At 36.3% G+C, this 43,122-nt stretch carries 36 protein-coding genes and 1 pseudogene; 10 read left to right on the top strand and 27 right to left on the bottom strand.

Annotated elements, in window-relative coordinates; translation table 11 throughout:
- Positions 1-450: 450 nt before the first annotated feature.
- From D8M05_RS16740 to D8M05_RS16725, 4 genes are all read left to right on the top strand, one after another.
- A complete protein-coding gene (locus D8M05_RS16740; RefSeq protein WP_121133863.1) occupies positions 451-1,170 on the top strand; it encodes a YwaF family protein in 720 nt (239 codons plus the stop codon).
- Positions 1,171-1,358: 188 nt separating this feature from the next.
- Positions 1,359-1,730, top strand: a complete 372-nt coding sequence (locus D8M05_RS16735; protein WP_121133861.1) for a GntR family transcriptional regulator — start codon at positions 1,359-1,361, stop codon at positions 1,728-1,730.
- Positions 1,727-2,599: an ATP-binding cassette domain-containing protein gene (locus D8M05_RS16730; RefSeq protein ID WP_379542980.1), complete on the top strand. Its 873-nt coding sequence runs from the start codon at positions 1,727-1,729 to the stop codon at positions 2,597-2,599. The genes D8M05_RS16735 and D8M05_RS16730 overlap by 4 nt, the downstream gene beginning before the upstream one ends.
- Before the next feature lies 1 nt (position 2,600).
- Entirely contained in the window at positions 2,601-3,371 is a 771-nt protein-coding gene (locus D8M05_RS16725) for a hypothetical protein (RefSeq protein WP_121133858.1), read from the top strand.
- 71 nt (positions 3,372-3,442) lie between these two features.
- Here the strand turns inward: D8M05_RS16725 and norA are convergent, their stop codons facing one another.
- On the bottom strand, positions 3,443-4,645 hold the full coding sequence (gene norA, locus D8M05_RS16720) for a multidrug efflux MFS transporter NorA (RefSeq protein WP_121133856.1): 1,203 nt from the start codon (positions 4,643-4,645) through the stop codon (positions 3,443-3,445).
- Between the two features lie 422 nt (positions 4,646-5,067).
- Here norA and D8M05_RS16715 point away from each other — a divergent pair, with 422 nt between their 5' ends.
- Entirely contained in the window at positions 5,068-7,848 is a 2,781-nt protein-coding gene (locus D8M05_RS16715) for a bifunctional diguanylate cyclase/phosphodiesterase (RefSeq protein ID WP_121133854.1), read from the top strand.
- 45 nt (positions 7,849-7,893) lie between these two features.
- Here D8M05_RS16715 and D8M05_RS16710 read toward each other — a convergent pair whose 3' ends face one another.
- Together D8M05_RS16710 and D8M05_RS20780 are read right to left on the bottom strand one after the other, a co-directional pair.
- Positions 7,894-8,130 (bottom strand): hexameric tyrosine-coordinated heme protein, encoded by a 237-nt coding sequence (locus D8M05_RS16710; RefSeq protein WP_121133852.1) that lies wholly within the window; start codon positions 8,128-8,130, stop codon positions 7,894-7,896.
- Positions 8,131-8,400: 270 nt separating this feature from the next.
- Positions 8,401-8,772 (bottom strand): SEC-C metal-binding domain-containing protein, encoded by a 372-nt coding sequence (locus tag D8M05_RS20780; protein ID WP_281271929.1) that lies wholly within the window; start codon positions 8,770-8,772, stop codon positions 8,401-8,403.
- A gap of 418 nt (positions 8,773-9,190) precedes the next feature.
- Here D8M05_RS20780 and D8M05_RS16695 point away from each other — a divergent pair.
- Positions 9,191-9,917, top strand: a pseudogene (locus D8M05_RS16695) (MerR family transcriptional regulator).
- A 254-nt stretch (positions 9,918-10,171) separates the two neighbouring features.
- On the opposite strand, the gene D8M05_RS16690 reads toward D8M05_RS16695, so the two are convergent.
- The 5 genes from D8M05_RS16690 to D8M05_RS16670 all read right to left on the bottom strand — a co-directional run bounded on the left by D8M05_RS16690 (position 10,172) and on the right by D8M05_RS16670 (position 19,792).
- Positions 10,172-10,996, bottom strand: a complete 825-nt coding sequence (locus tag D8M05_RS16690; protein WP_121133850.1) for a hypothetical protein — start codon at positions 10,994-10,996, stop codon at positions 10,172-10,174.
- 1,030 nt (positions 10,997-12,026) lie between these two features.
- Positions 12,027-16,490 carry a coiled-coil domain-containing protein gene (locus tag D8M05_RS16685; RefSeq protein ID WP_121133848.1) on the bottom strand — a complete coding sequence of 1,488 codons (4,464 nt, stop codon included), beginning with the start codon at positions 16,488-16,490 and terminating at the stop codon, positions 12,027-12,029.
- Complete coding sequence (locus tag D8M05_RS16680) at positions 16,468-17,214, bottom strand: DUF6063 family protein (RefSeq protein WP_121133846.1); 747 nt, start codon at positions 17,212-17,214, stop codon at positions 16,468-16,470. The genes D8M05_RS16685 and D8M05_RS16680 overlap by 23 nt, the downstream gene beginning before the upstream one ends.
- A complete protein-coding gene (locus D8M05_RS16675) occupies positions 17,211-18,728 on the bottom strand; it encodes a hypothetical protein (protein ID WP_245985481.1) in 1,518 nt (505 codons plus the stop codon). Before D8M05_RS16675 ends, D8M05_RS16680 begins: the two co-directional genes overlap by 4 nt.
- Positions 18,719-19,792, bottom strand: a complete 1,074-nt coding sequence (locus D8M05_RS16670) for a Wadjet anti-phage system protein JetD domain-containing protein (protein WP_121133842.1) — start codon at positions 19,790-19,792, stop codon at positions 18,719-18,721. The genes D8M05_RS16675 and D8M05_RS16670 overlap by 10 nt, the downstream gene beginning before the upstream one ends.
- A 210-nt stretch (positions 19,793-20,002) precedes the next feature.
- Between D8M05_RS16670 and D8M05_RS20300 the strand changes: the two genes are divergently transcribed.
- Positions 20,003-20,158 carry a type I restriction-modification system subunit M N-terminal domain-containing protein gene (locus D8M05_RS20300; protein WP_220667597.1) on the top strand — a complete coding sequence of 52 codons (156 nt, stop codon included), beginning with the start codon at positions 20,003-20,005 and terminating at the stop codon, positions 20,156-20,158.
- A 541-nt stretch (positions 20,159-20,699) separates the two neighbouring features.
- Here the strand turns inward: D8M05_RS20300 and D8M05_RS16660 are convergent.
- The 10 genes from D8M05_RS16660 to D8M05_RS16615 all read right to left on the bottom strand — a co-directional run bounded on the left by D8M05_RS16660 (position 20,700) and on the right by D8M05_RS16615 (position 32,759).
- Positions 20,700-22,130: an MFS transporter gene (locus D8M05_RS16660; protein ID WP_121133840.1), complete on the bottom strand. Its 1,431-nt coding sequence runs from the start codon at positions 22,128-22,130 to the stop codon at positions 20,700-20,702.
- Between the two features lie 55 nt (positions 22,131-22,185).
- Positions 22,186-23,670 carry an aldehyde dehydrogenase family protein gene (locus D8M05_RS16655; protein WP_121133838.1) on the bottom strand — a complete coding sequence of 495 codons (1,485 nt, stop codon included), beginning with the start codon at positions 23,668-23,670 and terminating at the stop codon, positions 22,186-22,188.
- A gap of 15 nt (positions 23,671-23,685) precedes the next feature.
- Entirely contained in the window at positions 23,686-25,434 is a 1,749-nt protein-coding gene (locus tag D8M05_RS16650) for a class I adenylate-forming enzyme family protein (protein WP_121133837.1), read from the bottom strand.
- A gap of 52 nt (positions 25,435-25,486) precedes the next feature.
- Entirely contained in the window at positions 25,487-26,659 is a 1,173-nt protein-coding gene (locus tag D8M05_RS16645; RefSeq protein WP_121133835.1) for an acyl-CoA dehydrogenase family protein, read from the bottom strand.
- A 19-nt stretch (positions 26,660-26,678) separates the two neighbouring features.
- Positions 26,679-27,854, bottom strand: coding sequence for an acyl-CoA dehydrogenase family protein (locus tag D8M05_RS16640; RefSeq protein WP_121133833.1), 1,176 nt, complete (start codon positions 27,852-27,854; stop codon positions 26,679-26,681).
- 15 nt (positions 27,855-27,869) lie between these two features.
- Positions 27,870-28,289: a Zn-ribbon domain-containing OB-fold protein gene (locus D8M05_RS16635; protein WP_121133831.1), complete on the bottom strand. Its 420-nt coding sequence runs from the start codon at positions 28,287-28,289 to the stop codon at positions 27,870-27,872.
- A gap of 14 nt (positions 28,290-28,303) precedes the next feature.
- Positions 28,304-29,467 carry a thiolase C-terminal domain-containing protein gene (locus D8M05_RS16630; RefSeq protein ID WP_121133829.1) on the bottom strand — a complete coding sequence of 388 codons (1,164 nt, stop codon included), beginning with the start codon at positions 29,465-29,467 and terminating at the stop codon, positions 28,304-28,306.
- A gap of 29 nt (positions 29,468-29,496) precedes the next feature.
- Entirely contained in the window at positions 29,497-29,919 is a 423-nt protein-coding gene (locus tag D8M05_RS16625) for a MaoC/PaaZ C-terminal domain-containing protein (RefSeq protein ID WP_342772278.1), read from the bottom strand.
- Positions 29,916-30,359 (bottom strand): MaoC family dehydratase N-terminal domain-containing protein, encoded by a 444-nt coding sequence (locus D8M05_RS16620; protein ID WP_121133827.1) that lies wholly within the window; start codon positions 30,357-30,359, stop codon positions 29,916-29,918. The genes D8M05_RS16625 and D8M05_RS16620 overlap by 4 nt, the downstream gene beginning before the upstream one ends.
- A 339-nt stretch (positions 30,360-30,698) precedes the next feature.
- Positions 30,699-32,759 carry a helix-turn-helix domain-containing protein gene (locus D8M05_RS16615; RefSeq protein ID WP_183072839.1) on the bottom strand — a complete coding sequence of 687 codons (2,061 nt, stop codon included), beginning with the start codon at positions 32,757-32,759 and terminating at the stop codon, positions 30,699-30,701.
- Between the two features lie 243 nt (positions 32,760-33,002).
- Here D8M05_RS16615 and D8M05_RS20775 point away from each other — a divergent pair, with 243 nt between their 5' ends.
- The 3 genes from D8M05_RS20775 (at position 33,003) to D8M05_RS16600 (ending at position 34,934) form a co-directional block, all read left to right on the top strand.
- Complete coding sequence (locus tag D8M05_RS20775; protein ID WP_121133823.1) at positions 33,003-33,305, top strand: SDR family NAD(P)-dependent oxidoreductase; 303 nt, start codon at positions 33,003-33,005, stop codon at positions 33,303-33,305.
- Positions 33,305-34,195 (top strand): glucose 1-dehydrogenase, encoded by an 891-nt coding sequence (locus D8M05_RS16605; RefSeq protein ID WP_121133821.1) that lies wholly within the window; start codon positions 33,305-33,307, stop codon positions 34,193-34,195. The genes D8M05_RS20775 and D8M05_RS16605 overlap by 1 nt, the downstream gene beginning before the upstream one ends.
- A gap of 244 nt (positions 34,196-34,439) precedes the next feature.
- Positions 34,440-34,934 (top strand): YusW family protein, encoded by a 495-nt coding sequence (locus D8M05_RS16600; RefSeq protein ID WP_121133819.1) that lies wholly within the window; start codon positions 34,440-34,442, stop codon positions 34,932-34,934.
- A gap of 413 nt (positions 34,935-35,347) precedes the next feature.
- On the opposite strand, the gene D8M05_RS16595 is transcribed toward D8M05_RS16600, so the two are convergent.
- The 9 genes from D8M05_RS16595 to D8M05_RS16560 form a co-directional block, all read right to left on the bottom strand.
- Positions 35,348-37,555, bottom strand: coding sequence for a YhgE/Pip domain-containing protein (locus D8M05_RS16595; protein ID WP_121133817.1), 2,208 nt, complete (start codon positions 37,553-37,555; stop codon positions 35,348-35,350).
- Positions 37,556-37,891: 336 nt separating this feature from the next.
- The gene (locus tag D8M05_RS16590; RefSeq protein WP_121133815.1) at positions 37,892-38,524 is read right to left on the bottom strand and encodes a hypothetical protein; all 633 of its coding nucleotides are present in this window, start codon (positions 38,522-38,524) and stop codon (positions 37,892-37,894) included.
- A 1-nt stretch (position 38,525) separates the two neighbouring features.
- The gene (locus D8M05_RS16585) at positions 38,526-38,951 is read right to left on the bottom strand and encodes a permease prefix domain 1-containing protein (protein WP_121133813.1); all 426 of its coding nucleotides are present in this window, start codon (positions 38,949-38,951) and stop codon (positions 38,526-38,528) included.
- Positions 38,948-39,277, bottom strand: a complete 330-nt coding sequence (locus D8M05_RS16580; RefSeq protein WP_121133811.1) for a PadR family transcriptional regulator — start codon at positions 39,275-39,277, stop codon at positions 38,948-38,950. The genes D8M05_RS16585 and D8M05_RS16580 overlap by 4 nt, the downstream gene beginning before the upstream one ends.
- 130 nt (positions 39,278-39,407) lie before the next feature.
- Positions 39,408-39,566, bottom strand: coding sequence for a nucleotidyltransferase domain-containing protein (locus tag D8M05_RS20295; protein WP_183072838.1), 159 nt, complete (start codon positions 39,564-39,566; stop codon positions 39,408-39,410).
- A gap of 700 nt (positions 39,567-40,266) precedes the next feature.
- Entirely contained in the window at positions 40,267-40,422 is a 156-nt protein-coding gene (locus tag D8M05_RS20290; protein WP_183072837.1) for a hypothetical protein, read from the bottom strand.
- The gene (locus D8M05_RS16570; RefSeq protein WP_121133809.1) at positions 40,416-40,793 is read right to left on the bottom strand and encodes an iron chaperone; all 378 of its coding nucleotides are present in this window, start codon (positions 40,791-40,793) and stop codon (positions 40,416-40,418) included. The genes D8M05_RS20290 and D8M05_RS16570 overlap by 7 nt, the downstream gene beginning before the upstream one ends.
- Positions 40,794-41,568: 775 nt before the next feature.
- Positions 41,569-42,759: a spr1629 family repressor/antitoxin gene (locus D8M05_RS16565; RefSeq protein WP_121133807.1), complete on the bottom strand. Its 1,191-nt coding sequence runs from the start codon at positions 42,757-42,759 to the stop codon at positions 41,569-41,571.
- 21 nt (positions 42,760-42,780) lie between these two features.
- Positions 42,781-42,978, bottom strand: coding sequence for a hypothetical protein (locus D8M05_RS16560; protein WP_121133805.1), 198 nt, complete (start codon positions 42,976-42,978; stop codon positions 42,781-42,783).
- Positions 42,979-43,122: the final 144 nt, after the last annotated feature.

The raw sequence follows: 43,122 nt of genomic DNA, 5'->3' as shown, positions 1-43,122 counted from the left end.
TTAAACATGAATGGTCCTTCTTTTAGAATGAAAGAAACCGAAGAATGGATAAAAACAAGTGCTGATAAAGTGGCTCAAAATTAACTTGCGAAATGGCTCACTTTTCACTTGCGAAATACAAATAAAAGTAGAGCAGAATCTTAGTGGAGGAAAGACACGAAGACTCCTTGAAAAAGAAAAGCACTTTTTCTGCGTGCGATGTATCGCTGACGTAGCCTTCCTTGTTCTGCGGGAGGATAGGCCTAGGTGAGACTACGGAGTGCGTCAGCACGGAGAAGGCTCACCAGCCGCCCGCGAAAAGCGAAGTGTCTTTCCGGAACGATGTTTTTAGGATTATAATTCTGAATTAAGTAAGTCAACAATTTATATCAACTATGAATTTAATCTACAATAGCTGAAAAACGACAATCTTTTAGAAACAGCCTAGTGAAAAAAGGAGTGAAACAAATAATGAGTTGGTGGAGTGAAGATACTGCGTACATTCAAATTCTTAGCATTGATCATATAATTTATCTTTTCATACTAGCAATATCTCTTGCAGTGCTAATTTTGTATCGTAATAAGGTAAAAAGAAATCGAAAACAGATTGCAGCTTGCTTTCTCATCCTATCAATTCTTCAACAAATCTTGCTTTATAGCTGGTACATTTTCGAGACTGGATTCGATGTATCCGAATCACTCCCATTGCAGATTTGTAGAATTTCAACCTTACTAGGAATTTGGTTTTTGGTGACCAAAAATATAAAAGTACTTGAAATCATGTTCTATTTTGGACTTTTTGCATATGGTTCTTTTTTATACCCGTCACGGATTCATCCTGTATATCACGTCATGGGAATATCATTTGTCGTGAACCATGTAATAACCATTCTTCTTCCTTACTTTGGTTACATTGCTTACCAGTGGAGACCAAAATTCAAGGGATTTCTTAAAGCCTATTTACTTTTCTTAGTCTATTTCGCTTTTGTTTATGTACTTAATCCATTTATCGATGGGAATTATTTTTACTTAAAGTACCGCCCATTTTTCAATGAATGGCCTAATTACATTTATGTACCAGTAGTCCTTATCGTTGTCTTCATAGGGTTCTACTTAGCTTTTGTAGTAGTGAGGTCTGCCTACAGAATATCATCGAAGCAAGAAAAAATGGATGAGAGGTTTTCTGGATAAAACATAAGATTAATACTATTTATACGAGGCGCATGAATTATTCATGCGTCTCGTTTTTTACTCATCAAATAATACACCTTCACAGTATTTTTTCAAAAATTTATTGACAGTACACTTACATCCTGTTATAGTTATACACATAAGTATATAACCATAACAGAGGATAACCTAAAAAGGAGGGAAGTCTAATGATAAGTAATTTTAATGAAGATAAACCAATTTATATTCAAGTCCGAGAACAAATTGAAGATCAGATTATCAATAACCAGCTGAAAGCGAACGACCAGGCTCCTTCTACAAATCAGCTTGTTAATTATTTCAAAATCAATCATGCGACAGTTTCTAAAGGTATAAATCAGCTTGTAGAAGAGGAAATACTATATAAGAAAAGAGGTATTGGTATGTTTGTTGCCGAAGGAGCAAGAGAAAAACTACTCGAGAAACGACGAAAATCATTTATAGAGGACTATATCGTTACACTTGTTCAAGAAGCCAATAAATTAGAAATTACGAATGAGGAAATTCTTACCTACATTAAAAAAGTGAAAGGGAGTAAATAATCATGAATATCAAAGCTACAAACCTTCATCTTGCTTATGGAAGTGACGCTGTACTACATGACATAAACTTTGAAATAAACGAACCAAAAATCTACGGTCTGCTCGGAAGAAATGGTGCAGGTAAAACATCACTCCTGTCCATTATTGGTTCATTTCGCGAAGCTACTTCTGGCCAGTTACACATTAATGGGGAAGAACCGTTTGAAAACGCGCGGATAATGCAAGAGGTAATATTAATGTACGATAAGGATTTTACTGGTGAAACAGATCCTCCATCAAATATCATCGAACATATTAAACGCTACCGTCCGCATTTTGATTTAGAATATGCGATGGAATTACTAAAAAAATTCAAATTAGAAGGTAAAAAACCGGTAGCAAAACTATCAAAAGGAAAGCAATCTGCATTTAATGTAGTTGTTGGATTAGCTAGTCGATCACCAATCACCATTTTTGATGAGGTATATCTTGGAATGGATGCACCAGCACGAGATCTATTTTATAAAGAGCTATTAAAGGATCAAGAATTGCATCCGCGAATTATCATTCTATCTACACACCTTGTCTCTGAAATGGATTATTTATTTGATGAGGTAATTATTATTAATGAAGGAAAGATACTTCTTCAAGAACCTTATGATGATATCGTATCTCGTGGTGTGACCGTAGTTGGTAGTAAACAATCTGTGGATACGTTTGCTGCGGGGAAAGAAATACTCAATGAAGAACAATTAGGAGACACAAGATCCGTAACCATTTATGGTGAAACAAGTGAAGCCGATCGATTATCTGCTTTAGAACTCGGGCTTACGATTGGTCCAGTTTCACTCCAAGATCTGTTTATCCAGCTTACAAAGGAGGAGGATTAACATGAATCAACCTAAATTATTTCCCAAAGTTTCCTTTGATTTATTTTGGGTACAACTCACTTGGACTTTTTGGGCTCTCGGTATTTTCCTAGTAATTAACCTTGGCAAAATTATCTTAAGTGAACACGTAGATACATTTTATGCTGCCAGCTATGTAGGAGCCAATATCTATATGCTAGTCATCGGTATTATTTCAATAGCTTTTCTGACATATTATGTAGAAAATGGTGTAACGCGTAAAGACTACTTCCTTGGAAATGTTGTTGCAAGTCTTGGTTTATCGATCGTCCTGCCAATTCTTGCTTATCTTATTAGTTTGATAGAAAAATTAATTTTAAACTTTTTTACGCATATTGTATTAACTGATCCTAAGTTAGATGAAATCGCTATTGATATTGACGGTAATATTATTGGTGAGATCTTGCTATCGTTCCTACTAACACCATTTATTAATCCAGAATCAAATATTCTTCTTTCCCTTGGATTATTCAGCCTACATCTCTTCGTATTTTATCTAGTTGGCTGGTTAATAGGTGCTGCATTTTATCGTTTAAACGTTGTATTCGGGATACTATTTATTGCTATTGCAATTGGTATTATTGCTTTCAAGGACTCCATGATACGGTTAATGCTTGATATACCATTATTCGAAAGCTTTTCCACATTAGATTTTGTTCCAAAAGGCTTTGCACCAGCCCTTGTAGTAGTTACTATTCTCATAACGATTATTCTTATTCGTCAGCTAACGAAGCGTGCTGCCATAAAGATGTAAGAATAGCATCTAAATAGAAGAGGCGCATGAATGATTCATGCGCCTCTTTTTTACTATACTATAATGAGTGATTAAGACTCAGTTACTCTTGTCATCGCTTTATGACTACTGTCATTTCCCCGAGCCTTCCAGAGGAATGTTAAAACAATCCCTACCACAAGTACGACAGTAGAAAAATAGTAAGGATAATGAATATCTATATCAAATAATATACCACCTAAAATTGGCCCCATGATGTTTGCTAGACTTGTAAACATCGAGTTCATTCCCCCGACGAAACCTTGTTCTTTCCCAGCTATATTGGAAAGATACGACGTAACGGCTGGACGGAATAAATCAAATCCCACAAAAACAAGAAATGTAACAAGCAAGACAGACCAGTATGTTTGAACGACAGTCATGAAAAAGACAAGTATTGCAGATAATATTAAACAGTAACGCATCAGTTTAATTTCACCCCAAATTCGGGTAAGCTTATCAAAAAGGATGACTTGTGCAATTGCACCAAAAACAGCACCACCTGAAATGACAATGGCTATATCTCCTGGTGTAAACTGAAACTTATGATCTGTAAATAAACTAAAGAACGAATCAAAAGCCGCTAAACCAAAAGAGGAAATAAATATTAAAATAAAAGCAATAAAATATCCTGGTGCAAAGATACGTTTGATTCCAGAAATCTTCACTTCAGATTCTAGTACATCACTACTTTCTTCCTCACGCCTTGGCTCCGTTAATACAATAATAGAGAGGATTGCAGCAGTTGTACCAAGCCCTCCAGCAAAGAAGAATGGTACTCGTGTTCCAATCTCCGCTAAAAATCCACCTATGCCTGGTCCAATGATAAAACCTGTACTAATTGCAGCAGACATATAACCCAATGCCTTCGGGCGCGTTTCCTTTGTCGTAATATCTGCTATAAAGGCTGTAACAGCTGGCATAATGAATGCAGCACTAATTCCACCTAATATACGAGAAATGAATAATGTTTCAATATTCGTACCTAATCCAAATAAAAATTCGGATATACCGAATATAAATAACCCGATGACGATAATAATTTTTCTACCAAACTTATCTACGGCCTTCCCTGAGATTGGTGAAACAATCAATTGAGCAATCGCAAAAGCTGCAGTAAGATAACCAACCGTTGTTCCAGTAATTCCTAACTCATTCATTAACGTTGGAAATACTGGTATAACTAGACCAATTCCCAAAAACGCAATGAATAAATTCAATAGTAGTAAACCTAAGGTGACATTATATTTTTTCATCTTCTGTGTTCTCCTCTAGCAACAAATGCATAAATAAACTTATTTTGTTTGCCATCATAGTTTGCAAATTTTTTTATTAAAGCTTAAAAACCCTGTATAAGCGAATTATACAGGATTGTTAAGATAGTATCTATTATTATTTTACTGGCACTTTCAGGCAACAATTTTTGATTACATCTTTCTTAAATTAATGATTTGCGTATTCGAAAAGCTGGTCAATTGTTTCACTGCAAAGTCACTTATGTTTGAGTTCTATTTTAACTTGCAAGCTGGTTCTGCCTCCCCTCTACTTGCGACTAACAGAAAAAAGCCGTCATGATCCTCTACCGAGTAGTTAAGGTTAAACATTCTATTTATGAGAAATACTAAACCAAGTCACCTGAGCAATCAACAATTTTTTTCTAAATGGAGTGAGTTATGGAATGATTCAGGCAGCATTTAATCCTTTATTGGCAATTTTTTCTGTATTTATTGCAGTAATCTCTTCATATACTACTTTAGTTTTGGTGGAAAGAATTTTTGATGGTAAACGCTCTAGAAAGATGAGCTGGATTATTTCTGGGACATTAGTGATGGGTACCGGTATCTTTTCCATGCATTTTATTGCAATAATTGCTTTTCATGTCGACTCTCCAATGACTTATAATGTATCCCTTTTATTTTTATCTTACTTAAGTGCACTTTTATCTGCATTTGCTGCATTTTACATTCTTTATGCCGATCCCCTTACAAAAGCAAAAATAGTGTTAAGTGGAGTTATGATTGGTATTGGAATTATTCTACTACACTACATAGCAACATTTGCAACGCATGAACCTGTTCAAATTCAATATCAATCAATTTATTTTTTCCTTTCCATTTTCATTTCGATCGTGTTCTCAATCATTTCTATTGTATTATTTGCCAAAATGAAAGAGGGACCACACATTTCAAACGTAAACAAGGGACTTGTTGCAATTGTTTTGGGGCTTACTATTTCTATCATGCACTTTGCAGGTATAAAGGCAACACATTTTCCAGAGCAAAACCACGACCATTCATTAAATAATGAGATTGATACATTTACATTAGGAATCCTTCTTTCTTGCAGCACACTTATTATCATGATTATTGCACTATTTACTGCCTTTCATGACTATCGTGCATTAAAAAAATCAAAACGTTTATTTAATCAAATAAAGGAAAGCGAGGAGCGATACCGCCACCTTGTTGAACTATCTCCCCAACCAATTGTTGTTCATGATGGACAAGAAATTTTATTTGTAAATGAAATCTGCTTAAAAATTATTCATGCAACGAATAAAGATGAACTAATTGGAAAGTCAATTATTGAGTTTATCCTCCCCCAATATAGAGCAGTGGTTGAGGATCGTATTCAGAAATTACAAAATGGGGAACAAGTAAAATCGATGGAGTTACAAATCATGACCTTCAAGGCTTCCATTATTGATGTAGAAATCGCAGGGATAGGAATACGATATGATAATAAAGCCGCCTTTCAGCTAGTACTAAGAGACATTACAGAACAAAAGAAAGTAAAAAGGGAATTGGCCGAGCAAAAACAACGGTACCGGTCCCTCTTTGAATATAATCCAGATCTCGTTTTCTCAATGAATCCACAAGGTCACTATACAGAATTTAATTCTACCGTCTGGGATATGTTAGGTTACTCTAAGGACGATTCACTTCAAATGTCTTATCATGACGTTGTTGATTCTAAATATTTAGATATAACGAATGAAAACTTTAAAAAAGCGCTTGAAGGCAAACCTCAAAAATACGAAATAGAGATTATTGCTAAAAATGGGGAGAGAATTCCAATAAATGTTACAAATATACCAATTATCGTAGAAGGTATGGTAAGCGGAGTATTTGGAATTGCTAAAGATATGTCAAAAGAAAAAGCAGCACTCAAGAAAATAGAAGAGCTTGCTTATACAGATCAGCTTACAGGTCTTCCTAATCGTACATGGTTTTACAACTACATTTCTGAAGTAGTGGAGAAAACAAAAGTACACCAGCAAACCATTGCGATCCTCTCTATTGACTTTGATAATTTTAAAAATGTTAATGATACACTTGGACACAACATAGGGGATTTATTCCTAAGACGCGTCTCTGAACGATTGATAAAATGTCTTCGTAAACATGACAAAATTGCAAGAATTGGTGGAGATGAATTTATTATTATTTTAGAGGATGTAACAGAAGAAGAGGCCATTCAATTGGCTAAACTTATTCTTAAAGTAATGAATCAGACAATGAACCTATTTGGACATGAAATTGTTGTCACCCTCAGCATCGGTATTAGCATACATTCTGATTTCAAGCTGGATTTAGAATCAATGATTAAACAAGCAGATTTAGCTATGTACTTAGCAAAGGAACAGAGAAAAAACAATTATCAGCTTTTCACAAAGGAATTGAATGAGAAAGTCACTCGTAGATTAAAATTAGAACGTTCCTTACGAAAGGCAATCAAACAAAAAGAATTAAAACTTTACTATCAACCACAAGTCGATATTCAAACCGGAAAACTGTTAGGAATAGAAGCTCTACTTCGATGGAACCCTTCATTCGGGTTTGTATCCCCTAATGAATTTATTCCAATTGCTGAGGAAACAGGACTCATTGTTCAAATAGGAGAATGGGTTATGAATGAGGCTTGTCGCAAAATCAAACAATGGGAAAAACACGAATTACTTAACGTCCCCATTTCTATTAATGTATCAGTAAGACAATTTAGGGATTCTAATTTCGTACGGAAAGTAAAAGAAATCATATCGAAAGAGAAAATAAACCCTAAATTTCTTGAAATCGAAATTACGGAAAGGGTCATGTTTAATGTTGAAGAATCATCCGAGTCAATTAAAGATTTGAGAGAATTTGGGATTATGGTTGCAATAGATGACTTCGGAGTAGGCTATTCTTCTTTATACTTAATAGCTAATCTTGATTATGACACACTTAAAATAGATAAATCACTTATTGATGACTTATTAAATAACGAACGAAAAATGGCTATACTGAGTGCAATTATCGATGCAACAAATAATCATAAACGAATTATTATAGAAGGCATTGAAACAAAAGAACAAGTAGAAGTCTTAAAAAACTTCTCCGTCATCGGACAAGGATACTTTTTCAGCCATCCTCTCCCAGCAAAGGAGTTGGAACTAAAAGTGAAGCAAATAGGGAGGTAGTTGGGCTCAAGGATAGAGGGACAGTTTTTTCATCATTAAAGCAGATTACTCAAAATTTGATTTCCAATAGTTATTTGCTGCAGCTACTGTTTGAAAATGAATCGAAATAACTTGTGAGGCGGCGATTAGACTATCTGCATTCTTTGAATACTTCGGCCGTAGCTTCTTTCTAACTGGAACGGAAGGCTGTGTATATTCCACTCCCTTTTGTGCCAGCTTAATAGCTAATTCAAAACCCTCTTGAGGCGTATCCGTTTTTAAGCTTTTAATCCAACTTTCCATAAGACCCATCCCCTTTATGACTATATATATCTAGTCTATAGATGACTGAATCAAAATATTCGTAGTAAAGGAGATGGGAGTTTCAGGGGCAATCCCCTACTTCTCAAATCACTAATTCTACCACTCGCTTTTATAATTCTAAACTACCAATCACAAGAGCTAGTCTGGATTTTTGAACAGCATGATAGACCCCTTTTTTATATGTGAAAATATAATACCAAAAAAAGCCGAAAAAGGGAAAATAGCATCAGATTCCATAACCAGCATTCCTCAACCACAACACTTCTTATATTTTTCCCCACTACCACATAAACAAGGATCATTCCTACCGATTTTCTGTTCATTAACCACTGGAGCTTGTACATTCCCTTCCAAATCTGAATCCATAGAATACGTTTCAAGGTACTCTGGAAGTTTTGCTAGTCTTTTGCAGTAACGCTTTTCATTAAATCTTTCTTTACTATTCATAACATCATAAATCTCCTCAGTCAGTACAGCCGCAATCATCTCTTTTGATTCATCCTTTGTATAGCCGAAATCCATTAATCTATTTAAAGTTCTCTTTGTACATTTCGGGTCATTATCACGTAATTGATTATCTACTACTTCTATTAGTTGGGTCTTTAATCTATAATTAGCCACTTTTATCGCTCCTTTAAATTGTTATTTAGTAAATGGTTATATTATTCTAGTATTCCATGAAACAATTATTTATATAATGTTTTTCGAAAATAAAAAACCCACAAACGTTGATGTAGTAACATTTGTGAGGTTTTCTATTTTTGATCCCCGTAGTCAAGGTCGTCGAAACAAGTCTGGAATCATTGAATTTATAGGATTTTACACTAGTGAGGTGAGATACTGCTTGTTATTCATTTACAGAATTTCGGGGTCAGTCCCCTTACTAGGTTCTTATATAGTGTTTTTCTCCCTGCGGAATGATTTATATCCTTATTGAAGCTTTGCAACTTGATGTTAATAATTAAAAATAAATTTATCATTCATATTGACTCTCACGTTACGGGATACTTTATAGTAACTAGTGAAGGGAGCGAACAAGATGAAAGTGAAGGAAGTTGCTGATTTAGTGGGAATTAGTGTGCGCACACTACATCATTATGATGAAATCGGATTATTAATCCCAGAGGAAACCACTCAGGCTGGTTATCGTGTATATTCTGAAGCGAATCTCGAAACCCTGCAGCAAATCTTATTTTATAGAGAACTCGGCTTCCCTTTAAAAAAAATCAAAGAAATCATTGATAGCCCATCATTTGACCGGCAGGAAGCACTGGAACTTCAGCATAAAATGCTTCTAGAAAAAAAGAGCCGACTCGATAAAATGATCAGGACAATTGAAAAAACCATTCAACATTCGAAAGGAGAAATACAAATGTCAAAACAAGAAAAATTCGAAGGCTTTGACTTTAAGCCATAACCTGTATGAAAAAGAAGCAAGAGAAATGTGGGGTGATAAAGCAGTCGATGAAGCAAATGAAAAAGCGAAAAACATGACTGCTTTTGATCAAGAAAAATTCAATGGAATTTTTCGTAGCCTTGCTACCATTCGCAATCTTTCACCTGATTCCAAGGAGGCTCAAGAAAGTATTAAGGAGTGGTACCAGTTCTTAAACACATTCGAGAACTACTCTCTTGAGGCATTCAAAGGATTAGGTCAAATGTACATTGATGATGAGCGCTTCACCAAGAACATCGACAAATTTGGTGAAGGCTTAGCCAAATTCATGCGTGATGCGATGGCCGTGTATGCAGACAAAAATAAATAATAATGTTTGTCCAGTAGGGGGTATGGCTTTTGTCATAGCCTCTTTTTATGTATCTTTTCAATAGATTGAATCACAAACTTAAAATTTCACCACATTTATAATACCTTATAAATTTAATAATTAATCTGAAATAATTTATATAAAAGTGGTGTTCCTAATGTTAAATAAATGGGCTAAATGACAGGTGAACAGGCCAGAATTGATGCAATACCTAATAACACATTATGATGCTCTAATTTGAACATTAATGAAGTTTAGATAAATTTCGGAAAACGGATTTCCTTTCTTAAATTTATATTTCCTTGTTCTTGTTCACGAAGTATCTTTTGTTTCACCAATTCGAGATGCTCTTCTTTTGTAAGTTTCTCCATTTGGTCAACATATGTAACTTTTTGAATTTCAGCTTGTAATTTTTGTTTATCACTTGCGAATTGCTTTAAATATCGTTTAACTTCAAAGCTTACAAACTTAGCAAGCTCTTTCTTTTGATGGATGTCTTCACTTATGTATTTATACTTATCAATTGAATTGAATTCACTTGTTAGTTGTTTGTATTGAATATAATCCATTTCACCCGATACATTTAGCATGTAGTCAATGTCTTCCGTTTGAAAACCTTCGTGAATTTTCATCCTCATCAATTGTATAAATTCATCGTATAATTTTACTTGTTCCTTTTGTAGCTCCATAGTTTGAGATAATGCTTGATAACAGTACTCATAATTATATTTTTGTTCATCTGATAGTGTTATTTCATGTAATATCTTATCGAGACATTCCCATGTCCTGTTGAAAGGATCCATGTTTATTCTTGCCCGCTGGCCACCATTTTGATTGATACTACCTGCATTTGTATACAATAAAGCGATTTTCCCTAATGCATCATCAAACGAGTCTAATGGCACATTCGAATCAGGGGAAATAAGTCCAAAACCAGTATTACGTTTTCCTTTCAAATAAAACACCATGTGAAATTCCGTACCATGAAGATGAAGGTATTTTTCATCTATCATAAATTTTTCGAATAACTTTTTATGTTCTTTTGCCTGTCTCTCCAGTAATTTTTGTGTGTTATTCAATTAAATCTTCCTTCCATTTTACACAATTCCCGTTATAACATCAGGAATTTATTTTGTTTTTGGGATCTGTCCCCACTACACTATCACTTTAGTACAGTGGGGGACTGGCCATTTTTACTATTCCATTAATTAAATTTGAAAATTACATTATTTCATGTATAATATAAATTGGATAGGATTAAAATAAATAGAGACCTGAGTACACCTATACTCAGGCCTAAGCAACTACCTCCGCATGAAGAGCGGTTGACCAGAATTTTATAATTACCAAAAAAGTAACTATCCAATCCTTTGGTCGGGGTGATGGACAGTTACTTTTTTCTTATTTCTCTGACGATTTGCATTACAAGTATCAGCACATTTACGAGAACTAGACCTGATGTTAATGCCACGATGATTGCTTCGTATACCGTCATCTTTACCACCTCCCTTCACCGGGGAGTTGGCTAACCGCCCATCCACTTTATGTAATTGCTACAATTAATATTTTAACAATTTTCTGTCATAAAATCTATTATAGAAAAGATTAAATTTCCCCTTACTTCTAGTTTAAGAGTATCTATTAATTAATTTGTCCCATTTATTTAATAGATACTCTTATATTGGTTCAGTTTATAAGACTAGACCCCACAGCCCTAACCTACTCTTTTGTTTAATTCTTCTGCTACACGTTTCCCGTCTACAAATACCTCTATAATCGCAATAAGTAAATTAATAGTCTTTTTCATTCCGCACCTCTTCCTAATTTAGCAATTTATTAATATTTATTTACAAACTAAGGAAGATTTATACTATTAGTTACATAGAATAATATTGTAAGGTTAATATTCACAAAAATATTAAACCCACTTATAGGTACTATTCGCATTCGCAAGCAGAAGATGAGATAAAGTCTATTGATATTTTTTCAAGATATATAGGCTCAGAGCATTTGCTCTGAGCCTATTCTATGTTGCTTATAAATTTCTCAATTACTTTCGCTATAAGCTATCTATCTTTATGGCTAATGGATCTAATCTTTCCTTATATGTTATTGCCCGATTTCCTCGCCTTGAAAAATTCGAAAAGCAGGTACAATCGTGTCCGTAATAATTTCTTTCCCTTTTTCACGAATGAAGTCGAGTTTATAATAGGCTTCAAATCGCTGGCTAATTTCTGTTTTCACCAATTCAGGTGGCGTAACAATGATGAATTGGAACTTCAGTTTGTCCGCGACAGCAAAGATTGGATCGAGGACATGGGCGGATGCGGCTTGTCCAAATGGATTATCCACAACTAGTGGAACCCAACTTTGATCCGTTTCACTCTTCACAGATAACAACATCATCATCATCACCATTCGAGCGGATAACTTTTGTCCGCCACTACCATCAGATTTCGTCTTCGAACCTTGATTAATCGTTTGCCATGTTGAATAGTGCTCCCGCACGGGTTTCCCGTACATAAACGCATTGTCCGTTCCCATCTTATAGACAAGGAGCTCCGGATATCGGTTTCTAAGCGACACAAATAATATCTTCTCATCACTAACGAGTTGTTCAATTTCTTGGTCCAGTGACCGATTATTTTCGTCAATTAAATCAAATCGCTTCGTAATTTCATTGATAGCTGATACAAAATGCTGTTTTAAAAGCGGCTCTATTTCTTCTGCCTTTTTCGGTAAAATATCCTCTTTGAGCTGCACAAGTGGGAACGTTCCTCGTTCGTTTTTCAGCTTCATTTTTGCAGTCATCGCACGAATGGCTTCTGAAATGCTCATAACCTTCATACTCGCGCGACTGGCCCAGAAGTTTTGCGCCTTTTCCGCTCTTTCCTTATCCCGTTCTAATTGTTCCAAACCACTTTGTGAGAATCGCTTCATATTTTTCACAACGGTCCTGATATGGCTATAATGCCTTGTATCCATATGATCCAATGTGGTTAACACTTCATTTTTAAAACGAATCTCCCAATCTTTCCCTTCGATGGTCAGTTTTAAATTACGTAGGGATTGTTCAATCTTCGCATGCTTTTCTTGGCCTTCTTCCTGTAAGGCTTGATGGTTCTCACACCAGGAAAGAATACAGGATTTACCTGTTCGCTTAATTTTTTCAACATCTTCATCCGTGAAAACGGCAGCTTCCTCCTTCAAAATAACAGATAGTGTCAGCATATCGCCTTCATAAGCCGCAATATTCGCTTCCGCTTCCTTCTGGCGTTTCTCCGTATTTTTAATATCAGCTTTCGTTTTCTTCGTTTGGTCCTTAATTTCAACAGCCTTCACTTCTAAATCCAAGTCTTCCCAAGCCTCAGGTTGTTTTTCATGCTTCGCTACCTTTTTCTCAGACTTTTCCCGTTGTGTGATTGCGTGCTGAACTGACGTTTCCGCTACCGTGACTGCCGTCCCTTGTTCTCGTTCTTCTTTCTCTGCTGCCTTCGTGTCCTTCGTTGCCGTTTTCAACATATTTTCTAAAATAGAAATGGGTTCTTCTGGCTCTTGTGCGTCCATCCACGCTTCGTTTAGAGCCTTCAATTTTTTCTCGAGTTTCTTTTGATTCTTTCGTTCGCCTTCTTTTTTGGTCTGAATAACGAGCAACTCTCCAGCTTGTTCTTCTTTTGATTTATGCAAGTTATTTAACGCCTGTATACTTGCCGTTATTTCTTCTAAAATATGGGCCGATAAATGTGGGCCCTCTTCGGATATTTCACCTTTTTTCTCACTTGGAAACGCTGCTTCGGGGATGAAGAAGGCAATTTCCTTAATCGATTGTTCGACAGAAAGCTTCCATTCTAAATACGTATGATTCCACTTGCTTTCGAGCGCCACGAATTCTTCGTGTGCTTGACTGATTTCTTGTTGAGCCTTCGTAATAGATTCCTTTTGTTTCTCTTTCTCTTGTTTAACCCGCTTATTTTCTTGATAAAGCTCCTTCTCATTCGCAAACGCTTCTAATCGAGCTACATTCTCAGATAGCTTTTCAATTTTAGCTTGAGTCTTTTCCAAGTCTTCTTTTAACTGCTGCCTTATTTCTTTTTCTTTCTCTTGTTTGGTGATAATTTCTTGTAATTGTGTTTTCTTTGAATGAAGGGCACTCCGTTCAGCAACCAATGTCTTTTCAATCTCACTCGAAAGCTCAGCCGATACAAATCGATCGATTTCTTTCAATATGCGACGATAGGCGTTTTCTGTTTTTTCCAGTTCGCTCAGTGTATTTTGCTTCTCTTCAATGGCTTCGGAGATTTTAATCTTCCAATTGGAAAATTGACGTTTATCCGTTAACAGTTCTTTCTCGGTTCCGTTCAGAACAACAAAAGCGGCGTGACTCTGATTGTTCGTCATTTCCTCCCGTAAGAAAATCGGAACCGGACTATTAAACATCCGAGCCTTAAAGCTCTGCTGATTAATCTTTTCCCATTGTTGCCCGCTAACGACTAAACCATACGGAAGAAGAGGATATGCGCCCAATTGATTCGCTAGTTCCTCTGGACTGAGGGATTGTAGAAATTGACTTCCATAAAACACATCGATCCCAGTCTTCTCATCAATCCATTCCTTTAATTCTTTTATATCTTTATTGGCAATCCAGAAGGGCTCATCATTTAAGGAATAATCAAGCTGGCTTTCCCATAATTCCTTCTTGATAACTTCCGCTTGTTCTAAGGTTTGCTTCAACATGTCCTCTATCTGGAGTGCATAATTAGATAAAAGCGAAGGCGTAAAGGTTTCTGCAACAGCATCTAGGTAAGCCATAAGCTTTGCTTTAAGTTTAACTTCTTTTTCTTTTTGAACAGCATTAGCTTTCGTCAACGCTTCACATTTTTCTTCAGAAAACTGAATGGATTGGGACAATGTCCCCTCTTCAGATGCTAATTTGTTTTGCCGTTCACTCGAAGCTTGGTCTTTAGCTTGAATTTCTTCTAGGCGTGCCTTTTTATCTTCCATTTGTTTTGAAAAACTATCGATTAAACCTGGTAAATCATAGGTCAACCTGTCACCAAATTCTTTTGTTAATGCTGCTTCCTTTGACTCGTAAGCATGCATTTCTGTATACAGATTATCAATCTCTGTACGAATTCTAGCAATCTCCTCGGTTTTTTGTTTATCCTGTTTAGCAAGCTCTGCCGCTTTCTTTTTCAGATATTTTTGATAACCGAAATACTGCTGCACTTCCTTCTGCAAGCCATCAAAGGATAGCTCCCATTGTTTTCTTGCTTCCGCTTTAATTTCATCCATCCGTTGATTGACTTCTTCTAAAGCACTGTTTTCTTCCAGCTTCACAATGGAACCCGAAAGAGAACGTATAACTTGTTCAATTTCACTCCACTCTTTTAGTAAAAGTTGAAATGCCAGTTCGTCTTTTCGTTCCTGCTTTTCTCCCGCAACCTCTTGTAAGGATACATGCTTCTTCTTTTCGTCAGCCAATTTCTTTTCCCAGTCCAAAACCTCACGATGGGATTTCGCAAATTCTAAATTGTCCTTTTGATAACGTAAATCATCTTGTTTACCGAGTAATTCCTCCATCTCTTTTTCTAAAGAAAGGAGCGTTTGTTGTTCGATGCCCTTTAAATGCTCCAGAGCCCCCAAGAGTTGCCGGCCTTCCTTAATTCCTTGCTGAACAATTTCTTTATGCTCGGCACCTTTAGCCAAGTGTTCTTCAAACGGAACAATATCTTCTAGAAACTCCTTATGAGCTTGTTCTCGTTTTAACAACACAGGCAAATCTTTTGCAATACTGGCCTGACTTTTGAAAATTTCTACTAAATCATTCTTTTGATGTTCCGTTCGATGTAAGACCTGACTAATCGTAGGAACGATACGCTTTTGGAAGAGGGAATGGTCATCCTCTGCTCCCTCAAAGTATTTCCCTACGCCACCTTCGTCTTTGTTAATATCTTTTAAAACATCCCAGTCTTTACGGTTAATCGCATATGTATCAAGAATCCGATAATGCTTCTTCGTATCTTTATATACATCAAAGCCATTCCAGCGTAAATAGTCTTTCAAACTCTCATTTTCCGCAACTTGTCCGTCTTCATAGAGAGGAATATGCTCGATAGCTCCTTCTTCTTTCGTCTCAAATTCCCTCGTATAAAATGTAATATTTGGAATGATTTTTGCCTCTTGTTCCAACGTTTTATTTTCAGCTTCGACTTCCTCATTCATCGAAATGCGCTGTTCTGCCGAGAACATGCCGCCTGTAATGAGATGATGGCGATCAGCACCATCTAATTCCCACCCGATCAGCACATGAAAGGTATACGGGATGAACTGCTCCTTTTGATTAAAAAAGAACTGCTGATAATACCGATTGTTTTGTTTACCCCAAGCTGTTCCAGGTTTAATCATTTGAAAAATAGCTTGTAGGAAAACCCCTTTCCCGCCTCCGTTCATCATCGAGATTAGACCATTCGTAGAAGTCTTTTCATTATGAAAGTTAAACGTCGTGTCTTTATATTGTTTTTGCATGCCATCGTATCTTAGGCCAACAATTCTAATCTTGTGTATCTTCGGCATGCTCATCCTCCTTTTGTTTCACCAATTTTTTCATAAATTCATAGCGGTCATAATCATGATATAAGTATTCAATTCGTTCAAAAAGTTCTTGTTTCGGTATGACCTTAGGTATATCATCAGGGTCGAGAACTACGACAAGTCCCTCGTTTTCTAGTAGCTTTATGGAACTTGCAATCAGACCGATACGTGTCCGTTTATTGGCTTTTTTAACGCCAAAATCATCTTTATCAACCTCCATATACTTCCAGGTCGTGACCACGTCTTTCATATCAATTCGCTCTTCCACACCAAAATCGGCATTTGTTTTCAGGATACTATCCCAATTCATAATAAGATCATTCACTTGCCGTTCTAAGGAATAGTAGCTGATACCTTCCCGCTTGGTTCGAACCCTTGCAGCCTGATTCCGATCAATACTTGCTAAAAAAGCCATCAGCACGACACTAATGAGATGAAAATGTTTTTTCGTTTCGACTTGCTTATGCTTTTCCCTCATATGTGTAAAATTGGTCGCAAAGACAGAACCCGTTGGCTGAACGACTAAGTGAATCCGTTTCGGCGATTCAATGATATATGTACCCGATTCATCAGCCATTAACAGGACTGTCTGTCTTACTTCCGGTTCAAAATAGTCCTGAAAAAATTCACTTGTTTCGTCAATCACTTTTTCTTTTAATAATGAAAAATAGACAGCCGACGCTTTTTTGATGATTTCTGCATTCATTGTTGTCTCTCCTCTTCTACACAGATTTTAAACGGTGTGATCTTCATCTCATACCAGACGAATGGCTCAGCACGATGATCAAATTCCGTATAAATCTTTAAACCTTCAAACTGCTCAAATTGGGCATATTCCTGCATCAATTTGTAAAGTAGAATCTCCCGTTCATCACTAATCGTCGCTTCATTCCGATGGAGAACTTGCACCTTCAGCGGTTTTTTATCAAACATCATCCATAAATCAATTGTTTCCGATTCTTCAAACCATAAATCTTGCACCTCTAAAGGCAACTCAGATAAATCGGTTAAGGAAAACTCTTTATTTACTTGTAAAAATTGAAAAACATAACTCCATGCCTTAACGACCGAATCCCAATTGGTGATACGCTTTTCTACGATATGCTCTTTCTCTTCATCTTCTTCTGTAACATCGATTTGTTCTCTTTCATCGAATTCTTGCTCGCCCCAGATCCAATCAAGTGGAAAAATGAATGCATTTTTCGGTGAAAATAACGGTGAGAGGATTGTTTCCACTTCGGAAAAAGCCTGAACACCTTCTTTCAAGAACCAATTTTCATACATATGCTCCCGAAACGACACCAGACTGTTCTCCCAAAACAAGGAAGGATTTTCCGCCTTTAATTTCATTTCGTACGAGATATTTTGAATAACGAGTTTTGCAAAGCGATCATGCAATGCCCTAGAATGTCCAATTTTTTCTTGAAGGAGAACCAATTCCCGATGAACCACGTCATCCTCCGCATTTTGGCGTTTGGTTTTCTCGATCATGCTCGTAATGGTCCGGAAGTGATTCTTTTCTTCTTCAAACTGCTTTTCAATTTCAATCCGATTGTCAGCTCTTTGCCTCTCTGCTTCTATTAAAAGGATTTTGGGATTATTGGTCATTTCCTGCCTGAAGGAGAATTCTTTGGCCATTAAGCGGTTGACACGTGAAATGAGGTGATCAAGATTTCGAGTTGCTTTACGAAAATTACCGTTTTTAATCAGCTGAATACTATAAAGTTGTTCAATTGTAATTGAAAACTCTTCTGCCATTTCCCTGCTCATAAAGATCATTTCCTGCGCTACATCTGTCAGTTTATATACAAGGGAATTACCAATTTCTAAATTCGTATAGACTTCATCCATCGTCACATATCGGAAGACCTGTGTCTCCCAATTTTGCCGAACTTCATCATAATAATAGGCTTCAAATGGCCTGCTGAACTCTTCTTTACCCGAGTACAGGAGCCCACTCGTAATCCGTTCAATTTGCTTCTCATCCGCTAAAAGCTTCATTTGCTTGATCGTATCTTCTACAATATATTTAATATCGGATTTCCGCCGCTGGTCATCATCATTTAATTCGCGATAAAAGATGGTGAGGAGCACTTGCATGAGGATGGTTTGGATATAGGGTTTTAACTCGCCGACTTCCATTCCTCGGCCCAGCTCAAACAGTGGATTTAGTCGCTGCATTCTTTCTGCAAAGCCTTCCCATGATTCGTTCACTGCCATCGCCTCCATGTTTCAATCGTTAAAACTTCTTGTGGAATTCGCTTATTTTCTTCCCATAATTGGTTTAAAAGACGCTGTTCCTCTTCCGTAAACCACTGGAAAAAGGCATCGCGGTATTTCGTATTTTGCATTTGCCCGAGTTTCTGTTCATTTCGTTGGTCTAGGCACTCTAGCATTTTCCGATATATTTTTAATGCGGGCTGGATACTAGTATCTGGAAACTTCTCCATTAACCGAATGATAATCCCATACCCCGCAGCATCGAGGTCACCTACATAATAAAATAGGTAGTTTTTCGGGGGAAATATTTGAAAGAAAAAAGAAAAACTCCGTTCGATTTTCGTTCCTTCTCCATAAATAATCAACTCGGGTTCATAATCAAGCACCTCCGCTTCCAACAACTTAATAGAAGTATGGAAGAATGATAGATTTTCCACAACCAGGATCCGCTGTACATCCTTCATTTCTTTTCCCTGCTTCAGCCAAAACACAAAAGGCTCCCCATAGTTCATCATTTTCAACTGTTCTTCAGGAATGCCGATTCGAGTTAAAAATCCACGCCCCTCGGGAAAAAGATCACTATCTAATAGGAACTTTTCATGTCCAAACAGTTCAAGACTTCTTTCTTCGATGGACACAACCTCCCGTTCCCGGGCTGTTTGTAGGAATGTATATAATTTTTCAATTCGTACCCATTCTTCTTTGGTTTGATATTCAGGGTGGTGCTCATAATAGGAAAAATCGAAGTGATTACTTAACTTCATCATCTCCAGCCGATCCCATTTCGTTTCCTCATGTCTAACATTTACCCAGTAGTACAATGGGAGAGCTGGTGACTTACCATTATATTGTTTATTTTGAATCGGTGTGAGTACGCCTTCATCCTGCAATTTTTCTACTGTCTGGTAAAACCTTTCATACCCATTCATCTCAAAATAATTATCTAAAAGCTTACGTAATTGAAACTCCAAATCATTTATATTAATCTTCTTTTTTTGTTTTGGATGCCTGATATCCCGGGTAAACCCACGCACTCGTGTTTCTATCAAATCGATTATACTCACCTACTTCATATTCTTCCCATCACAAAAATCTATCTACTATTCTATGGGATACCTCTTAATTATAAACCAAAATGCGGATAGTGTGGAAATGGAATTTTGGTGAATTCCACCGTAGTTCTTTTATATCAGATAGTGCTCCTACCAGCAAAGCTTGCTTTGAATGATAATGATAAGAGAGAAGTATTCAATATAATATTAGGAGAATAAAACATGGCAGAAAATAAATCAACAACGTTATATCAGGCATTATGGAATTCAGCGGATATTCTAAGATCGAAAATGGACGCAAACGAATATAAGCGTTATTTACTAGGCTTAGTCTTTTACAAATACTTATCGGATAAGATGCTGCTTCATGCAGCCTGATTATTAGAAGAACCAACAACGGATTTTACGACTGCGCAGAACCTTTATGAGGAAGCGTTTCATGATGAAGATGTGAAGGACGATTTTCTTGGGGAATTGCAGTACGATTTTTCATACACAATTGAACCAAAGCTAATGGTTCAGGGACCTATAGCATATGAAAGATGATCACTCTAATGACTTCTCAAAGTACAGCAAAAAAATCACTGAGATTATAGCTCCATAAATTATATTGCTAAACATCCAAAGTCAAAGGTATCTTTGGTGAAGAGGAATACATTACCACAATTATAAGAAACGACTTAAAAGATGAAATGCCTGAGGCTCATACGATTTTGTATCATTGTAAAAACCTAGGAAGGAAGTACATACTTTTTAGGGAGAAATGAAACAGTAGAAATGAAATTTAACGTTTAAGAAATTTATGTTAAGTACAGAAAATAAAATATAAGGAAATAACAACCATTTTCTTGTTGTATTTCCTTTCCTAATGACGAACAACCTCACTGCTCGCCAAGTCTGGCACTCCCACACTAAAATCCTATACTAACTTTTCTTCTTTTGCATTTCCTTCTATATCTACTTCTGTATTTTTAAAACCAACCACATTCTTCGGTATAAAAAGAACAAATAGTAAGGTAAAAACAGAGAAGACGGCAAGAATTAAAGTTGTTGTTGTAAAAGCCTTCATTCCATTTCCTCCTACAGAAAATAATGCGAACATTACAATGGCAAATGAAGCTCCTACACGTTGAATGGTAGTTTCAATGGTAGAAAATGTAAAAGTAGTAACTCCAATACGAGATTTATTTGCTTTTGCTAAAACTACTGCCTTATTAGCTGGCCCAATTAATCCAATACCAAGTCCCATTAACGCTAAACAGGAAGCAATATAGAAAATGGTTGTATTTTGATTTGCAAATACAATTAATACCGCACCACTAATGAGCATACATGCACTAAATGCGATAGTAAAACGAGGAGAGAATTTTATCATCCATCTTCCTACAAAGTAATTACCTACTGCCGTGGCACCAAATATAACAAGTTGCATAAGTCCAACCAAAGTAGATGGCTTCCCTTGTATATCTTGCAGGAAGAATGATAGTAAATACATAACTCCAACGTAAGGCAAGAAAACAAAAATCGAAAGTACGGATGGTACCCAAAAATGTCGATTAGATAGATAACTTATATCTAGTAGAGGCTCTTTCTTCTTTTTTTCAACAAGTACTAAGAAGAAAAGTGCAATAGCAAAAACCCCAAGGGATGGAAGCCACATCACCGAATTATATCCATAACCATTTATAAACGTCGGTATGGTTAAAAGTCCAATTAATACAAGGAGCATTAATAATACACCTTGAAGGTCAAATGTTTTCGATTTATCTCCTTTTACATTAGGTACTGTAAAAACAATAACTAAAAACATTGCAGCTCCTAAAACTCCAGTCAGCCAAAAGCTCGATTCCCAACCTAAAGTATCTACAAAAATCCCAGCAATTGTTGGTCCTGCGGCTGCTCCGACAACACTATAGACTGCAGCTACACCGAGTCCCTTTCCACGCTTTTCCTCTGAAAAAAACTTTCCAACATATGCAAACCCTACAGGGATTATCGCTGAACCAGCAAGTCCTTTGAAAAAAAGACCCAAGATTAAAACCCAAAAAGTAGGGGAGATTGCAACAATAGCCGATCCAATTGCCATAAAAATAAAACCAACGAGCACGATAAATTTTTGGCCTAAATAATCACCTAGCCATCCAAACAAAGGTTGAAATCCTGTCATCCCGAATGCAAAACCCAACTGCATCCATGCAGCATAACCCGCTCCTAGTTGAAATTCCCCTACCATCGCGGGATATGCAGGTAAGTGTGTTGCTAACGCAAGTGAAGTTACAAGTAAACCAATACAAATAATATAAAAGGATCTCTTTGTGGACTTTTCATCTATCGTTAAGTTTTGATTCATTTACATTTCCACCTTTCTAAAAATAGGGCAACCAATTACAATTGCCCTCATTTTCTTAATTTATTTCAATCACACACGATTTCTCACGCGTATAATCTAGGATAGAATCCTCACCATATCCACTTTGTTTAAACCCTCTAAACGGAAGGTCAGCACCTACTCGGCCATACGTATTTACCCATACGTTTCCAGATTCAATATTACGAACCATGCGATGTGCACGACCTAAATCAGTTGTCCATACCCCAGCACCTAAGCCATAATTCGTATCATTAGCAATCGCTAAAGCTTCCTCTTCTGTATCAAATGGAATAACCGTTGCAACAGGTCCAAAGATTTCTTCCTGACAAATTCGAAGAGCGTTTGAGTCTACTTTAATTAACGTTGGCTCTACCCAATAGCCGTTTTCTATCGTTGAATCATTATTCTTAACAGCATCCTTACCGTATCGACCCCCAAAGACAATTTCTCCTCCCTCTTGTAAACCTAAATTAATATAGGAACAAACCTTTTCAAATTGGGCTAAATTAGAAACTGGGCCGGCCGTTGTTGTAAGGTCTAAAGGATTTCCAAATCTTACCGTTTCATTATTTGTCATTAGTTTCTTCATTCTACTTAACATGTCATCGAAGATAGATCTTTGAATAAGAATTCTCGAACCACCTACACATATTTGTCCACTAGAACCTGTATAGATACTATATAAGGTGATTCCTTCTGCGGTTTTATCTAAATCAGCGTCTTCAAATACAATATTTGGTGACTTGCCTCCAAGCTCAAAAATAAGTGACTTAGGGTCTTGTGCGGATGCATGTGTAATTACTCTAGCTGTACCAATAGAACCTGTTAGACTAACCTTACTAATATCTTTATGTGAAACGAGTTCATCCCCGATTTCCGTCCCTAAACCAGATATAACGTTCACTACACCTGGTGGCAAAATTTCCTGTAATAATTCACCATATCGTAAGGAAGATACAGCCGCATGCTCGGAAGGTTTAATAACAATCGTGTTTCCACCTGCAAGTGCATATGCAGCTTTTATTGTAAATGTGAAGAGTGGTGAATTCCATGGAGTAATTCCTAATACAACACCTAAAGGTTCTCTAACGGTATATCCAAAACTGTTCGGCCCCATTTGTACCGTTTTTCCTTGGCTGCCAATATTGTTCGCCTCACCTGCAGCATCATACCAAAGCTCTGTTAAACTAGGAATAAGTCCATATTTCGTTTCTCTTAATACCCAGCCATTGTCCGTAGTTTCAAGTTCTGCTAACTCATCTGCATGTTCTGCCACGAGGTCACCAATTTTTCTTAAATAATCCCCTCGGGTTCTAGCTGATAGATTAGACCATTTGGAAAAGGCTTCCTTCGAGTTTTGGACAACTGCATCTACCTCATCTTTTGAACTTAATGGTATTTTCGCCCATACTTTCCCCGTCGCAGGATTCATACTTTCCATTGTCCTTCCAGAAGCAGATATAGAAGTCTTCCCACCAATTACATTACCGAATGTTTTCATTTCAACTTTACTCGTCATCCAAAACAACCTCCCTTATTTTTCCGTAACCTCTAATTTCTTTTTCTCTTGATCTCTTAAAACGCGTTTAAGAATTTTCCCTGCCGGGGTAAGTGGTAGCTCTTTGACAAATTCAACTTCTCTAATCTTGGAGTAATGTACGACGCGATTATTCACGAACTCCATTAATTCTTTTTCACTAACTGGGTGATTTGGGTTCATGACGACAAATGCTTTAGGAATTTCTCCTACTCTTTCTGAAGGCTTACCAATAACAGCAGCATTCACAACAGCTGGATGTTGAAATAATAAATCTTCTAATCTAGTTGGATAGACATTATATCCGTTATAGATCAACATATCTTTCTTCCTGTCAACAACCGTTAAGAATCCATCCTCATCTAAAACCCCAATATCTCCGGTATGCAACCAGCCATCCTTTAGTACTTCCTTCGTTCCTTCAGGGTTCTTATAATAGCCCTTCATGACTTGCGGACCTTTTACACAAATTTCCCCCGATTTACCAACAGGCAAAGCCTCTTCACTTTCCCCATCACTTGATACGATTTTAACTTGTGTATCATATAAAGGGTGACCAACGCTTCCTAACTTACGGAGACCAGATTGGAATGGTATAGTACTGGAAACGCTTGATGTTGCCTCTGTTAACCCATAGCCTTCACCAACAGTTGCATTTGGAAACGTTTTCATTATCAACTTCATTTCTTCCTTAATAAGTGGAGCGGATCCAGAACCAACATTCCTTATCGAATCAAAGTTATACTTCTTCACGTCTGGATGGCGACACAAAACATTCCACATGGCAGGCGCACCAGATATATGCGTAACTTGATATCTCTCTATATCCTCGAGAAATTTTTCAGGGATGAAACGATCAATAAGAATAGTGGTGAAACCTAAAATAATCGGATACATAATAGAACCAAAAACACCAGAAACATGAAATAAAGGGGATGGACTTAATAACGTTCCAGTTCCTATTAAACTAGAATAGTTGGACAAATATCTCTCTTTATCCTTTTCCACTTCCTCTAAGATAAGCCCGCCATTATCCAATTCTTTCGGTAGAGCCGCATATCCCCAAGCAGTGTTTTGAAGAATACTATTTACTAGATTTGCATGAGTTACCATTACCCCCTTGGGTCTTCCTGTTGTTCCACCAGTATAGGCAATTTGGATAAGGTCATTTTGTGGATCAATTCCTGCATCAAATTCTTCTTCTGTACTTGCCCGTTTTAATTCCGCAAAACTATACCAGTTTTCTTCATAATGGCTCATATCAATCGGATCTTTATTGGTAAACATCTCCTGATTCCCTGTAACAATAACCTTCTCTAATTTCGTTTCAGAATATGTGCTTTGAATAACATGAGCCAATGACTCATTTGTAATAACAATCTTCGTGTCTGAATTATTTAATTGATAAACGACATCATTCTCTGGCATATATGGATTAATTGGTGAATAGGTTGCACCACTAAGCGCAATCCCATAGAAAGCTACTATATATTGTGGACATGTTGGTAGATGGGTGGAAATGACGGTTCCTTTTCCAACCCCCATTCTGCGCAAGGCATTTGCAAAGCGTAATGATTCACGATAGATTTCCTTATATTTAATTCTTTGATCATGATAAATATAGGCATCTCTATCTGGGAATCGCTCTGCACTACCTTTCATAACGGCACCAACAGCCACATTCGGATAATCAAGACTTCTCGGCATATCTTGATTAAAAATTCGATCATCATTCCAATTGTTCATTTTTTCACCACTACCTTCCCTTTTAAAAAAATATATCCGTTTCCAATTAACATCATTTAGATGTTAATTGGAAACTAGGTTTTTCATCACTCCATCTTAACCCCTTTGAAACGTCTTCTCGAAATTGAGAAATGGAACCCATATAATTTTCATAGAATCTTGCTCGTTTCAAAAATAGATGACAATCCATTTCCATCGTAAAACCAATTCCACCATGATTTTGGATATTATGAGATGCAAGCCTGATGTTTGCTTCTGTCGCAAAAGCACGTGCACTGTAAATCGCAGCTTCTTTATCCTGTTGATTCGTGTCTAATGCCCAATTCGCATAATGGCTTAAAGACCTTGCTGTTTCTAAATCGAGTTTCATATCTACAATGCGATGTTTAATTGCTTGAAAGCGTCCGATTGGTTGACCGAATTGTTCACGAATTTTGGCATACTCAGTAGACATTTCTACAATATGGTCCATGCTTCCTACAAGCACAGAACTAGTGGCAGCATGTAAATACAGTAACCCTTCTTTTAATGCGCTACATCCTTGATTAACTTCTCCAAGCACATGTGTCATCGGTACTTCCACATTTTCAAATGTTATTTCCGTTACATTTCGCGTTTCATCTAATGATGACAACGTTTTCAAATTTGTCACTTCACTAACATCGATAAGCACCAAAGATAAACCGTCCCCATTAACACTTTTATCCGCCGTTCTTACGATTAACAATAAACTATCAACATGATTTCCATCAGGAACAAGTGTCTTAACTCCATTAATGACAAGGGAATTCCCTTTCACTTCCGCCTGACACGCAATGACATCAGGGTCATAGCTTTTATTCGGCTCCACCCACGCTACAGAAAAAGACCTCTCACCCGCTGCTATTTCCGGCAAGTATGTTTCCTTTTGTTCCCTCGTGCCATATTTCTCCAATAACGGTACAACGAAAGCCATTGTTTCTAAATAAGACCCAGGCAAAACGGCTCTACCAAATTCCTCTAGCACTGGGACGAGGTCTAACGCCCCAAGTCCAAGTCCACCATATTCTTCTGAAATAGTAATACCGGTGCAACCAAGTTCTGCTAATTTCCTTTGTAATTTTAAAAATCCACTTGTATTCCCGCTGGTAAATTCCCGAGCAACCATCGTTTGTCCTGCTTCATTCAGACATTTACGCACATAGTTACGAAACATTTCCTGTTCTTCATTTAAAGAAAAATCCATCCTTTTCACCTCTACTTCCCTATGCTCTCAGATCTTTAGGTAATCCTAGTACCCTTTCACCGATTGTATTACGCTGGATTTCGCTCGTTCCTCCCCCAATCGTTGTTCCATAAGAGTATAGATATTTCTCTTGCCACTGGGAGTTGAATGGAGCATCCTCCTTCCAAAGAATTCCATGAGGGCCCTGAATACTCACCGCAAATTCAAACATTTCCTTTGTCAGTTCACTTACTAACAATTTATCAATGGAACTTTCCGCGCCGGGCTGACCATTTTTTAGTGTATTGGTTAGATTTCGATAATAATTAAGAATAGCTCCCCTTGACCGAGCATATAAATCAGCCATTTTTTGTCGAATAGTTGCATTTTCTATTAAACTTTCCCCGTCAACTTTGTATTCTTTTGTCATGGCAACTAAATTATTAAATTGTTTCTCTAGGGTAAATACCTCAGCCCCTATTCCAGCACGTTCATGAAGCATGAGAGAAATCATCACTTGCCAGCCTTTATCCACCTCACCAACAATATCCGCATCATAACAAACTGCATCTGTCAAATACACTTCATTAAATTCCTGCCTACCGTCTAATTGAACGATTGGTCGCACTTCAACTCCTGGTTGATTCATATCTAATAGAAATACAGTAATTCCCCTATGCTTTTTCCCCGGAACCTGACTAGTTCTAGCCAAAAGGAAGCAACGATCCGCAATATGGCCATAACTAGTCCAAACCTTTTGACCATTAATCAGCCATTTATCTCCATCTTTAACCGCACTTGTTTTGATAGCGGACAAATCAGAACCTGCATTTGGCTCCGAGTAACCTTGACACCAGATTTCCTCGCCAGTTAATAACTTCTTAATGTAACGTTCTTTTTGTTCTTCTGTCCCTATTTGCATTAATGTAGGACCAACCATGTGTATCCCGACGTAATTAATAGTTGGAGGAGCATCGGCACGGACCATTTCCTGATGATAAATAATCTCCTGCATTAACGTCGCATTTTTACCACCATATTTTTCTGGCCAAGTAATTCCTGCCCAACCCCCTTCTGCTAAAGTCTTCTGCCAATCTTTCAGGAAGGAAATATAAGCTTCTTCTTCTTCTGGCCAAGACGTAGGTAAGTTTTCTTCCAACCAATTTCTTAATTCAAGACGAAATTTTTCTTCTTTTTTTGTGAACGAAAAATCCATTCATATGCCTCCTTTCTATTCAATTATTTTCCATTGCGGGAGTGCCCTGTCATCCGTAATATCCTCCCAGACCATCTTTACAGTCTTTCCTATTTCAACTTCTTTGGCTTCACAGTCGATAATGTTAGCGATAATTCTTACATCTTTTACATTGTCTAATTCAACTTGTGCAATTACTAATGGGATATCGTTTTGAAATCCTGGTAGAAAAGGTCGATAAGAAATAATGTAGGAATAGACCTTTCCTTCCACATCACCGCCAAAATTCTCCCATGTTAAATTAGTACTTCCACATTTCGCGCAACCAGGACCAGGCGGATGATTATAATTCGAACAGTCGCTACATTTTTGTAGTTTCAATTCATGATGATCTGCCGCGTCCCAATAAGGAGCATTGTCGATATTTTTCAATGGTATCGGTTTTTGATAAGTCATGATTTTCCCTCCTACTAGTTTCTTAGAATCATTGCACCAGCTATATCCGGCCCCGCCCAACCAGTACTAATTCCAATTTCACAGTTATTCACTTGCCTATCTGTTGCGCCGTATTGATGTCTAAGCTGTCTGACAATCTCTAAAACATTATTCATTCCATGTGTATATCCTTCTGAAAGCATTCCGCCTGCAGTATTCGTTGGTAGTTTCCCATCTATACGAAGATTACCTTCTGCAACAAAATCACCAACTTCACCACGAGGGGCAAATCCAAATGCTTCTAATTGCCGTAATACGACCCAGCTAAAACAGTCATATATAGATGCCACATCAATATCTTCTGGTTTTACACCTGCAGATCGATAGACTTCAGGAGCAACATAATCTGAAGCAACTTGAGATAAATCAGACCAATAATGGGAATGTGGATGACACTGTCTTGAAGACATCCCCATAACATATACCGGCTTTTGCTTGCAATCCCTAGCACGTTCTGCTGTCGTAACAATTATGGCATTTGCCTCATCTGACTCAAGACAGAAATCGTGTTTCGTAAATGGATAGCTCAAATGCGGTGTATTCAAATAGTCATCTATTGTTAACGGTTTACCATGGAAGAAGGCCTTTGGATTTCGTTGTGCATATTCGTAGAAGCTCACACATACATGGCCAAGATGTTCTTGGGTAATCCCAGTCTCGTACATATGCCTTGTTGCAAATAAACCGAACCACTGTCCAGGACTTGCAGCACCATACGGAATAATATAACTTCCCCCATCAATATTTTGCTGAAGCATATTCGAATCCCATCCACCACCGCCCATACGACTTCCCGAACGGCCATTCATGGAGCGGAATATCAATACGGTATTTAATTCACCTGATTCAATGAGTGAGATGGCATCTGCTATTAATAATTCCGTACTACTTCCACCACCCAAAATATCTTTTACATATTTTGGACGGACCCCTAAGTTCGTCGCTAACTGATGAGATGTACAGGAGTCATTTTCGTTATAACTCATAAACCCATCAATATCTTTCGCCGCAAGTCCAGCATCTGAGATTGCCGCTTTTGCAGCATCTAGCGCAAGATGTAAAGGGGTAACTCCAGAATTTTTGGACCTCTCACTTTCCCCTACCCCGACTATTGCGTAGCGATCTGTAATTTTTGACATGATTCACCCTCCATTTTTACTCACCTATTCTAGGAAAATCTTAATTCACACTTCCCAGTTCCAACTACTTCTTCTGTTGATTTTTGTGCTCTGAGCTGTATACTTACAAACTTTTTTCCATCCTTTTCAAAAACCTTTTCTACTTTCCCTGAACATGTAATCACATCACCCGGCCTACTCATCGCTCCAAATCGCATACGAAAATTAGTTGGTTCAGCAATTTCTCCAGCAATGTTCATCATGTACTCGCCCATAAACCCCATAATTAGCATGCCATGAGCAATGACTCCATCCATCCCGATTTGTTGTGCGAAAGCATCATCCGTATGCAGTGGATTAAAATCCCCAGAAGCCCCAGCATATTTTACTAATTGAACCTTGGTAATCGCAGGTTTTGTAAGCGATTGCAATTCCTGCCCTTCTTGTAAAGAATTCATATCTATGGCTATCACGACTTCTCACCTCGATAAATAATGTTCATCCTATTAACTGCCACCATCTGTCCACCTTCATCCTTCATTTCTGTGTCCACCACTAAGAATTGCATTTTTCCACTTTTTCCTTCTTTCTCATAAAGGTCACTTATATTCCTTTGGCAATACAGGCGGTCCCCTAATTTAATGGGACGATAGTTGATGAATTCTTGTTCCCCGTGGAGCATCCTCCGCTCATCTAACTTAATTGGTAACTCCGCACCTTCCCCAGAAAATGCAACAGAAAAAGTAGGTGGAGCAATAACGCTGCCATATTTTGTTTGTTCAGCATACGCTTTATCCGAATATAAAGGATTTGGATCACCTATCGCATCTGCAAATTGACGAATATGTCTGAACTCTACATCAAAAATAAAGACCTCTCCAGAAAGACCTACAACACTTGAATCTAAATTCATTTCTTCCACCTCTCTATCTATTTTTTGATTAGTTATACTTTACCTTTTGTAAAAAAAAAGGCTTTGTAATTTTTTTTCTTTAAATTAATATATTATTAGAAAGTAAAAGGAATAAAGATTAACGGGGAAAGCATATGGCACAAGGGTTTAGAAACAAGGGGATTTATTTTATGTGCATCATAACCCCGACAACCACACATCATAACCCCGAATATCCATCAGGATAACCCCGATAAAGTAAAAAATTGATTTAGTGGTTTTACGGTAATTGAAGGAATGTTTAAAGAGAAAATAAAGCAAATTAAAAGAAGCCTCTATAATAAAGAGGCTTCTCTTCGTTTAATCGTATATAGAATTTTTTTGGAGCCAGGTAATTAACCTTCGTTGAACATGACTTGATGGTGTTTTAGCTCCTCGTTCAATATTACTTAAATAGGAAGTTGATATTTCCAATTCTTCTGCTACCCGTTGTAATGAAAGACGTAAAAGGGTCCGTGTTTTTCTTATTTGCTCACCTAATACTCTTATTTCTACTTCCGGATTAACCGAAACTAACTCAGCCTTAGATTTTTTCTTCCGCTTCCATTCAATGGATCGATACTGTTCTATAATTCTTTCGGAGGGCATGATTTGTAAAGTAGAATTCTTCCATATATGAGCCCACCCTTTATAAGATGCAATATCTTCCTCCCATTTTTCATACTGCCAAGATGAAATTAACCCATCTGCTAAAAGTCTATCCAAAGCCTGTTCCATTCTGTCTCTACTCCTTGATGGTACCCTCTTGTTGATTTCAAGGCCTACTACCTCTAGCAACGTGCTCATTTTATACGGCTTAAAATACTCCGCTTTTCTTGCTTGTGTTCTCCATCTCCAGCTAAGATATCTTATTAATCTCTTTTCTATCTTTTCTTTATAGGGATTGTATTGTAATGTTTTCATTGGTAACAAAGCCACTTGCCTTCCAGAACCAAATAGGAATTTTTCAAATACATCCCCGACCGTATAATATAAGTTACCCTCCAATGATTTCTCATCTATTTCGTATTCCTTATTATTTTTATCTTTAAACGCAAATATCCTTCCTTTAAGGGATACATGCTCCGGTTTCCCATTTGCATAAATAACGACTTGATCGATATCAAGCCATAAGCTTTGTATTCTTGAAAGCGATTTCAAAATTTCATAACGCTGGCTTTTTTCATAACCACCTCGTCCACCATTTCCACCTAGTTTTGGTCTCAAACCACGTAGAGACAATAAATAATCAATGCGAATTTCTACAACATCTTTATAGTGTCTAGCATTCGTTAAATAGTAAGCGCATAGTGCATCAAGAACGTCTACATCTAATTCCGAAAGCTGTACTACTTGCTTCCAAGACATATTGGCTAAATGCCTTTCATTTTCATTCGATGTTATGGAGGGCATCATTTTCACTGAACCAGTTAGTTGACCTTTACGAAGCAATGCGGTCGGCCATGGAGATGAATGAACGGAATCAAAAGTATTTTGTGAAAGTGCTTCTCGAGTAGATTGATAAAGGGAATTGCTCATTACTTCAAGGTTGCCTTTGTTTACGACATGATAATTTTTCCTAAACGATCGTTCCGAATACACTTGGTCTGACTGAATATGAAGCAGAAACTCAAACTTCTGTAGTGATAACTGTTCTAAATCCATAATCTTTACTATCTTATTTATCCATTCCTTCGTATAATGATTAACAATCTCTAGAAATCTCTGTTGAAATTTCCTATTTTCCTTAACGTTTTTAGAAAGAAAATCTAAGAATCGTTCATTTAATTCTAGTTTATCCATTTTACGTAATATATCATTTCCAATAGAGTACTCCATATCTTGGAAAGTCCATTCGATTAAATGTTCATTAAAGAAATTACAGAAATCTTCCCAAACCATGTTGTCTTTTAGAAAGGTGCTTTTCTTAAGGCTGGTATAAAACTTTTGAATAAGAAAATGAATATGCTCCCGGTCCTTGAGCTTTGGATGAGTAGTTGCAGACATGCCACTATATTCTTCATATCTCTTTATCAAATAAAGTACAATATTCCTTGCGATTCTAAGGACTAACTCATCTCTAGCTGTATACCGCAATTCAATAAATAATTCCTTATTTTCTTGATATGTACTGTCCCAAACAATATAGGTAGTAGTCCCACCAAATTCACTATAAACTTGAAGTGCTGTAAATTTAGGAATTTCTCTTTCTATTTGAGATCTAGTATCATCAGCATTCAATTTTTTACTTTCATAAATACATATAACATGGAATTTGCTTATTTGACTGGACCAATTAGGATTGAACTTATTGCTGTTTTTCAATTGAACAGAAAAATCCCTATCTGTCCTAGAGTCCATGTTTTTCTTCCTATCATTCAAAACGAAGACCCCCTTTAATAATCTCAGTAACTTATCTAAAAATAGATTATTTTTAATTTTGAATTTATAGAATAATCTTAACATGATACTTTAAAATTTAACAGCCCTTTAATGAATTCTATTATTTGAATCTTTAGTGTACGTTGGCGCGCTAAGATTCATTTATTTTTTTCGAGTGGTTTGAATTATGCAACAGAAGCAGTCACTCTCCCTAAAATTCACTTTTAAAAGGAGATGACAAGATTGGGTAAATTACAAGATAAAGTCATTATTATTACTGGCGGTGCTGGTGGAATCGGCAACGGTATGGGGAAAGCAATGGAACAAGAACTACAAACAATATCTCCAAAATCCATGTTCCTTCAAGCTAATTTAATGGATCGAGATAATCTTGGACAAATTGTCACTACAGTAGCTGAAAAATACGGGAAACTGGATGTATTAGTCAACAATGCTCATGCATCTAAACAAGTAACATTTGAAGAAACAACTCAAGCTGACTTAGACCTGTCATTTGGCACAGGATTTATCCTACATTTTAATTAATGAAAGCTGCACTTCCATATTTGAAAGAATCAAAAGGAAATGTAATTAATTTTGCATCTGGTGCTGGATTAGAAGGTCACGAAACACAAGCAGCATATGCAGCAACTAAAGAAGCCATTCGTGGTATATCACGTGTGGCTGCAAATGAATGGGGTAAATTCGGTATCAATGATAAAGTAGCAATTATTACTGGAGGAGCACGTGGAATGGGCGCTTCTCATGCACGATTGTTAGTAAAGGAAGGCGCTAAAGTAGTCATTGCAGATATTCTTGAAGAAGAAGGACAAGCATTAGCTAAGGAACTTGGAGAAAATGCGAAGTTTTTAAAACTTGACGTAACAAAAGCAGCAAATTGGAATGAAGTTATTGAAGAATCGGAAAAAGAATTTGGCCCTGTAAATGTATTGGTCAACAATGCAGGCATTAGCATGAATAAATCCATTGAAGAAATAACGGAAGAAGAGTACAGAAGAATCATCAACATTAATCAAGTTTCTGTATTTCTTGGTATGAAGGCAGTTACCCCATCAATGAAAAAAGCAAATGGTGGTTCGATTGTAAATATTTCATCCATGAATGGCCTTGTTGGCGGTGCGATTGGATATACGGATACAAAATTTGCGGTACGAGGAATGACGAAAGCTGCTGCACTTGGATTAGCTCATTATGGTATTCGTGTAAATTCGGTTCACCCAGGTGTAATCGAAACCCCAATGATCGTTCAAGAGGATTCCAAAGATGTAATTAAAGAATTTGCAAAACACATACCAACTAGAAGAGTTGCAAAACCTGAAGAAGTTTCAAACCTTGTTTTATATCTTGCTTCAGATGAATCAAGTTACAGTACTGGTTCCGAGTTTGTAGTTGATGGAGGATTAACTGCACAATAGGAAACAGGCATTAATAGAAACTTTGATCAATCCTTAGAATTTGGATAAAGTAACACAGAAAAAGACCTCTCTAATTGTTCTAGAGAGGTCTTTTTAAATCCATTTTCAAGCCCGGTATTTCGACAAATACTGGGCAACAAAACGTTTTGTCAATCGTAGCGTCACTCTATTTTGTTTATTCTACTTCCACTTTGGAAATAATAAAACTTATAAATTTGAATAGAGATAAAGGAGTGCTATCAGGATGAAAAAAAGAATATTTTGGATAGGGAGTTTCATGATTTTATCGATATTACTTGTTGCTTGTGGTGATAATGATGAAGTGGAAAATCCCCCACAAACCGCTACAAATGAAGATCAGCAACAAGCAGATGAAAACAACACAAACTCGACTAACGATACAGATACTAACACAAACACCGGATACGGTTTTACGAAATTTGATCTTGATGCAGATTATGAAGATACAAATGATGCTCTTGATGTCGACTATGAAAATGAAAAGAATGACAAAATGGAAGCATCCTATCTAGATAAGTCACAAGATATCGATTTAAACGGTGATGCAGCAATGGAAGAACTGGATAGTATATTTTCTTCCTTTACCTTTGATGAAGGTACACCAGAGGAAGAAATTTTAAATACAATTACAGAGGCATTTAACATACCTGAAGACGCACAAAATATCGAACTAGAGATCCAATTTACTAGCGGAACCGAGAAAGAGTATAGGAAGTAAATTTAAAACAGGCTTGAAACTATAAGCCTGTTTTGAATCTTTTCTGCTCATGAATCATATCATAATCAACAAATTTAGCATAAATACCTGGTCAAGGTCGAGTAGGAAGGAACCTCTCCAAATGTTGGATTGTGTTCCTCCCCTCTCAGAACCGTGCTTGCAGTATTGTCGGGAGAGCTGGGGTCATACCCATTTGTTGACTTATTTTAGAAAAATCATCATCGACGGACAAGGAACCTGTCTCTAAGTCTATCGCGTACTAAGGTTTCCCAAATAAAAATAATAATAATCCCCTCTTACAAGACTAAACTAGCGCAGCGTGGATTGTCCCACTTCTATAAATTTTCCTTAACATGATTTGCTGATATATATCCGAATACGGTAGTTGGTCCTATAGTAGAACCCCCTATCCCCTAATGAAAAAGCCCTGATTCCTTTGACTTCTGTTTTAACTTATTTGTGCTCTTATTAATCGCTTCTTTCAGAAATACGCCTAAGACAAGTGCCAGTAATCCAAATAACAATATAAATAATACATCGTGGAATACCCTATCCCAAACAATACCCCCTACCGCTTCACGCATAAGGTCAATTGCATACGTAAACGGTAAGAAAGGGTTAATTACTTGAAAGAATTTCGGAAGTAAGACAACTGGATATGTTCCACCAGAACCGGCGATTTGAAGCACTAGTAAAATGATAGCAAGTGCCTTACCTACATCACCAAAGACAGATACCAAAGTATAAACAATTATTATAAATATAGAACTGCATAGTAGCCCAAATAGAACAAACCAAAATGGCTCTTTTACTTCTACTTGAAGTAAAAAGATATTCCCTAAGGTTACAATCAACGTTTGGAAAAATCCGATGCTCATAAATGTGAGTAATCGTCCAAAATAGATTTGTCTTCCTGTATAGGCTTCCGTTTTGTGTATATCTGTTGATAATAAAGAAATTAACAACAAACCTCCTACCCAGATTGCTAGCACCGTATAAAATGGAGTCATTCCAGTTCCATAATTCGGAATGGAAAATATTTTATTTTCATTTAGTACAACTGGTTCAGCAAAAAATCCCCGTTCTGCTTCTGGATCATTTTGCAAGAGTTGAATAATTTCATTGATATCCGTCTCGCCTTGAATATTTCGTACTCTTTCTGCTAACTCATTCACTTTATCATTAACATAAGGAAATTCTCCACTAACATGTTCGAGTGTCTCTTTCCCCGCTGACAAATTATCATCCGTCCGTGACAACATATTCTCCACGTCAGGTATTGTTGATTGTATCTCTTCCAATATACTTCTCGCATCAGCTAACGTTTCTTTTGCACTCGCTACTTCTTCTTTTACAGTTGGTTCTATCGTTTCCTTATATTCCTTGACAAATGCATCTACCTGTTCATTGACCGTTTCTGTACGTTCCTTCATGCCAGAAAGTAACCCGTCAACTTCTGTTTGTTTGTCTTCTATAAAGGAATCTATTGCATTTGCCTGTTCCTGTAATTCACGTAAGTTTTGTTCTATACTTTCCAATTCGCTTAATGTATTGTTGATTGTATCTTGGTTACTATTAGGTTCTTCCAAAGAATTATTTTCTTGCTCATTAGACTGCTCCTTGTTTGCATTGTTTTGCTCTTGAAGTTGAACAAGTGCATCCTCAATGGTGTCGATTGATTGTAACGTATCATCTATTTGTCCATTTAAAGCATCACTTATTTGACTTCCATCAGTTAGATCAATCGTTGTAGAATCTGTGTTGCTTACAAACTCATTTGTTTGCGATAACATACTCTGAATTTTTGCTAAGTCTTCGTTTATCCTTGGTGCAATTTCATTCAAGCGATCTTCAGCATCTTGTAGAAATTCGGTCGTATTATCAATGGTTTGCAACCCACTCCCTGTTGCCTCTTCAACTCTTGGAATCAAACCTTGTGCTTTATGAATTAAATTATCTGCTTGACCTGCATCCACAATCGTTTCATCTAATATTTCATGTATTTCCGGTAGTTTTTCTTCCAATAAAAAGATATAGTCTTCAAACTTTTCAATATCAGGCAAGTTTTCCTCTAATTCTATACCTATATCATTAAATACATCAAAAATAATTCCATTAACAGTTGAAATAAAATTACTGCTGATTTGTTCAACAATCACACTTGCACCTTTTTCTGTGATTTTAGGTGCTATGGCGTTAACTTTCTCATTTACATAGTATTCTATATCGGCTTTTTCTGGTTGGTCACTAATTACTGTACCCAATCTTTCAGAAAAATTTTCTGGGATAATAATAACTGCAAAATAATCTCCATATTCTAATTTATCCAATGCTTTTTCACGATTTACAAACTGCCAATCCATCGATTTATTATCTTGCAACGTATTTACTAAATCTTCTCCAATATGAATCTCTTGCTCACGTACAATGGCACCTTCATCTTCATTCACAATGCCTATCGGAATTTGATCTGTTTGGCCATATGGATCCCAAGAGGCTTCAATATTAAACCACGCATAAAGTGAAGGTAGTAGGATTAATCCACCAATCAAAATGGCGGCTACCCAGTTTTTACTAAGATTTTTTAAGTCATTAAAGAATATATTCAAACTTGCTTTCATACTGATACCCCTTGTCTTAAGATGAAGTTACTAAGCAGACTAACTTATTTAATATATTAAATATATATCTTTCCCTATTTCCGTCAATTTCTCCTTATAAGCGACAAAAAATTCCTACCTGTAAATACAGATAGAAACATAGGCTTGCGAAGAAATTAGAATTACAATATGACAAAGGCGAGAGAATATTTGAAGGAAATATTACTATTATATCATGAAAAGACTTCTATGTTGACCCAACTACGAATGATGATTTTTCAGATGCGAGCCAAAAAATCGATTCGGCAATTTTTTCTGATTGCGTAAAGCGATGTAACGGTTGTGGATTTAGCACAATCAAACTTTCCTTCGATAGTAGAAATAATACATGCTGAGCGGCCACCATAATACGACAAAAATCGGGTAAACAGCCCAGATAGCATTTGGTGAGAAGAACGCATTAACACTGATAAAGAATAGACTGATAAATAATGCAGCATTCAAGGAAAAGGTAAAATAAGTTTTTTTCTTGATGTGGTATAGGCAAAGCGGCCACCATAAGATTGCGAATGCTGGGAAAATGGCCCACGGATATGTTGGGGCTAAATAAATATTTAAGGTAGTGTAATATAAAATAAATAACATACTTATCGTGCTTGCAACAAACATATTTTTATTCCGTTTTCCAAGAATAGAAATGATCGGCCATAGAACAATAGGTGCAGCAGCATATAAGACCCATGGATAGCCTGGTGTTTTGGTATAATTCTCCATTACTAAGAAGACTAAAAGGATGAAACTAGCGACAATCGAAAACAGGATGTGTTTTTTCTCAAAGGTGCTGTAAAGTCCAAGCGGTAATAATAACAGCAAAACGGTAGGATAAATAAACCAAAGATACTCCTCGCTTGTTAAAAAATTTACCACGATTAAAAACAGAATGGTTAATACACAGCCTGAAGCAACAAACCCCCATTGGTATTTTTTCACGTTACTCACCCCTTTTTACTTTTGACCATCTATAATACATCGATAAGGGCCACCATAGTACAGCAAACGTTGGATATACAAACCAGATCACCTGAGGAGAATAGTACAGATTAATAAAGACAAACAATCCAATAATCAACAAACTACCCCAAATCGAATATTCTAAGCTTAATTTCCGATTTTTTAAAACACTGGCTTGCTTAACAGATACTTCCACTGAAACCCCAAGTTCTTTTTTTAAATCATCAATATCTCCGAATTCCACAATTGCTTTATTTATAGCATCTTCTTCTTCTTTCCCCTGTTCCATTAAGTCCCAGACCTTTTCTTCCAGGTTTTGCAGAACCTCTTGCATAATAACCTCTTTTCGATCACTATCTGGTATGTCCTTAAACAAATCATTTACATGCTGGGTTAACTTTTTCAATTGAATCCCTCCATAAATATATCAATAACATCCTTCGTTTCTTTCCATTCTTCAACCGTTTCTTTAAAAAAGACTTTTCCTAGAGTGGTAATGCGGTAATACTTCCTTTTACCGCCCTTCGATTCACTACCATAATACGATTCAATCAACTCTTTTTTCTCCAATCGTTGAAAAACAGCGTACAACGTTGCTTCTTTAATCTGAAATCGCTCATTAGTGCGCTGACTAATCTCCTTCGATATTTCATAGCCATATCTATCCTTTTCCAAGATTAACCGCAAAATAATGGAATCCAGATGCCCGCGAATAATATCACTTCTAATCAAGTTGTTCCTCCTTTCCCCCAAGTACTTTGTCACGTAGAGTTCTATCTGATAGAGTAATTATATTCCAATGTACTCTATCTGTCAAAGTAATTTTTCTATTTACATAAAATTTACAAAGCAGGTTGCCAAATCAGATGGAACTGGTTCCACCACATTCTCGGCCTATATCAGATCCTCTTTTGTAATTCCCCATTGCACGACTTCCAAAAATTACCCCACATTCTATTTCAGCAAATTTGGCTAGGGCATTATTTATATAACGTATATCACTATCCAGTAGTCCAAACATATTATCTTTCCTCTAGTAATTTTTCATATAAGTTACCCACTAAAAGTAAAAATTGTTCCTGTATTTCTTTCACTAACTTTTCTGCTAGATCTTGATCATAAAATACATCAAACATTCATTTTGACGAATATAATCCATAATTCATGGTTTTAATTGTATAAAAAAAAGACACGGAACTATTCCCTGTCTCACCTTTTGCAATCATAATATTTAATGATTTGTGCGCTTAGATTAGATACCGGTGGACCGTTCTCTACGTAATACACACAATTAATAGACATTCTTCTGTGATAATGTTTTGTGCAGATGCGATAAAGCTTGAGCTTGGAAGTAAGAGGGGGGTTCAATTTATTAAAAAATAAGAAAATGCCGCCTTTATCTCTTGGTATGAGATGGAAATCAATAAATCCATATATATCTTTAAGGTTTTCTTTAAGAGATATCTCAAACTTTTTCTGCAGCTTCATTCCTTCCATGACGTCGTATGTTCCAAATACATCACTCACTTCCAACAAAATCGCATCAACGCCGATTAGTTCCAACCAATTAGATTCTAAGTATAGAAATTCATTCTTGTGTTTTTGAAGGTAATCAATCGGCTGTTCTAAAAAAAAGAATGATTCTATAGAGAGCGTTTCTTCTGTTCCTTTATCACATCTTTCAATAGATGCATCTAGGAACCGTGTAGTAGGATCTTTTTCTAATTTGAAATTAATTCATATTTCTTAATATGCTCTTTTTTCTCTTGATATGTTTCAAGCTGTAACGAGCGTGCAGTTTGTTGCTCTTCCCTCATCAATTCTGATGAAATGTATTGTTTCATTTGTTTATGTAACATATGCCTACATATTAACAAGCCGTATCCTCACCAGCGCGCCACATATCAATGGAATTATGGATAAATTGTTCCAATCCCGTTTCTTCAATCTTTATTGATTTTTTGACACGAATGCAGCCTTTTCCATAATGATAGCCCGCTAATAGGGTTTCTGCATTTTCTACCTTATCTATTGTACCCACATAGAGGCTGACATAATGTTTCTGCGCGTTTAATGCAAAGACATAGTTATCGTCTTTACCATAATTCAACATCTTATAGCGAATCACCTCTTCCAATTCAGGTGCATAAGCTAAAATCATTTGCCTGATCGCGAGCAGTTTCTCTTTTCGCCAATCGTCTTCAAGCAATTCCAAATATTCCTCAGGATTCTTTGCATCATATTGCATGTTGAAGTCACTCTCCTACAATTTTAAATTTAACTTTTAGTTTATAGGAAATTTGCTATCTACGCATCTACAAGGTCTTCTATACATTCTATCTGCAATACTCAGCATATCCTTGATAAGTAAAAACCAACTTATACATTAAAAGAGATATTACTATAATTCCTTGTGTAAAAAATGTGTAATATGATTTCAAATCCTACCTTTTTTATCTTTTTCCTGTATACAAAAAACACTCAAAAACATTGATGTATCAACATTAGTGAGTGTTTTAATTTAACTCGTTTATAATTAAAGATACCAGTGGTCGCGATATAACACACTCTCTAAACCCTTGATATATATGGGTTCTTTAAGGTCTCATGAAAAATTTGTGTAATATTATATTTGATTTACTAGTAAATCTAATGTGCTTTATTAAAGTACTTCTACATTCATACATAATTCTTTTAATGCGCTCTTTTTCTCTCATATATAATCATCCGGTTAAATATTTTATTGTACCTTCTTTATGTCCGTTTTTATTTACATATAATATTTTATACTATCTTGGAAATTCAGCGTTGAATTGATATTATTGAATAATTATAACTGATATTCTTTTTATATTTGTTTTAGCATACTTGTAATTCCTTTGGCTTTAATTAGAGACATATCAAGGACTGGATCTGAATCCCTTTTGATAAAATTTCTTGTAACTATGGTCTGCATATAGAAACAACAAGGACACCTAACAATAGATTCACTCTATTTTGGTGTCCTTTATTAACACAACTAATTACCCATTAGTTTTGATTTTTAGTTCATTCACAGTAAATGTTTTATCTTCCCTTTGCCGGTGTTTAATAAAGAATTCCTCTTCTATTCCAGACAACAGGCTTAAGAAGCTTAGATCAACTCTTAATTCCTCCATCAATTCAGAAACGGTATAGAATCCTCTATCGAAAAGTAACTGCAATATACTCTTCACCTTAGTTGGTCGATCAATCTTTATCCTGTCATCTAATGGCTCACTGGTTTTATAACCTTTTTTATTAATAACCATGTAAAAATATCGATATTGCTGATAATCGATAACACCTAATTGAAAGGCTCTTATAGCAATCGCTTGTAAAGAGACCAACCATTTTTGTTTTATATCAAGATATGAATCTGGATTAGATTTTTTTTCTATATGTTTACAGTCCTCTAGAAAAAAGTCTTCCGGCAAAAGAAACTCTGAAGCAAAATAATTCGCTTCATCTTCCAGAGTACGATATTCTTTTTTGTCTTGCATGGCGAACTCCACTTTATAGTGTAAAAGTAAATGTCCCAGTTCATGTGCTAAATCAAAATTTCTTCTCACAGCAGACTTTTTTAATGATCCTAAAATGATATATGGTCTATTATCTTCTGTCCATAAGCTATAAGCATCAATGTTTTCGACAATCCCCTTTTCAAACACAAATGCTCCTGCTTTTTCTAGCAAGAAAAGAAAATTATTATTAGAGTTTTTACTTAGACCTATCTTCTGACGTGCTAATTTAGCAATAGATTTAATTTGGCTATTCCTTTCCATTTCTGGATGGTTTTTTAAGAAATCAATCGTTTCGTTTCTCAACTCTACTAATGTATTACTTGGATAACTTATTCTGCCTTCAATTCTTTTTAAAAAAGCATCAATAAATCTAACCTTTATTGTTTCACTTTGTGATTTACTTAAAGAATTAATGGTGTCCGAACGGTAGGCAATATTTTCTACATGAATATTGTTCCTATCAGATTGATCAAGCATGTCATTCTTATAAAAATATGATGATTTCACATAAAAAATAGCTTTTAATTGGTTTACGACTTCTAATTTTGGAGATACGTATCCATTTTCATATTGCCAAATAGCCTGTTCAGTAACGCTTATTTTATCTGCCAACTGTTTTCTACTCAAGCCATGGAGTATCCTAATGTTGGTCAAACTTTTTCCAATGAACACAGGCTATACCTCCTTGTATGTTTAACCTTCTTTATCTTTTTCTTCCTCGTCCCCATTTATGCCAATATTAAATTTAAATGCATCATAATTATCATTGACATCATCACTATTGGATAAAATTTCTTTTAACTCATCATCAATTATCACACTATTAGATGCATTAATATAATTAGTCAGATTATCGATGAAATATGCTTTATTATCAACTGGATTTGGCATAAACAAGGATATTTTAGAAATTATTGTTTAATGCATAATAAAAGTACAGAGTATTGCAACCAAAATGTTAGAAGGTTGCACAAATAAAAAAGGCTTGCCAGCCCTAACAAAATACCCTACCGTTAATAGCGACTAAACAAATTA

Source organism: Oceanobacillus bengalensis (genome assembly GCF_003628445.1).
Lineage (GTDB): Bacteria > Bacillota > Bacilli > Bacillales > Amphibacillaceae > Oceanobacillus > Oceanobacillus bengalensis.
Note: the sequence above shows the minus strand (reverse complement) of the source record. Positions and strands in the feature narration are given on the sequence as shown.

What these genes read in the sequence shown, in the direction of transcription:
- D8M05_RS16715 (WP_121133854.1), top strand. Translation starts at nt 5,068, where the DNA reads ATGATTCAGGCAGCATTTAATCCTTTATTGGCAATTTTTTCTGTATTT.
- D8M05_RS16655 (WP_121133838.1), bottom strand. Translation starts at nt 23,670, where the DNA reads ATGACGAGTAAAGTTGAAATGAAAACATTCGGTAATGTAATTGGTGGG.
- D8M05_RS16600 (WP_121133819.1), top strand. Translation starts at nt 34,440, where the DNA reads ATGAAAAAAAGAATATTTTGGATAGGGAGTTTCATGATTTTATCGATA.
- D8M05_RS16685 (WP_121133848.1), bottom strand. Translation starts at nt 16,490, where the DNA reads ATGCCGAAGATACACAAGATTAGAATTGTTGGCCTAAGATACGATGGC.
- D8M05_RS20295 (WP_183072838.1), bottom strand. Translation starts at nt 39,566, where the DNA reads ATGTTTGGACTACTGGATAGTGATATACGTTATATAAATAATGCCCTA.
- D8M05_RS16560 (WP_121133805.1), bottom strand. Translation starts at nt 42,978, where the DNA reads ATGCCAAATCCAGTTGATAATAAAGCATATTTCATCGATAATCTGACT.
- D8M05_RS16725 (WP_121133858.1), top strand. Translation starts at nt 2,601, where the DNA reads ATGAATCAACCTAAATTATTTCCCAAAGTTTCCTTTGATTTATTTTGG.
- D8M05_RS16710 (WP_121133852.1), bottom strand. Translation starts at nt 8,130, where the DNA reads ATGGAAAGTTGGATTAAAAGCTTAAAAACGGATACGCCTCAAGAGGGT.
- D8M05_RS16740 (WP_121133863.1), top strand. Translation starts at nt 451, where the DNA reads ATGAGTTGGTGGAGTGAAGATACTGCGTACATTCAAATTCTTAGCATT.
- D8M05_RS16650 (WP_121133837.1), bottom strand. Translation starts at nt 25,434, where the DNA reads ATGAACAATTGGAATGATGATCGAATTTTTAATCAAGATATGCCGAGA.
- D8M05_RS16660 (WP_121133840.1), bottom strand. Translation starts at nt 22,130, where the DNA reads ATGAATCAAAACTTAACGATAGATGAAAAGTCCACAAAGAGATCCTTT.
- D8M05_RS16635 (WP_121133831.1), bottom strand. Translation starts at nt 28,289, where the DNA reads ATGACTTATCAAAAACCGATACCATTGAAAAATATCGACAATGCTCCT.
- D8M05_RS16675 (WP_245985481.1), bottom strand. Translation starts at nt 18,728, where the DNA reads ATGGCAGTGAACGAATCATGGGAAGGCTTTGCAGAAAGAATGCAGCGA.
- D8M05_RS20300 (WP_220667597.1), top strand. Translation starts at nt 20,003, where the DNA reads ATGGCAGAAAATAAATCAACAACGTTATATCAGGCATTATGGAATTCA.
- D8M05_RS16640 (WP_121133833.1), bottom strand. Translation starts at nt 27,854, where the DNA reads ATGGATTTTTCGTTCACAAAAAAAGAAGAAAAATTTCGTCTTGAATTA.
- D8M05_RS16645 (WP_121133835.1), bottom strand. Translation starts at nt 26,659, where the DNA reads ATGGATTTTTCTTTAAATGAAGAACAGGAAATGTTTCGTAACTATGTG.
- D8M05_RS16735 (WP_121133861.1), top strand. Translation starts at nt 1,359, where the DNA reads ATGATAAGTAATTTTAATGAAGATAAACCAATTTATATTCAAGTCCGA.
- D8M05_RS16630 (WP_121133829.1), bottom strand. Translation starts at nt 29,467, where the DNA reads ATGTCAAAAATTACAGATCGCTACGCAATAGTCGGGGTAGGGGAAAGT.
- norA (WP_121133856.1), bottom strand. Translation starts at nt 4,645, where the DNA reads ATGAAAAAATATAATGTCACCTTAGGTTTACTACTATTGAATTTATTC.
- D8M05_RS16595 (WP_121133817.1), bottom strand. Translation starts at nt 37,555, where the DNA reads ATGAAAGCAAGTTTGAATATATTCTTTAATGACTTAAAAAATCTTAGT.
- D8M05_RS16620 (WP_121133827.1), bottom strand. Translation starts at nt 30,359, where the DNA reads ATGAATTTAGATTCAAGTGTTGTAGGTCTTTCTGGAGAGGTCTTTATT.
- D8M05_RS16680 (WP_121133846.1), bottom strand. Translation starts at nt 17,214, where the DNA reads ATGAATGCAGAAATCATCAAAAAAGCGTCGGCTGTCTATTTTTCATTA.
- D8M05_RS16570 (WP_121133809.1), bottom strand. Translation starts at nt 40,793, where the DNA reads ATGCAATATGATGCAAAGAATCCTGAGGAATATTTGGAATTGCTTGAA.
- D8M05_RS16605 (WP_121133821.1), top strand. Translation starts at nt 33,305, where the DNA reads ATGAAAGCTGCACTTCCATATTTGAAAGAATCAAAAGGAAATGTAATT.